Origin of the sequence: Bacteroides rodentium JCM 16496 (assembly GCF_000614125.1) — a bacterium.
Taxonomy (GTDB): Bacteria; Bacteroidota; Bacteroidia; order Bacteroidales; family Bacteroidaceae; genus Bacteroides; species Bacteroides rodentium.
This window is the reverse complement of sequence record NZ_BAKJ01000036.1, coordinates 1-47,373: the sequence shown is the minus strand read 5'-3', so window position 1 is coordinate 47,373 and position 47,373 is coordinate 1. Positions and strand designations below refer to the sequence as shown.

Sequence of the window (47,373 nt, the reverse complement as noted above, 5' to 3'; positions counted from 1 at the left end):
GGAGGAGGAGAAGTAAGTTACTCCGTATTTTTTCGCAAACCAATTCTGTTCGACTATAAAAGAAAGAACTCTGTGCGCCTCTGTGTCCTCTGTGGTGAACTAAACCTGATAAGCATTATGAAGAATAAATTTTTAGCCGCCCTATTATTGGCATGCTCCATCAGCATCGTGTCTGCACAGACACCGGTCTATATGGACGATGCACAACCTATTGAAGCACGTGTAAAGGATGCCCTCAGCCGGATGACGCTGGAAGAGAAGGTAGCCCTTTGCCATGCGCAGAGTAAATTCAGCAGTGCGGGGGTTCCGCGACTCGGCATTCCCGAGCTTTGGATGAGCGACGGCCCTCACGGTGTCCGTGCCGAAATTAACTGGAACGACTGGGGATATGCCAACTGGACCAATGACAGCATTACCGCTTTCCCGGCTTTGACTTGTCTGGCCGCTACCTGGAATCCGGACATGTCTGCCAAGTATGGCAAGGCCATCGGTGAGGAAGCGCGCTATCGTGAAAAGGATGTGTTGCTGGGGCCCGGCGTCAACATCTACCGTACTCCGATGAACGGGCGTAATTTTGAATATATGGGCGAGGACCCTTATCTGGCCAGTGTGATGTGCGTACCTTACATCCAGGAGTTGCAGAAGAACGGAGTGGCAGCTTGTGTCAAGCACTATGCGCTGAACAACCAGGAACTGTGGCGCGGACATATCGATGTGAATCTTAGCGACCGTGCTCTGTATGAAATCTATCTGCCGGCATTCAAGGCTGCAGTAGAAGAGGGTGGTGCTTGGAGCATTATGGGTGCTTATAATAAGATTCGCGGCCAGCACGCCTGCCATAATGATTTTGCCTTAAACAAAATTCTGAAAGGCGACTGGAAGTTCGACGGCTGTGTCATTACCGACTGGGGCGGTGCCCACGACACCTATGAAGCTGCCGTCAACGGTCTGGATATCGAGATGGGCTCTTACACCAACGGTCTGACATCCGAAAGTGCATTTACCTATAACGATTATTACCTTGCCAATCCTTACCTCCGGATGTTGAAGGATGGCAAAGTGCCGATGTCTACGATAGACGACAAGGCTTCCCGCATTCTCCGTCTGATATTCCGTACGGCGATGAACCGTCAGAAACCCTATGGCTCGGTAGCTACGGAAGAGCATTATGCCGCTGCCCGCGAGATAGGCAATGAGGGCATTGTGCTGTTGAAGAATGCTCCGGTGGTAAAGAAAGGTGCCCCGTTGCTGCCGATTGATGCAGCCAAGTATCAGAATATCCTGGTGGTGGGCGATAATGCCGTACGCTTGCTGAATCAGGGAGGAGGCTCTTCCGAACTGAAAGTGAAGGATATGGTATCTCCGCTGGATGGCTTGCGTGCCGCTTATGGCGATAAGGTAGCCTATGCAAAAGGTTATGCCGCCGGTCGTCCGATGTACGGTCGTGCAGATGAAATCCCGCAGAATGTGGTAGACTCACTCCGTGCAGAAGCCGTGGAGATGGCGAAAAAGGCAGACTTGGTGGTACTGGTAGGCGGATTGAACAAGAACCACTTTCAGGATTGTGAAGGTGGCGACCGTCTGGAATACGGCTTGCCTTTCGGGCAGGATGAACTGATTGAGGCTTTGTTGGGTGTAAACAAGAACCTGGTTCTGGTGCTTCTCAGTGGTAATGCGGTGGAAATGCCGTGGGTATTCCGGGTTCCTGCCATTGTGCAAGGCTGGTATTTGGGCTCCATGGGTGGCAAGTCTTTGGCTGACGTTCTGAGTGGTGCGGTGAACCCGAGCGGAAAGTTGCCCTTCTCTTTCCCTGCCCGGTTGACGGATTGCGGTGCACATGCTTTTGATGAACTCAGTTATCCGGGTGACAGCATCAAGCAGGAGTATAAGGAGGATATTCTGGTGGGCTATCGTTGGCACGACACCAAGAAGATTCCGGCCCTCTTCCCCTTCGGTCATGGTTTGAGCTATACTACCTTTACATACGGCAAACCGGTGGCTTCTGCCAAGACCATGGCTGCCGACGGTACGCTGACGGTGACAGTTGCCGTGAAGAATACGGGTAGCGTTGCCGGAAAAGAGATTGTACAGCTTTATGTAGGCGATGATAAATGCAGTGTGCTCCGTCCTGTAAAGGAGTTGAAACATTTTGCAAAGGTTGCTTTGGCGCCGGGTGAGGAGAAGAACGTGACTTTCACCCTTACTCCGGATGATTTGAAGTTTTACGATGAGGCTTCCGCAGCTTGGAAGTACGAACCGGGTAAGTTCAAGGCATACGTTTGCGCTTCGTCTACCGATGTCCGTGGTGTAGTTCCGTTCGAAATGAAATAGCCTCATGAAGACACTTGCCACTCTATTTGTGCTTGCGGCTCCGTTGCTGCTTCGTGCAGCCGGTGCACCTGCCGACAGTTGTAATCATCAGTTGTACTATACGTCGCCCGCTGCTATCTGGGAGGAGACCCTTCCTTTGGGCAACGGACGCTTGGGTATGATGCCCGACGGAGGCATTCTCCGTGAGCACATTGTGCTGAATGAGATATCCTTATGGAGCGGCATGGAGGCGGATTATAGCAATCCGGATGCCTCGAAGAGTCTGCCTGCCATCCGGCAACTGTTGTTTGAGGGAAAGAACCGCGAAGCGCAGGAGCTGATGTACAGCAGTTTCGTTCCGAAGAAACAGGAGACTGACGGGAGATATGGAACCTATCAGGTATTGGGCGATTTGGATATAGACTTTACCTACAATTCTTCATTCTCCATTCTCAATTCTCCATTAAGCAACTATCGCCGTTGGCTCAACTTGCGCGATGCGGTGGCATATACTGCTTTCAGGCTGGAAGATGTCGATTACCGTCGTGAGTATTTCGTCTCCCGTGACCGTGATGTCATGCTGATTCATCTGGTTGCCGGACGTGAAGGGACTCTGAATTTCTCTGCCCGCTTGAGCCGTGCGGAACATAGCTCGGTGACTGCCCAAGGGAACACCCTTTTGATGGACGGCATGTTGGAAAGCGGTAAGCCCGGTTTGGACGGTATGAAATACCGTGTGGCCATGCAACTCGTACAGAACGGCGGTGAATCGTCTGTCAGCCCGGAAAACGGCATCCGCTTGAAGAACGGGCAGGAAGCCTGGCTGATACTTTCTGCCGCTACCTCCTATGCTGCTGCCGGTACCGACTTCCCGGGCGAGCGCTATGCGGAAGTCTGCGACAGTCTGCTCCGCCAGTTCACCGCCCCCGTTTCCCATCATTCTCCATTCTTCACTCTTCATTCTTCATTTTCCAGCCATGTCGCTGCCCACCGTTCCCTCTACGACCGTGTTTCCTTGACGCTTCCTGCCACGCCGGATGATACGCTCCCGACGAACGAGCGCATCCTCCGCTTCACACAGCAGGAGTCACCGGCATTGGCTGCTCTATACTATAACTACGGGCGCTATCTGCTCATCAGCAGTACCCGTCCCGGCAGTCTGCCTCCCAATCTGCAGGGACTCTGGGCAAATGGAGTATCGACTCCCTGGAACGGGGACTATCATACGAACATCAATATCCAGATGAACACTGGCCTTTGGAACAAGCCGGCCTCTCCGAACTCTATCAGCCGCTGACGACGCTGATGGAGCGCCTTATCCTTCGGGAGAGGCAAGTGCGCGTACTTTCTATGGCGATGAGGCAGATGGCTGGGTGCTCCACATGATGACCAACGTATGGAATTATACCGCTCCCGGCGAACACCCCTCCTGGGGAGCTACCAATACCGGTGGCGCTTGGTTGTGTGCCCATTTGTGGGAACACTATCTGTATACGCAGGACAAGGATTATTTGCGCCGCATCTATCCCGTCTTGAAAGGTGCCGCCCGGTTCTTTAGTTCCACCACCGTGCAGGAGCCACGGCATGGCTGGCTGGTAACTGCCCCCACTTCTTCTCCGGAAAACAGTTTCTATGTGCCGGGTGACAGCGTGACTCCCGTCAGCATCTGTATGGGGCCCACTATGGATGTGCAACTGCTCACCGAGCTTTATACCAATGTCATTGCCGCCGCCCGCCTGCTGGATTGTGATGCAGACTATGTGGCAAAGCTTGAGGCGGACCTGAAGAGATTCCCACCCATGCAAATCAGTAAGGAAGGATATTTGCAGGAATGGCTGGAGGATTATAAGGAAGTGGATGTGCACCATCGCCACGTTTCCCACCTTTACGGCCTGCATCCGGGAAACCTGATTTCGCCGGACGCTACCCCCGAGCTTGCCGAAGCCTGCCGGATGACCTTGAACCGTCGTGGAGACGGGGGCACCGGTTGGAGCCGTGCCTGGAAGATAAACTTCTGGGCTCGTTTGGGAGACGGGAACCGTGCTTGGAAACTCTTCAAGAGCTTGCTGCATCCTGCCGTCGATGCTGCGACGGGAGGGCATGGTAGCGGCACTTTCCCCAATTTGTTCTGTTCGCATCCACCTTTCCAGATTGATGGCAACTATGGTGGTGCGGCGGGAGTCGGAGAAATGCTGTTGCAAAGCCATGAGGGTTTTATCCATCTGCTTCCTGCCCTGCCGGATAGCTGGACTACCGGTAGCTTCCGTGGAATGCGCGTGCGTGGCGGGGCTTCCATAGACCTTGACTGGAAGGATGGACGGGCCACGAGGGCTGTTGTTACCGCTCTTGTTCCGGGTAAATTTACCCTGAAGATGCCCGCAGGCGCCGTCCGTGCCCAGGTGAAGATAGGAGGACGTACGCATACTTACAAAAAAACGGTATTCCCGTTGGATTTGAACAAGGGAGAGGCGGCGACCATACATTTCTTATAAGAACGTTCCCTTCCGACAAAATTATCAAGTTATTTGTCTTTCGCGCCCGAATGCCGTACATTTGCAGCGCATGTAGAACAAATATCTTAGATGATTATGAAAAATAGAGTCCGTTTCTTCTTCTTCTTGTTTCTCGGCTTGCTGGGAGCGTTGACGGTTCATGCACAAGTCAATGAGTTGCCACGTTCCACACCCGAGGCAGAAGGAGTCCCTTCCAAGGCTGTCACTGCCTTGTTTGATTCCCTGATGGCATTGCCGAAAACAGACATCCACAGCGTAGTGGTGCTGCGTCACGGCAAGGTCATCGGAGAAATCTATCCGGCTCCGTTCGCGCCGGAATATCGCCATACCATGTATTCCTGTTCCAAAACCTTTGTCGGGGCTGCCGTAGGACTTGCCATTGCAGACAACCGCCTGCGTTTGACAGACCGCGTCGGTACCTTCTTCCCGGAACTTCTTCCGGATTCGGTTTCCGCTAATCTGGCAGACATGACTGTCCGCGACCTGCTTACCATGACGTCGGGTATCACTCCCGACTGGAATATGCGCAATCTCACTCCCGACTGGATACGTACCTTCCTTGCCAAACCGGTGAAGACTCCGGGTAAGAAGTTTGAATATGATTCTATTTGCAGCTATATGCTTTCTGCCATTGTGCAGAAGGTGACGGGCATGACCTTGCTGGATTATTTGAAACAGAAGCTTTTCATTCCGATGCATATCACGGACGTTGCGTGGGAACTAAGCCCCGAAGGTATCAATACCGGTGGCTGGGGGCTGCATATCCAGAGTGAGTCGTTGGCAAAATTCGGATTGCTGCTGCTGAATCGCGGTGTTTGGGAAGGCAAACAGTTGCTTCCTGCTTCCTGGGTGGAGCAGATGATGACCAGACAGATAGGGGATTATGGCTATCAGATGTGGCTTTGCGAATATCCGGGTGCTGTACGTGCTGACGGGGCTTTGGGGCAATACATTCTGATTGTTCCGGACAAGGATATGGTAGTGGTCATTACCGAATGTACGTTGATAGATGGCCGCCGGCAGCGTCGTCTGGTCTGGAACCGCTTGTTGCCGGAGGTCGGGGAACAGGCATTAGTGCCCGGCAAGGATTACAAGCGCCTGCAGAAGACGCAGCGTTCTTATCAACTGCCGTTGGTGCAGGGAAAGGCAGCTTCCTCTCTTTCGCGGAAGTATGCGGGCAAGCGCATCCTGCTCGGAGAGAACAAATACGGATGGCAATCCATAGAACTGCAATTCAAGCAGCAAGAAGTGGTGATGACTGTGGTGGAGAAAGATGGAAAGACATACAGTCTTCCGTTTGGCTATAAGCAATGGTCGAAAGCGGCAATTGATGGCTATCCTCCGTATTCGGTTGCTGCAAAGGGGCGTTTTAAGGTATAGAAGGCCCTTTCCAGGTGGCAGGCAGTTATGCGTGGGCGTCACCTGATGCTTTGCAGCTGAAAGTACATTATGTCAACTGGATAAGCGCTCTTGGGCTTGCGCTCCGCTTTGAGGATAACAAGGTACTCCTGACTGTTACGGAGAATTATTCTTCGGGTGAAGGGGTGACTTTCAAAGGTACATTAGCACATTAAAATAATGAATCGTATTTTGCTTACTCTAAAACGGCCTTTTATCTGGCTGTACCGTTTCCGGCACCGTTGCGGCTACGGTGTACATTCTCCTTTTGCCTTTAACCTGATTACGCATGTAATTTACGAAAGTACGGCTTATTATAAATATGAAGAGCTGGCCAAGGCACAGCAGCAACTGGAGTTGGAGAAAGATAAACGTTGGAAGTACGAATCGAAGAAAGTAAAACGTCTTCTGTTCCGTCTGGTAAACTATACCCAGCCGGAGACCATCGTAGATGCCGGTACGCTTGCCGCTTCTGCTCTATCTGAAAGCGGGGAAGGAGGGGGCGGATTATACCTCGGCTTCCGACCTTTCCGGGCTCTTTCTGGAGAGTGGCGTTCCCGTTGACTTCCTCTATTTGCACGACTATCGCCGTCCCGGTTTTGTAGAGGAGGTCTTCCGCATCTGTTCCGCCCGCACCAGGGGGAAGTCTGTTTTTGTGATTGAGGGTATCCGTTACACTCCGCAGATGTCTGCCCTCTGGAAACGTATGAAGCAGGACGGGCGGGCAGGCATTACGTTCGACCTTTATGACCTTGGTATCATATTCTTCGATAAAACAAAGATAAAACAAGACTATATTGTCAACTTTTGACTATCTTTAGGCGTTTATTCACCACAGAGGGCACAGAGGCGCGCAGAATTTTTATTTTCTTGATTGAAAACAGGTATCGGCTTCTGCAGATGATTAAACTCTGTGCGCCTCTGTGTCCTCTGTGGTGAACCAAATGTTAAAATGCAGCATTATGAAGATATACACCAAAACCGGAGATAAAGGAACCACCTCCCTTGTAGGCGGAACCCGTGTACCCAAAACGCATATCCGCCTCGAGGCGTACGGTACGGTGGATGAGCTGAATTCCAATCTGGGTCTTCTCATCACGTACCTGCCTGACGGGAAGGATAAAGATTTTCTGCAGCAAGTGCAAGACAGACTTTTTGCCGTAGGCTCTCATCTGGCCACAGACCGGGAGAAAATGGAGCTGAAAGAAGCCAGTATCATCAGCCCGGAGCAGGTGGAAATGGTGGAGCGGGAGATAGACCGTTTGGATACTCTTTTGCCTCCTCTTTCAGCCTTTATTCTTCCCGGCGGAAGTCGCGGTGCGGCAGTCTGCCACGTTTGCCGTACGGTTTGCCGCCGTGCAGAGCGTCGGATTCTTGCTCTGGCCGAACAAGTGGAAATCGCTTCGGAATTACTGGCTTACGTGAACCGCTTGTCTGATTATTTGTTCGTCCTTTCCCGTAAAATGAATCAAGACGACAAAAAAGGTGAAATATTTTGGAATAATAGTTGCAAGTGAAATAAATTGTTATACTTTTGCCGAAAAATAGAAATAGGACTTAATATTCACAATTTTAATACTAGAGACTATGTATTGGACATTGGAATTAGCATCTAAATTGGAAGATGCTCCTTGGCCGGCAACTAAGGATGAATTGATAGATTATGCCATGCGTTCGGGTGCTCCGCTTGAAGTGATTGAGAATCTGCAGGAAATGGAAGATGAAGGCGAGATTTATGAAAGCATAGAAGATATTTGGCCCGATTATCCCAGCAAAGAGGACTTTTTTTTCAACGAGGAGGAATATTGATACGCTTTAAAAGAAAAAACTTACCGGTATCTCTGGTAATATTTTGAAACATAGGGAGAAGTAATTCCAAAACCGATAACTATGGTTGAAGAATTACTTCTTTTCTTTTTAATCCCCCCACACTACAATAATAATGAATGTACAAGAAGCAACAACACGTCGGTTACCGGATTTGAAGGAAAGGCATCTGCCTGAAAACTGCCGCGAAACCGTAAACACGATTTTAAAGGAGACTTACGGCTACGAACAGTTTCGTAATCTTGAAATTTACGATGACTTGTCCAAGGGAAAAGAGAAACTCTGCATTTCGCAGGGACAGCTGATAGAGAACGTTATACTGGAGGCCGAAAAGGCTTGGAAAGGTGAAACACAGATAGACAATATATTGTTGACTGCCCCTACCGGTTCCGGAAAATCCTTGTTGTTCCAGCTTCCTGCCATCTATCTGGGGAAAGAATATAATTTGCTTACCATCGTGGTCTCCCCTTTGAAGGCGTTGATTGTAGACCAGGTGGAAAGTCTGCAAGAATTGGGGTATACGCGTGTGGCATACGCCTCGTCCGATTTATCGCCGGAACAGAAGATGGAGGTTTACCGGCAGGTGCGTGAGGGGGAGATTGATTTGTTCTATCTCTCGCCGGAATTGCTTCTCTCTTACGACATCAAGCATTTTGTAGGCGAACGCCGCATAGGTCTGGTGGTGGTCGATGAGGCGCATACGGTCACTACGTGGGGCAAGGAGTTCCGCGTGGACTACTGGTTCTTGGGGCGCTACCTGACTGCTTTGAAACAGACCCTCGGCTATAATTTCCCGTTGTTTGCATTGACTGCTACGGCTGTCTGGAATCCCAAAGGGGGTAATGACATGATATTCGAGACTATCCGTTCCTTGCAGATGGAGCCTTGCGTGCTCTATGTGGGCACGGTGAAGCGCCGGAATATCGGCTTCGACATCCGCCAGATGGAGATGGAGGAAGGAGAGACCTACGACAAGGCAAAGCAGCGTGTGGTGGCTGCGCGGGTGGAGGACTTCCTGGACGGTCATAAGACATTGCTCTATTATCCTTTTGCAGGTGGCATTGACATGCGTCTTAAAACGTGGGTGAAGCCGGCAGACTGGTGTCTGGTGGCTTCCTATTATGGCAAGAAGGACAAGGAACAGAAAGCTGCCATTGTGCAGGAGTTCAAGGAAGGAACCAAGAAACTGATTGTGGCTACGAAAGCTTTTGGTATGGGAGTGGACATCAGTGATATAGACCGTGTATATCATGTGGCGCCATCCAGTACGTTTGTCGACTATATTCAGGAGATAGGGCGTGCCGCGCGTGATACGGAGATACAGGGTATTGCCGCTACCGACTACCATGAGCGTGACTTCTATTATATGAAGCGTCTGCATCAGACGGGGAATATTGCCCAGGAACAGCTGGTGCTTATTCTGAGAAAGCTCATGGAGGTGTACCGCATGAAAGGGGAAAAGCCGGAAATCATGGTGTCTTTGTCCGATTTCGAGTTTGTGGTGAAACTGCCGCGTACAAAGAACAAGCTGGAGTATGAAGCAGAGTTGGGACAGCTCATCAAGACCGCCTTGCTTTGGCTGGAAGACGATTTGATGCAGCGTTATGGCAGGCATCTGCTTGAAATCAGCCCCAAGAATCTGTTGACCGAAGGATATGTCCAGGACAAGACGGGTGATGTCTTTGCCCGTGAATTCCATAGCTATCTGACAAAGGTAGAAGGGGAGGACGGGGTTTACGTCGCACGTCTGGAAGCGCTTTGGGAAGAGCGTTTCCCTGAGCTTGGCTACAAGGAATTCAAACAGAAGCTGAATAATGGAACGTTGTGGGAGGGAGCCCGCGCCGTGTCCGTAGGCAAGCATGAGGTGCTGTTGAAGGAAGATGCCGCCGTCATCCGTGAGCGGATGGATGCCTTGTTCAAGAGCCTGACAATGATGCTGAAAACGGCATTGATAAAGTCGAAAGGACGTTTTGATGAAGAAGAACTGCGGGCTGTCTTTGCCGAGCATGACATGGACGTGCGCTCTGCCAAACGCTTTATCGGTTCCCTGCTGGAGAGCCGCACGGAGGAAGGCCGCAGTGTGAGCTATATCAGCAGCGTGAAAAAGAAGGATTCTAATGAACTCTCTTTTACGGTGACCAAAGGCTTTGATTTGCTTTTGTCGCGCTATCAAAAACTGTTTAGCCAACGTATAGTGGGCAGTAAGGGAGACCGCCTGCTGTTTTATTGCACTCCTTTCTCGGACTTGAATATGCTGCTTAATCTGCTTTCTATGCTCGATTGTCTTTCCTTCAGTGTGGAGGGGGGCGGTACGCCTTGCGTATTTGTCCGTTTCAATGACCCCGAAACTCTGCAGGAACTTGCGCTTGGCGATGATTACCGCAATCTGATTCTGGATACCAACGAGCAGATATTCCAGGAGCAGATAGATTTGTTCTCCTTTTTCTTCGGAACGGATAAGCTGACGGATGAACAGCGCTGGGACTTTATCGAAGATTATTTTACGGGAATGGGAGTGGACGACTTGAAGGTGAAGTTTACGTAAGCTATCGTTCTATTTTCTGGAATGCCAGCCGTTCGTCCCCATTGGCCAGAAAGATGATGCCGCAATACCGGAAACCGTGTTTCTTCAGTACGTGTTGCAGGATGCGGTTGTCGCGGTGGGTATCTGCACGCAGGTTGGGGATTTGCTCGTAGCACCATTGCAGGCAGGCATTGGCCACTCCTTTACTGGTTTCTGTGCTTGCCAGGCGGTGGATGACGCCGTAAGGCTGTGTGTCTTCCAGCCATTCTCCTTCATAGATATGTGTATATGTGGGGTCGTTTCCACGGATAAAGGCGAAGGTTCCGATAATTGCTCCGGTATCGTCGATGCATACGTAACTGTTTCCTTGCTTGATGTCTGCCATGACGATTTCCCTGGAGGGATAATTGCCCGTCCATTGTAGCATATTCCCGTCTTTCCGCATGATACGCTTTGCTTGCTCAAAGAGGTCCATAAGGACTTCTATTTCTGTGGGTAGTGTCTTTCTTATTTCTATCATAGGGATGGGCGCTTCTTGACTAAAAAAAGTCTGGCTGGGAGTACAACTTTGATTCTGAGCGGAGAGAGTGGGATTCAAACCCACGGAACAGCATAAGCCGTTCGCCGGATTTCGAGTCCGGTCCATTCGATCACTCTGGCATCTCTCCTTGATTCGCGCTGTAAATGTAATGAGTTTTGCGGTTAGTTGTTCATTTTTTCATGTTTTTTTTATTTGTACTACTTTCTGCCTTGGGCAAACCGGGAGTTAAATGGGACTGTAAGAGCTTGTCTAAATTTTCTTGGAGCTTTTTTCTAAGAGTTGTTTTTGAGGATTTTTCTTCTTTCGCATGAGGAGCCCCTAGCGGGCTATGTGACGAATGTGAAAGGAAAAAAAGACCGGAAACAAGCTTAGAAAATGCTCATAAGAAATTATTTCAAAAAAATTTAAACAGGCTCTAAATGAACAAATGCTGACATATGTTGTTTCTTTAGGAAGATTTTGCATATATTTGTCCCGTAATATTAAACACAATTGATTATGAAAAAGATTTTTAGTGCTTTCATGATAGCTGTATGCTGTATGTTTATGGCTATGCCTGCTCAGGCCCAACTATTGAAGTGGGGTGTTAAGGGTGGGGTGAATATGACAAAAATAGATTGGGATGGCGGATACAAGGGAAACAAGGATAATTCTACCGGTTTCTTTATTGGTCCGATGGCTGAGTTTACCATTCCCATTGTAGGCTTGGGTATCGACGGTGCTTTACTGTTCTCCCAGCGTGGCAAGGGCGATGTGAAGCAGACAGGAGCCGAAGTACCCGTAAACCTGAAATATACCATCGGACTGGGTAGCCTGCTGGGCATCTATGTGGCTGCCGGTCCCGATTTCTTCTTCGATTTTAAGAAGAAAGACTACGTAGACCGCAAGAAGGCTCAAGTGGCACTTAATCTGGGTGCCGGTGTGAAGCTGTTGAAGCATCTCCAGGTTGGCGTGACCTATCAGCTCCCGATGGGCGACTCATTTACGTGGGAGGAGGCGGGTAAGGCTTTCGGTGCCAAGAATAAGACTTGGCAGGTGTCTGCGGCGTATCTCTTCTAAAGTACTGCCGAACTTTGTTCGCAGCTTGCGGATACATATCCCCAAGTTGCGGATGTCCGTCCCAAGGCTTGGGATAGACGTCCGCAACCTGGGGATAATTTTTTTGCTTAATTCTCGTCAACTTTTCTTTTGATAAGAAACAACTTTTCTCTTAATGTCTCGGAACTTTTTTGCGAATGTCTTTCGGGCATATATTTTATTTACATAGTTTTGATTACTATTTCATAATTCGGTTTGTCATTTATATATTAGGGTTCCAATTACATCTGTAGCGGCAAGTGAGCTATTATGTAATGGGGCAGTTGTGTGGCTTGGGCGGTCCTTTCTTTATGAAGATGGCTTCCTTGTCGAGCAGTATCGGCGAATCATTTATAGTATCGGCATAGTAAAATTAAAAAGAAAGATATCCTTTGCTTTGAAACAAAAAAATCCTCCGTTACTTCGCAGGTAACGGAGGATTTTTCTGTGCAAACATAAGCGTTTTTCTATAAACGAGCAAATAATAATGCTGTTTTTTTATAATTAATCGAAAAAACGGTATTTAATATATTATTTGTTAATGAAGATAGCTTGCTATCCTTATTAGTACAAAGTATACCAACGTTGCTAATATAAATTATTGTATGATGAAAGAGGTTACATTACAAGAAATGCTGTCAAGTATTATTGGAGAATTACGAGAGAATGGAAGATGGGGAACAGCTCATATTTACCAAGCGGTATTGAATGTGTTTTCTACATTTAATAACCATAAGGACTTACCATTGCGTAAATTGAATTCCGTACTCCTAAAACATTTTGAAATGCATTTGCGACAACGGGATTGCAGCTGGAATACCATTTCCACCTATATGAAAACTGTCCGTTCGGCCTATAATCAAGCCGTAGATCTAAGATATGTCCGTTATACCCCTAGACTGTTTGAACATGTATACACAGGAACAAAGGCTGATAGTAAAAGAGCTTTAGAGGTTTCTGATATGGGGGATTTAGTTCGAGATGCAGAAATGATTTTGTCCAAAACAAATTCTTTGTCAGGGATTCAACGGACAAAATTGCTGTTTGTTTTTATGTTTTTGGTGCGTGGTCTGCCGTTCGTGGATTTGGCTTATTTGCATAAAAAAGATTTGCAGGGTAACGTATTGTCCTATCGTCGCCGGAAAACGGGGCGTGCTATGAGGGTGGTACTTTCTCCCGAAGCCATGCAGTTGGTGCATATGATAGCTGATAAAAATCAAAACTCACCTTATTTATTTCCTATTCTGCATAGCAAAGAAGGATCTGAAGCTGCTTACCGTGAATATCAGTCAGCTTTGCGATGCTTCAATTACCGGCTGTTGTCATTGAAAAGAAATTTGAACTTAGATTCTCATCTTAGTACCTACACAGCCCGGCATACTTGGGCAACGATGGCATATTACTGCGAAATTCATCCTGGCATCATATCAGAAGCTATGGGACATTCCTCCATCAATGTTACAGAGACTTATTTGAAACCTTTTCATGACAGGAAAATAGATGAGGCGAATGAAAAAGTAATTTCTTTTGTAAAAGGAGATGGGACTGCTGAATAGATAATTAGGTTTTATTGATGAAATAGATTGTATAAACTATCCCTTTTCTCTTGAGAAGTATCTTGAGGGAAAGGGGAATTATTGCCTTTTCGAAATGTTGTGTTGCCTTTTTAATTTGTTGAATAACAAGTATGTAAATTGCTTTTGTTCTTTAAAAGGCGGAAATATTTCTAACATATTGTACACTTTATAATTACCCTTCTCTCTTCCGGTAAATTGTGAATGCGTATTTCCGTTACCTGCGAAGTAACGGAAAGCATATAACAAAAAAGTATGGGAAAGGAATATGGTATGAGAGATTATTTACTTTTTATTTTTTAAATTTATAAATTTAAAGTTTTTCAATTATGAACAAAAAGTTTCTAAGTGTAATCCTGTTCAGTGCCTTGATGGTTGGCTCTGCAGGAATGTTCACGTCTTGTAAAGACTATGATGATGATATCAAGGACTTACAAGGACAATTGGACAAAAAGGCTTCACTTGAAGAATTAAACTCCAAGGTAACCGCATTGGAGTCTTCTGTTGCTGAAGCTAAGACTGCTGCTACAGCTGCAAAAACGGCAGCTGAAGAAGCGAAAAACAAAGCTCAAGAAGCGTTGGACAAAGCTGAACAAGGCGGTGGCGTTAGTGCCAGTGAACTGGCTGCTTTAAAAAAAACTTTGGAAGATGCAGACGCATCCTTGCAAACTCAAATCAACAAGATGGCTTCCTTGGATGCTGTGAACCAGAAAATTGCAGATTTGAAGAAAGAACTTACTGCAGATTTCGTTACTGACGAAAAACTGAAAGCTTTAGCTGCAAAAGTTGATGCTGTGAGCGCAGAAGTTATGGCGTTGATCGGACATCGTTTGACTAGCCTGGCTGTAATTCCAACAACTCACATTAACGGTATTGCTGCTATCACATTGACTACATTGCAGTATACTCCGCAAAAGTATCTGGCACTGACTAAACATGATTCGCAAAATCATGCTACAACTCCGGTGCTTGATCATGCAAATGCTGCTACTGCAGCCAATTCTATTTCGACTGACTATAATGAAGCTTATTTCCATGTAAGTCCGAGTGTAGGCGTTCGTACGCAAGATATTGAATTGCCTTCATTTGATTGTATCAAGTCTGAAAACATTATGACTAAAGCTGCCGGTGTTGATGTAACTTCAGATAGTCCAGTTAAACCGGTTGCTTATGATATAAACAAGAACGTACTGACTGTTAAATTCAAGAAGACAGTCAAAGGTTCCATTGCTGCTGAAGGTGGTCATGCAGCTGGTAAGGAAACTTTTTATATGGCTTCTTTGAAAGCTCCCATCGCAGTAGAAAACTATACAGACGCTGAGAAGGAGGCTTATGAAAAAGATGGTACTAAAGTGTATGTGAACTCTGAATATGTACGTCTCCATGAAGAAATCAAGGTTCCTTATTTAGCAAATAGCAGGACAAACTTTACTAAGGCTATCATTGGTAAATTTGCCGATGAAACTCAAACGGATGCCAATGGAGAATTCTATGTTCATTATCATGACTCAGTATGTTTGTATGAATCAGAAGCGGGTGAACTGATTGATGTAAAGCAAGCTTATGACCAACCCCTTGATTTGAAGAAACTAGTGAAGGTTTGTGTGACTGATGCTGATAAAGCTAAGACAGACCATTCCGAGCATGCTGATTTGAAAAATTATAAGGACTATGGTTTGGCCTTCCGTTTCTATATTCCGACAGCACCTTATAATACTTTGGGGGGTGCTGAAGGTAATACCAACAAGACCGACCAACAGAAGTTTGCCAAACTAGACTCCCACGAGAATGGCATGATGTCTTCTAAAGTTTACACTATCGAAGGTGTTTCGGCTACGGCAGTAGGCCGTGAACCTATCGTTCGTGCAGAATTGGTAGATACGGTCAACAATGCTTTGGTTGCTATTCGTTATATCAAAGTTAAATGGGTAAAAGAAGCTGGTGAAAGAAATTTGTCTCATATCTTTACCGATTCCATCTATTACTGCAATAATTATATGGGGCGTATCGGTACTCAGGAAATGAACGAGGATATTTATGACAAGGCAAAAGAGGGCGGCATGACTAAGCAAGAATTCCACGCTGTTTACACTAAATTTGATGGTGCAAGCGGTGAAGGCCAGGGAAAAGCTGACATCATCGAAAACTCTGAATCAGGCGTAGACTCTTACAATATCATTTGGACATTGACCCACAAGGATATTGTAACTAAGTATCCGAATTGGAACAAGCAGGAGAAGATGGTATTTAGCAAGGTTTGCTATTATACTGACCCGACTGGCGCATATCCTACTTTGAAGATTACTTTGACACGTACTATCTATAAGCCGGTATTCAATCTCTGGGGGTATGATGGCCGTTACTGGAAGAATGACAATAAATGGACAACCTTTAATGTGAACCCGATTGTTTACGATACAGAAGAATCTAATCCGGCTTGGGGCACTAACACCAAGAACAATCCGACGTGTAATATTTACACAGACTTATTGAACGGTTATTTGGATGATCTGGGAGTTAAGCCGACAACCGGTGCTGGTGGTGCTATCTGGTACTCTGATGCATTGCGTACAAATAAGAAATTCTTCTACTCTGGATTCTACCGACTGCTGTTTCTGGACATCTGGGTACAAAAGCCGGCATTTATTCAGAAGAAGGTGCACGTTTTGTATTCGATAAGGACAAACTGGAAGCTGCTAATTCTGCTTATGTATATGAATATTTCAACGGAACTAGTGTCGTAAAGAAAACAGCTACAGTAAGTGCTGATGGAACTATTTTGTATATTGACGGCAAGAAAGCTGCTGAAATTGTAAACTTTGAACCGAATAAGTTGAATGCTTCTGAAATGACCTACAACATCAAGTTGGAAGAAGTCAACCCGACCCATGCACCTCGTACTGGTGATACACCGACAGAAGCTGCCAAGGCTCTTATTGGCAAGTATGTACCTATTAAGTTGGTTGCTGATTTGTGCTACGGTGATGCTTGCTCTGCATATCCTGTTCTTTCTGTTGCCCACACTACAACGATTAAGGAATATGATGCATTCATCATTGAACCATTGACGGTGACTACTGGCACAACAGACAATTTCACTGATGCTACTGTAGGTGGCAGTACAATTGATGTCAAAGGTGCTTTCACTTATATATCTTGGAATGCTGATGCGTCGGGCAAGAATTATGTAGTTTCCAACTCAGCTAATGCTACTGCACTTCAGAGAGCGTTGTGGGAGTTCTACGAAGTAGTTCCAGGTGAATGGTTGACAGGTCAAATTAAGTCTAATCTGAAATTGGTTGATGGCAATTTGGTTCCGACTGATGGCGTAACAGACGGTCCTCTGCCTTCTAACACTAAAGTTGTTTACAATGCTGCAGACGAAACTCTGACCTACAATAACTACAGTGGTACTCCGGTTAACTGGGATTACAAATTGTTTATTCCTGTTAAGTTCGGTTACAAGTGGAAGACATTTACTATGACATTTGAGGTTGTAGTCAAGAAGAATTCTGGTACTCCTTCTCAAAGATAATTATAAAGATTGATAACTGATGAAAGAGAGTGTTTCTTTGGGGACATTCTCTTTCTTTTCTATAAGAAACAGGAAAAATGAAACGAATGATTTGGATTATATTGGTAATAGTTTCTGTTTTTTTATATGCTTGCGGTAGTAAAGCAAAATCAATTCATTCTTTTGTTGGTGTATTTACTACGGAAAATGGTGTGAAATTTGAGCTTCGTGCAGATTCGACAACCCTTATCACTTTCTCTGATTCAGTGATGTATGAGGGCACGTGGAAATTTTGCAAAACTGAAGATCATTGGGAGTATGCCAATATTGAGTTTGGAGGCTATCAGGAATACTATTATTTAAATAATGGAAAACTTTACTATAGTGAACGTGAAATGCGTCATGATGTTTTGGGTACAAAAGTGAAGTTCCGGGAATAGTTGGTGAAAATATAGAGAAATATTAATATTCATCTCAAAATAAGCTAATTGTATAATGGAATCTGTCTGTGAAGATAGACTCTTAATTTTCGCGATGGTGAAGATTAGGCATTTTAGTTTGGTAGCATGAAAAGCTACTTATTGGTAGGGCTGTATCGTCTTTTTGTTTTAGACTGACGATACAGCCTTTTGGTGTAGTAAATTTATATGTTCACTGTCCTTCTCTTTTGTCTTTTCTTCTTGTCTCATAAAAAGTCGTATCTTTGTCCCCACGATGAAAAAGTTTGCCGACGTCATATTGCCTTTGCCTTTGCACAGCTGCTTTACCTACTCCCTGCCCGACAAGTGGGCGGATGAGGTGCAGACCGGTTGCCGGGTGGTAGTACCATTCGGGCGGAAGAAATATTATACAGCCATCGTGCGCAACGTGCACTATTGTGCTCCCACCGAATACGAAGTAAAGGAAGTGTCAGCCTTGCTGGATGCCCGCCCCATACTGCTCCCGCGGCAGTTCAAGTTCTGGGAATGGCTCTCCGATTACTATCTCTGCACGCAAGGAGACGTCTACAAGGCCGCCCTGCCCTCCGGCTTGAAGCTGGAAAGCGAAACCGTTGTAGAGTACAACCCCGATTTCGAGTCCGATGTCCGCCTGCCGGAGAAGGAACAGAAAATACTGGATATGCTCTCTGCCGACCCGGAGCAATGCGTGACGAAACTGGAGAAGGAGACCGGCATCAAGAACATACTATCTGTCATCAAGTCACTACTCGACAAAGAGGCCATCTTTGTCAAAGAAGAACTACGCCGCACCTATAAGCCCAAGACCGAAACCCGAGTGCGCCTCACCGCTGCCGCCTGCAACGAACACCGCCTGCACATCTTCTTCGACGAGTTGCAGCGCCGTGCCCCCAAGCAACTGGACCTGCTGATGAAATACCTGGAACTCTCCGGTTACCTCGGCGGACGGGAGGTGAAAGATGTCTCCAAAGCCGAACTACTGCAACGCACCTCCGCCACCCCTGCCGTATTCAACGGTCTTGTGGACCGTGGTGTATTCGAAGTCTACCAGCAGGAGATTGGTCGTATAGATAAAGCGCTCCTCAAAGAAGTCATCCCCGTCAACCCGCTGAACGAGCACCAGCAACGCGCCTATCATTCCATCTTAGAGAATTTCCAAAGCAAGAACGTCTGCCTGCTACATGGCGTCACGGCAAGCGGTAAGACCGAAGTCTATATTCATCTGATAGAGGAAACCATCCGGCAAGGAAAGCAAGTGCTCTATCTCCTGCCCGAAATAGCTCTCACTGCACAAATCACAGAGCGCCTGCAACGCGTATTCGGCTCCCGACTGGGCATCTATCACTCCAAGTTCCCCGATGCCGAACGGGTGGAAATCTGGCAGAAGCAGCTGTCGGAAGCAGACTATGACATTATTCTCGGCGTCCGCTCCTCCGTCTTTCTTCCTTTCCGCCACCTCGGCCTGGTGATTGTGGACGAGGAGCACGAAAACACCTACAAGCAGCAAGACCCTGCCCCCCGCTATCATGCCCGCAATGCAGCCATTGTACTCGCCTCCATGTACGGTGCCAAAACTCTGCTGGGCACGGCCACCCCTTCCGTAGAGACTTGGCACAATGCCACTACCGGTAAGTATGGCCTCGTGGAACTGAAAGAACGCTATAAAGAGATACAACTGCCGGAGATTATCCCCGTAGATATCAAGGAACTGCACCGCAAGAAGATGATGAACGGTCCGTTCTCCCCGCTGCTACTGCAATACATCCGCGAAGCGCTGGAACAAAAAGAACAAGTCATTCTCTTTCAGAACCGCCGCGGCTTTGCCCCCATGGTAGAGTGCAACACCTGCGGCTGGGTACCCAAATGCAAGAACTGCGACGTCAGCCTCACCTACCATAAGGGACTGAACCAACTGACCTGCCACTACTGTGGCTACACCTATCAATTGCCCCGTATCTGCCCCGCCTGCGAGGGCACTGACCTGCGCAACCGCGGCTTCGGCACGGAGAAAATAGAAGATGACATCAAAGCCCTCTTCCCCGACACCCGCGTAACCCGTATGGACTTGGACACCACCCGCACCCGTACCGCCTACGAGCGCATCATCTCCGATTTCCAACAAGGCAAGACGGACATCTTGATAGGCACGCAAATGGTGTCCAAGGGTCTGGACTTCGACCACGTCAGCATTGTAGGCATCCTCAATGCCGATACCATGCTGAACTATCCCGATTTCCGCGCCTACGAGCGTGCCTTCCAGCTGATGGCGCAGGTTGCGGACGCGCCGGACGGAAGAACAAGCGCGGCAGGGTGATACTGCAGACCAAAAGCATCGACCATCCCATCATCCCGCAAGTCATTGCCAACGACTACGAAGCCATGGTAGGCGGGCAGCTTGCCGAACGCCAGATGTTCCACTACCCGCCCTACTACCGCCTGGTGTACGTCTACCTGAAGAACCGGAACGAGACCCTGCTCGACCTCATGGCACAGACTATGGCCGCCAAGCTCCGCACCGTCTTTGGCAACCGGGTACTGGGACCGGACAAGCCGCCCGTAGCACGCGTACAAACCTTGTTCATCCGAAAGATTGTCTTGAAGATAGAGACCAATGCCCCCATGGCACGTGCCCGCGAGCTGCTCGTCCAGGTGCAAAAAGAGATGGTGGCGGAAGACCGCTTCAAGTCGTTGATAGTGTATTATGATGTAGACCCGATGTGACAATTGATAATTGGCAGTTGACAATTTATGATTTATAACTTATAACTTAAAATGGTATTGCCTAAGAAGATTCTTTTCGTTTGCCTCGGCAATATTTGCCGTTCCTCCTCAGCAGAGGGAGTCATGAAGCGTTTGGTGGAAGAAGCCGGACGTGCGGATGAGTTTTTAATCGATTCTGCAGGCATTCTGTCCTATCACCAGGGCGAACTGCCGGACAGCCGGATGCGTGCCCATGCTGCCCGCCGTGGATACAATCTGACGCATCTTTCGCGACCCGTACGTACCGAAGATTTTTACAATTTCGACTTGATTATCGGCATGGACGACCGCAACATCGACGACCTGAAAGACCGTGCCCCTTCAACTGCCGAATGGAGCAAGATACACCGCATGACGGAATACTGTACAAAGTTTACCCATGCCGACCATGTACCGGACCCCTATTATGGCGGTTCCGAAGGTTTTGAGTATGTGCTGGACATTCTGGAAGATGCTTGTGCGGGACTATTGAATAGTGTTAGTGGCTGATATACGTATCCTGGAAGAACCGCTTGTTATCATTCAGGCTGCAAGTGGCATCCACTCCGGCTTGTTGCAGGCGTTCGGCAATCTCATTCAGCTTCTTCCTCGAAACCCTTCCGATATAGAACAGACGGTAGCGGTAATCGTTGTCCAGCAATTCCATGACGTGCGTGAAATTCTGTTCGCGGGCAAAGTCGAAGTTTACTTTTCTCAGGTTCTGGTACGGATAGCGGATGGTCCTGCCTACGCTATGTATGATGAGGCCGTTATTGTCCAACGTCAGGTAGCAGAAGCGGGTCATCAGCATGCTGATGAAAAAAAGACTTAATGCAAACGAAATGATAGCCGGGATGAAGCCCCACCATACGTTGCCATTGATGGAATAATATCCCAATATAAGGAACATCAGGAATAAGACAAAGAACCAGAACATATAGAGTGACGGACGCTGGTATGTTTCTGTGGGAACCTCTGCGACTGTCCGTTCCCTCGGCGCGTAGTTGTCGAAGGGGATTTCTTGGGAGACCAGGTAGCGGATGACCGAGGAAGGGTGACGGAAAGGAGGCAGATAGATTGTTTTTTCTTTCCCTTCCTTCAGATGTAAAGTCAGTATGCCCGGACCGTATTTGTCTTTCGCAGCCAGGTTGCTTTTGCGGGGAACCTGGTGGTAACGCTTCATGAAACTGAAGCTCTTGATTTGGTGCAGTCCGATGTGCTGGCTTTGCAGCAGTTGTTCGGCTCTTTTCTGTTCTTTACTGGTCACTTCCATAGTTCTTATTTTTTAAGTTCGGGATAACTGATGCGGGTATGGTATATAGTCTTCAGCTTCTCCTTGAATACGTTCTTCACGGTGGCAATATCCTTGAAGGTGATGGGGCATGCCTTGAAATAGCCTTCTGCCACTTGCGAATCGATAATCTTGTCTACCAGGTTGCTGATGCTCTCTTCCGTATATTCGGGCAGACTGCGTGAAGCGGCCTCCACCGAATCGGCCATCATCAGGATAGCCTGCTCTTTGGTGAACGGGTTGGGACCGGGGTAGGTGAATGCCTCCTCGTTAGGGTCTTCACCGGGGTGCTCGTTTTTCCAGGAGATATAGAAATACTTCGTTTTCCCACGGCCATGGTGAGTGGTGATGAAATCCTTGATTACTTTGGGGAGATTGTTCTTCTCGGCCAGTTTCAGCCCGTCCGTCACATGGCTGATGACGACTTGGGCACTTTGCTCATAGCCCAGATTCTTGTGCGGGTTGACTCCGCCCGACTGGTTCTCGGTGAAGAACACCGGATTCTCCATCTTGCCGATGTCATGATACAGCGCTCCGGTACGTACCAGCTGGCTTTTGGCTCCGATACGGTTGGCCGCTTCCGCCGCAAGGTTGGCAACCTGCATGGAATGCTGGAAGGTGCCGGGAACTGTCTCGGACATGCGGCGCAGCAGGCTGTTGTTGATGTTGGACAATTCGACCAGGGTGACATTGGAGGTAAAGCCGAACGTCTTTTCCACCAGGAAGAGCAGGGGATAAGTGAACAGCAGCAACACTCCGTTGATGACGAAATAGGTGTACATGCTTCCGTTGATTTTTGTCAAGTCGTTTTCTGTAATCAGCTCGAAAGCAAAGTAGACGGCAGCGTAGGTCAATATGACGAGGAAGGCTGTCCGGAACAGTTGCGACCGTTGTGAAAGTTCCCTCAGACTGAAGATGGCAACCAGTCCCGCTGAGAGTTGCAGAAGAATGAATTCATGCGGATAGCGCAGACAGATGGAGCATATCAGTATGGTGGCGACTTGTGCGATGAAGGCCGTGCGTGAGTCGAGGAACACCCGGATGATGACCGGCAGCATGGCATACGGATGATATAGACATTGAATATGTTGTTGGCAACCATGATGGCCGTCACCACGCAATAGAACATGATGAGGACGAAGAGCAGGGAAAGGCTGCCCTTGCGCTTGTAGTAATCTTTACGGAACAAGTCGAGGTAGAGCATGAAACACAGCATGAAGATACTGACAAACAGTATCTGCCCCGCCAGCATCAACCGTTTTTGCCCGATGGACTCACTGCGTTTGATGGATTCTTTCCGTAGACTCTCAAGGATGTTGTATGTCTCCTGGCTGACAATCTCGCCGCGGTCGATGATTTTCTGTCCGCTCAGCACGATGCCGTTGGCCCATGAATAGTTGTCGAGCATCTCCTTCTTGGCGGTTTCGGTCCTCTGCTCGTCATAGGTCAGATTAGGGAACAGATATTCGTTCAGTGAGCATTGCCGTAGAATGTCCGGGCGGTAGTGGGCGGTATCGGCCGTGAGTATATAGTTATAGGCATCCTTCACCGAATATACCTTGTTGATGTCCTGCTGGTTGGCCAGTTTGTCGTTAATGACCATGATGGCGGTTGTGCTGTCCTTATGCAGTTGGTTCAGCTCTTCGGTGGAAACGATGCCGGCGCGATATACTTCAGAGAGTTTCCTTTCCAGAAAGCGGATGTAGTCGGTGGAGGGAAGCAGGCCGCGCAGGTGGGTCTGATAGTCTGCCTTCAACTTGGCGAGCACACTTTTCTCAATGCTTTTGTCCAGCTGGAAATACGGCTGGAAGGCGGCGAGGATACTGTCTTGCTCGCGTTTCACCACTTCGTCGGCCTTATAGATGGGGAAGTCGAAGGTGGCCATGAGCTGTCCGTACTTCCAGGGCTTGTCAATGTCGAACTGGTAGTTGAATTTACCGTCACGTGGCAGAAAATAGACAATAATCCCCACAGTGCCGATGAATATCAGTGCTCTGTATAGCAAATCTCTGAGTGAGAACTCTTTTTTGGTATTGAAATAACTCATATCGGCTGAAATTTTTGCGAAAAGTACAAAAAAAAACATTAGTGTGGAAAAAAAGGTTTAATTTTGCCGTCTAAAATATTCATAAGTAAGGTAGATTATGACAGAAAGAAAGGTCAGAGTCCGTTTTGCCCCGAGTCCTACGGGGGCGTTGCACATCGGCGGTGTGCGTACAGCTTTATACAATTATCTCTTTGCGCGTCAGCATGGAGGAGATTTGATATTTCGTATTGAAGATACTGATTCCAATCGGTTTGTGCCGGGTGCGGAAGAATATATCCTGGAGTCTTTCAAGTGGTTGGGCATCCCGTTTGACGAGGGCGTGAGTTTCGGTGGAGACCATGGTCCGTACCGTCAGTCGGAACGTCGGGAAATATACAAGAAGTATGTTCAGATTCTGCTGGAGGCCGGAAAGGCCTACATCGCTTTCGATACTCCTGAGGAGCTGGAGGCGAAGCGTGCGGAGATTGCGAATTTCCAGTACGATGCTTCTACCCGCATGCAGATGCGCAATTCACTGACCCTTCCTAAAGAAGAGGTAGACGCGCTGATTGCTGCCGGCAAGCAGTACGTGGTGCGTTTCAAGATAGAGCCGAACGAAGATGTGCATGTGAACGACCTGATTCGTGGGGAAGTAGTGATAAACTCTTCCATTCTTGATGACAAGGTTCTTTATAAATCGGCAGATGAACTTCCTACTTACCATCTGGCCAATATTGTGGACGACCATTTGATGGAAGTGTCCCATGTGATACGCGGTGAGGAATGGTTGCCTTCGGCACCGCTGCATGTATTGCTCTACCGTGCTTTTGGGTGGGAGGATACCATGCCTGCCTTTGCCCATTTGCCCTTGTTGTTGAAGCCCGAGGGTAACGGCAAATTGAGTAAGCGTGACGGCGATCGTTTGGGCTTCCCGGTTTTCCCGTTGGAGTGGCATGACCCCAAGTCGGGAGATGTCTCTTCAGGTTACCGCGAATCTGGTTATCTGCCCGAAGCGGTCATTAATTTCCTGGCTCTGCTGGGCTGGAATCCGGGCAATGACCAGGAACTGATGTCTATGGATGAATTGGTGAAATTGTTTGATTTGAGCCATTGCAGCAAGTCGGGTGCCAAATTCGACTATAAGAAAGGTATCTGGTTCAACCATGAGTACATTATGATGAAACCGGATGCGGAGATAGCTTGTCTTTTCAGACCGGTGTTGGAATCCAATGGCATAGACGCTTCCAACTATAGCGACGAGTTCCTTATGAAAGTGGTTTCACTGGTGAAGGGACGCGTCAACTTCGTAAAGGAACTGTGGGACCAGACCCGTTTCTTCTTCGTAGCCCCCACGGAATATGCGGCAAAGGATGTGAAGAAGCGTTGGTCGGAAGATACTCCCCGCATCATGACCGAATTGATGGATGTGCTGCGCGGCATCGGGGATTTCTCCTCTAAGCCTTCCGAAGATATTGTGATTGGTTGGATTACTGAGCATGGCTATCACATGGGAAATGTGATGAATGCCTTCCGCTTGTCAGTGGTGGGCGAGTGTAAAGGCCCGCACATGTTCGACATTACCGAGCTGATTGGCAAGGAAGAGACATTGGCCCGTATACAGCGTGCTGTTGATGCTTTAAAGTGAATAAATCTTCTTCATCCTTAATCCATATAGTATGCTATATGACTTGGCAATAGCCATCTACGATATTCTGGTGCATCTGGCTGCTCCATTTAGCCGTAAGCCCCGAAAGATGATGAAGGGACACTGGGTGGTCTATGAACTCCTCCGGCAGCAGTTGGAGAAGGACGTGCGCTATATATGGTTCCATGCCGCTTCTTTGGGAGAGTTCGAGCAGGGACGACCGTTGATTGAGAAAATTCGTGCCAAATATCCGGATTACGGTATTCTGCTGACTTTCTTCTCGCCTTCGGGTTATGAGGTCCGCAAGAATTATAGGGGGGCAGACGTTGTCTGTTACCTGCCTTTCGACAAGCCCCGCAATGTGAAGAAGTTCCTGGATATCGTGAATCCCTGCATGGCATTCTTCATCAAGTACGAGTTCTGGAAGAACTATCTGGACGAACTGCACAAGCGCCGTATTCCGGTGTACAGCATTTCTTCCATTTCCGCCGCGGACAAGTATTCTTCAAGTGGTATGGCGGTACGTACAGACATGTGCTGCGCGACTTCGACCATTTGTTTGTACAGAATGAACGCTCCAAACGCTATCTGGCGAAGATAGGCATCAGCCGTGTCACGGTGGTGGGGGATACCCGTTTTGACCGTGTGCTGCAGATTCGTGAGGAGGCCAAACATCTGCCTTTGGTGGAGCTTTTCAAGAACAACACGATGACTTTCGTGGCAGGAAGCTCCTGGCAGCCGGACGAGGATTTGTTTATTGAATACTTCAACCAGCATCCGGAGGTGAAGTTGATTATCGCTCCGCACGTTATCGACGAGAACCATCTGGTAGAGATTATCCGTAAACTGAAACGCCCCTACGTGCGCTATACCCGTGCCGACGAGAAGAATGTCCGTAAGGCCGACTGCCTGATTATCGACTGCTTCGGGCTGCTTTCGTCCATTTACCGTTATGGTGAGATAGCCTATATCGGTGGCGGATTCGGAGTCGGTATCCATAATACGTTGGAGGCTGCCGTTTATGGTATTCCCGTTATTTTCGGGCCTAAGTATCAGAAGTTCCAGGAGGCCATCCAGCTGTTGGAAGCAAAAGGCGCTTTCTCCATCAAGGATTATGAAGAATTGAAAACGTTGCTTGACCGCATGCTGACGGATGAGGCTTTTCTGCATGAGGCGGGGACGAATGCCGGCAATTATGTGACCGGCAATGCGGGAGCTACGGATAAGATTCTGAGTATGATAAACTTCTAATAAAAATGAGGAGCGTGTCAAAAGCGCACGAGCACTTTCATAATGTTATAATATATTAGGCGCGGATTATGCGGAATAATGCGGATTCAATAAACTAAATCCGTGAAATCCGCGTAATTCGCGCCTAAAAGAAAACGTTAAGAGGGCTTTGACACCTTTTTTTATTTATACCAGTTGGAATACATCAGGTAATTGTGTGCAATCTTCTGGTTCAGTTCCTTGGCCTGTTCCGGATCAACTTTCTTAATGAACTTGGCAGGCACCCCTCCCCAAATGCTTCCGGGCTCTATCACGGTGTTGCTCAGAACTAAAGAACCGGCGGCTACGATAGCTCCTTCTCCCACCACTGCATGGTCAAGGATGGTAGACCCCATTCCCACCAAGGCATAATCCTTGATGGTAGCTCCGTGGATGGTCACATTATGTCCTACGGAAACATGGTTCCCTATTTCTATGGTCGATTTTTCATATAAAGTATGCAGTACGCTTCCGTCCTGGATGTTTACCCCGTCTCCGATGCGGATAGAATTTACGTCACCGCGAATTACGGTGCTGAACCAGATGCTGCAGTCCCGTCCCATTTTTACGTCTCCGATAATGGCTGCATTGTCTGCCAGGAAACAGTTCTCTCCGAATTCGGGAGTGAATCCTCTTACTGATTTTATTAATGCCATTCTTGCTGCTGATTTAATGGTTGTCTCAATGATTTAGTGATTACCTCAATAATTTGATGATTGTTCCAAAGTTTTACATGCTTCTTTCAACCATTCCCGCTCCTCTTTGTTCAAGTCGGGTGATAGCTTCTCATAAACATTCCGGTGGTATTCGTCCAGCCATTCTATTTCCTCCCCCGTCAGCATCTCTTTGATGATGCCTTTCTTGCAGATAGGCAGAGGGTGATTGTCTCGAACTTCAGATAGTTGCCGAACATGCCTTCTCCGGCAGGGATGGTCAATATCAGATTTTCCGTCCGTATTCCGTGGCTGCCTGTCTTGTAAACACCCGGTTCGTTGGACGTTACCATCCCCGCTTGTAAAGTTACCGGATTCTCGTTCATGCGGATGCTTTGCGGACCTTCGTGCACATTGAGGAAATGGCCTACGCCGTGTCCGGTACCATGCAGGAAGTTCATGTGGTGTTGCCATATCGGCATGCGGGCCAGTACATCCAGTTGCGCTCCTCGCGTACCTTCCGGGAAGACAGCCATGGCGAGGTCAATATGTCCTTTCAGTATCAAGGTGTAGTCCGTCTTCTCTTCTTCGGTCAGTTCCCCCAGCGCGATGGTGCGGGTGATGTCGGTGGTGCCGTCCAGGTATTGCGCACCCGAATCCAGCAGCAGGAACCCTTCGGGCTTCAGTGGCACGTCCGTTTCCGGAGTGGCTTCGTAGTGTACAATGGCTCCATGTTCCTTGTACCCGGCAATGGTGTCGAAGCTTTCCCCCATGTAGAGTGGCTGTGCGGCACGGAATTCGTGCAGTTTCTTGTCTATGCTGATTTCTGTCTCGTTGCCTGCGGGAACGGTCTCCTCCAGCCATTTCAGAAATTTCACCAGTGCCACTCCGTCGCGTTGCATGGCTGCGTGGATGCCGGCTATTTCCCGGTCGTTGCGGACCGCTTTCAGCAAGGCTATCGGTGAGCGCTCGTCAAGTATCCGGCAGGATGGGGGGAGGGCGGAATAAACGGCATAATTCGTCTTTCCCATGTCAAGCATGATGCTGCCGTCCGGTATTCTTGTTACAAAGGATTCGGTGTCCTCATAAGCATGGATGGTGACGCCGGCTTCTTCCAGATAGGCTGAAAGCTCTTCCGTTACTTTCTCGGGCCGGATGAAAAAGTGTGTTTCTTGTTCGTTGATTATCAGGTAGCTCACTACTACGGGGTTGCAATGCACATCGTTGCCGCGTATGTTGAGTGTCCATGCTATCTCGTCCAATGCCGACACCAATAATACGTCTGCTTCGCTTTTCTTCATTTCCCGGCGGATATCAGCCAGTTTGTCCGGACAGCTTTTCCCGGCGTATTTCATCTCGTGGATAAAGGCGGGTGCTTCGGGCATGGGAGGGCGGTCTGTCCATATCTCATTCATCGGGTCGGTAATGCTCTTTACGGTGATGTCGTTTTTTGCCAAATTCTCTTGCAAGGCTATGACCTGTGTGGTGGAAAACACCTTTCCATCTATACCCACAACTGAATTCGCTGTAAGGTTCTCCCGCAGGAAATCGAGGATACTGGGCGTTTCGGGCAACATTTCCTTGTATAAGTCGATGCCGCTGCCTTCCAACTGCTGCTCGGCTTGGAGAAAATAGCGGGAATCTGTCCACAGTCCAGCCTTGTCGGCGGTAATCACCACCGTGCCTGCCGAACCGGTAAAACCTGATATCCATTCTCTTGATTTCCAGTACGGTGCTACGTACTCGCTTAGGTGCGGGTCGGTACTGGGAATAATGAAAGCGTCTATGCCTTCTCTTTTTAACAATGTCCGTAGAACATCTATACGTTGATTGATTGTCTGAGCCATATTTTTATAAATGTAATTAAGTAGGTGTGTAAATGAGTTTATAATTTCTCCATTCTCTGCTTTCAAAGTTACACATTCTCTTTTAAAAATTTGCCATGCTTCACGGATTTTAGCGGATTGGCTCAATAAAAACATCTTTCCCTTTGCCCATTCGTTTGATAATTAGGAATCATTGGCAATTTTTTTGCAGAAAGTTTTGTGAATAAAGAAAGTATGTGTAATTTTGCCGCTCAATTTGATCGTGAGATTTTTAAACCATTAACATTTAATTAAAAGAAAATGATTGTAGTACCTGTAAAAGAAGGCGAAAACATTGAAAAAGCGCTGAAGAAATTCAAAAGAAAGTTTGAAAAGACTGGCACAGTTAAGGAATTGAGACGCAGACAACAGTTCGATAAACCGTCTGTGACTAAAAGACTTAAGAAGGAGCGTGCTGTTTACGTTCAACAACTTCAGCAAGTAGAAGATTAATAATTCGTAAATTCCTTTGAATTATTGAATTCTTTTTCATACATTCGTTGCATGATTTTAGATATGTAGCGATATGTTGTTGACAGATTCTTTTCTTGACTATCTTCTGCACGAACGGAACTATTCCAAAGGTACGGTTGAGTACTATCGGGCAGATATTCTTGAACTGCAGAGGTTTGGAGAAGAAATGTTGGGAGACTTGACTCCATCGGATGTAGATGCGGAACTTGTTCGTGAATGGATCGCTTCCTTGATGGACAAAGGACTTGCTTCTAATACGATAAACCGAAAGCTGAGTTCTATCCGGACATACTATAAATTCCTTTTGGGAAGAGGCGGGGTTGCGGTAGATCCGTTGCGGAAAGTGACGGGGCCCAAGAAGAAAAAGCCGCTTCCGGTATTTCTGAGAGAAAGTGAGATGAATAGGTTGCTGGATGATATGGACTTTGGTGAAGGTTTTGAAGGGTGTCGCGACCATATGATTATTGAAATGTTTTATGCTACCGGCATGCGACTTTCAGAATTGATAGGGTTGGATGATAAGGATGTCGATTTTTCGGCTTCTCTCGTTAAAGTGACGGGAAAACGGAATAAGCAACGTCTTATACCTTTCGATGAGGAGCTGGGACGCTCGATGCGGGAATATGTCAATGTGCGGAATGAAGCTGTTCCGGTTCGCTCGGATGCTTTTTTTGTCCGGAAGAATGGAAAGAGGCTTTACCGCAGTATCGTAGCATGCCTTGTGAAACGAAACCTTTCGAAGGTAGTGACTGTAAAAAAAAGAAGTCCCCACGTGCTGAGGCACACCTTTGCAACGGCTATGCTGAACAATGGTGCTGATTTAGGCTCGATAAAAGAGCTTCTCGGACACGAGAGCCTGGCGACAACGGAAGTTTATACGCATACTACTTTTGAAGAGCTTAAAAAAGTGTATAATCAGGCTCATCCCCGAGCCTAAAGTAAAAAGGAGGTAAGTATGGAAGTAAGAATTCAATCGATTCACTTTGATGCGTCAGAGCAATTGCAGTCTTTCGTTCAAAAGAAAGTTGCTAAGTTGGAGAAATTTTACGACGATATAAAGAAAGTAGAGGTGTCATTAAAGGTAGTAAAACCAGAAACAGCCGAAAATAAAGAAGCCGGAGTGAAAGTATTGGTTCCCAATGGCGAGTTTTATGCAAACAAGGTTTGTGATACGTTTGAAGAAGCAGTGGATTTATGTCTGGAAGCTTTGGAAAAACAGCTGGTTAAATACAAGGAAAAGCAACGGAGCAAATAATTTTCCGCTAAAATTTTGCGGGTAAAAAATAAATGCCTAAATTTGCAGCCGTTTCGCTCACACTATGAACGTTACGGTTGCATTTTTTAGCTTGCCTCTTTAGCTCAGTTGGCCAGAGCACGTGATTTGTAATCTCGGGGTCGTTGGTTCGAATCCGACAAGAGGCTCGCTCAAGGATGAGTGAAATGAGTCTTTCTTCACGAAGTGGAGATGATATGAAAACGGAAATCGTCCGGGTAAAGTTTACTCTGCGATGGTTTAGTAAGGAAAAGAGTTCTTTTTATAATGTAGGGGCAAATACCAGAGTGGCCAAATGGGGCAGACTGTAAATCTGCTGGCTTACGCCTTCGGTGGTTCGAATCCATCTTTGCCCACAACTCTTATTCTCCTTGCTGTTATAGCTCAGCGGTAGAGCACTTCCTTGGTAAGGAAGAGGTCCCGGGTTCAAGTCCCGGTAACAGCTCACAAAGATGTAAAAGCTGATTATTAATCAAATAAATAACAAGTAAAGCTATGGCTAAAGAGAAATTCGAACGTACCAAACCGCATGTAAACATTGGTACAATTGGTCACGTTGACCACGGTAAAACCACGTTGACAGCTGCTATCACTACAGTGTTGGCAAAGAGAGGTCTTTCTGAATTGCGTTCTTTCGATTCTATCGACAACGCTCCTGAAGAAAAGGAAAGAGGTATCACTATCAACACTTCTCACGTAGAGTATGAAACAGCTAACCGTCACTACGCTCACGTAGACTGCCCGGGTCACGCCGACTACGTAAAGAACATGGTAACTGGTGCTGCTCAGATGGACGGTGCTATTATCGTAGTTGCTGCTACTGATGGTCCGATGCCTCAGACTCGTGAGCACATCTTGCTGGCTCGTCAGGTAAACGTACCGAGACTGGTTGTATTCATGAACAAGTGTGATATGGTAGACGACGCTGAAATGTTGGAACTCGTTGAAATGGAAATGCGTGAACTGCTTTCAGCTTACGAATTCGACGGTGACAACACTCCGTTCATTCAGGGTTCTGCTCTTGGTGCATTGAATGGCGTTGAAAAGTGGGAAGAGAAGGTTATGGAGCTGATGGAAGCTTGCGACACTTGGATTCCTCTGCCTCCGCGTGATGTTGATAAACCGTTCTTGATGCCGGTTGAAGACGTATTCTCAATCACAGGTCGTGGTACTGTAGCTACTGGTCGTATCGAAGCTGGTGTTATCCATGTGGGTGACGAAGTTGAAATCCTCGGTTTGGGTGAAGACAAGAAGTCAGTTGTAACTGGTGTTGAAATGTTCCGCAAGTTGCTGGATCAGGGTGAAGCTGGTGACAACGTAGGTCTGTTGCTCCGTGGTATCGACAAGAACGAAATCAAACGTGGTATGGTTCTTTGTAAGCCCGGTCAGATTAAACCTCACTCTAAGTTCAAAGCTTCTATCTATGTTTTGAAGAAAGAAGAAGGTGGCCGTCACACTCCGTTCCACAACAAATACCGTCCTCAGTTCTATCTGCGTACTATGGACTGTACAGGTGAAATCACTCTTCCGGAAGGAACTGAAATGGTAATGCCTGGTGATAACGTAGAAATCACTGTAGAACTGATCTACCCGGTAGCATTGAACGTAGGTTTGCGTTTCGCTATCCGTGAAGGTGGTCGTACAGTAGGTTCTGGTCAGATTACTGAAATTCTTGACTAATAACCAATATAATCTTAATCAGTTCCCGGTATACATCGGGAACTGATTATGTACAAACGGGAGTAGCTCAGTTGGTAGAGCACCGGTCTCCAAAACCGGGTGTCGGGAGTTCGAGCCTCTCCTCCCGTGCTAATATTTTTGAAATGAAGAAGATTGTAGCTTATTTTAAAGAAACTTACGACGAACTTGTTCATAAAGTGTCGTGGCCTACGTATTCTGAACTTACTAACAGTGCAGTAGTTGTTTTATATGCTTCCCTACTAATTGCAGTGGTAGTATTTGCGATGGACTTCTGTTTCCAGCATCTGATGGAATTTGTTTATCCACATTAAAAGTAAGGAGAAATGTCTGAGATTGAAAAGAAATGGTACGTTTTGCGTGCTATTAGCGGAAAAGAAGCTAAGGTAAAGGAATACCTTGAAGCTGATATTAAAAACAGCGACCTTGGTGATTACGTATCTCAGGTATTGATTCCTACCGAAAAGGTGTATCAGGTTCGCAATGGTAAGAAAATTGTGAAAGAGAGAAGTTATCTCCCTGGTTACGTTTTGGTGGAGGCTGCTCTGGTGGGTGAGGTTGCTCATCATCTGAGAAATACTCCTAATGTGATAGGGTTCTTGGGTGGTTCGGAAAAACCCGTACCTCTGAGACAGTCGGAAGTGAATCGTATACTTGGTACGGTCGATGAATTGCAGGAATCAGGTGAAGACTTGAACATCCCGTATGTAGTCGGCGAGACTGTAAAGGTGAATTACGGTCCGTTCAGTGGATTCAGTGGAATCATTGAAGAAGTGAACACCGAGAAGAAGAAGCTGAAGGTCATGGTCAAGATATTCGGACGGAAGACTCCGCTTGAATTGGGCTTTATGCAAGTTGAAAAAGAATAGTGCAGGTGTTACGCTGTAGTATTCTTCATTAATGTTTATATATATAAATCAATTAGAAAATGGCTAAAGAAGTTGCTGGACTAATCAAATTACAGATTAAAGGAGGCGCGGCAAATCCATCACCCCCAGTAGGACCTGCTTTGGGTTCCAAGGGTATCAATATCATGGAATTTTGCAAGCAATTCAACGCCAGAACCCAAGACAAAGCAGGAAAAATTCTTCCTGTGATTATCACTTACTACGCAGACAAGTCTTTCGATTTTGTAATCAAGACTCCTCCCGTGGCTATCCAGTTGTTGGAAGTGACGAAGCAAAAGAGTGGTTCTGCTGAGCCTAACCGTAAGAAAGTTGCCGAGATTACTTGGGAACAGGTTCGTACGATTGCTCAGGACAAAATGGTTGACTTGAACTGTTTCACTGTAGAAGCTGCCATGAAGATGGTTGCCGGTACAGCTAGAAGTATGGGTATCGCTGTAAAAGGGGAGTTCCCGGTTAATAATTAATAAACTTCAATTAGAATGGGTAAACTGACAAAAAATCAAAAGTTGGCTGCAGAAAAAATTGAAGCAGGGAAAGCATACTCTCTCAAGGAAGCTGCTCAATTGGTAAAGGAAATCACTTATACCAAGTTTGACGCTTCTCTGGATATCGACGTACGTTTGGGCGTTGACCCGCGTAAGGCCAACCAGATGGTGAGAGGTGTTGTATCACTTCCTCACGGTACTGGTAAGGTTGTACGCGTTTTGGTGCTTTGTACACCAGATGCTGAAGCTGCTGCAAAAGAAGCCGGAGCTGACTATGTTGGTCTTGACGAATATATTGAAAAGATCAAAGGTGGATGGACTGATATTGATGTGATTATCACTATGCCGTCCATCATGGGTAAGATTGGTGCACTCGGTCGTGTGCTCGGTCCTCGTGGATTGATGCCTAACCCCAAGAGTGGCACTGTAACTATGGATGTTGCTAAAGCTGTAAGAGAAGTAAAACAAGGTAAAATCGACTTTAAGGTTGACAAGAGCGGTATTGTTCATACTTCTATCGGTAAAGTTTCATTTAGCGCTGAGCAAATTCGCGATAATGCGAAAGAATTCATCTCTACTTTGAATAAATTGAAACCGACTGCAGCCAAGGGTACATATATTAAGAGTATTTATCTTTCTAGCACGATGAGTGCGGGCATCAAGATTGACCCGAAAACAGTAGAAGAAATCTAATAAAACGGAGTAATAATGAGAAAGGAAGATAAAAGTACGATTATTGAGCAGATTGCTGCTACAGTGAAGGAATACGGTCACTTCTATTTGGTGGATACCACTGCCATGAATGCTGCTACAACCAGCATGTTGAGAAGAGAATGTTTCAAGGCTGACATCAAATTGATGGTAGTTAAGAATACATTGCTTCACAAGGCATTGGAGAGCCTGGAAGAAGACTTTTCTCCGCTTTATGGTTCTCTGAAAGGTACAACTGCCGTAATGTTCAGCAACGTTGCTAACGCTCCGGCCAAGTTGATCAAGGATAAGGCTAAGAACGGTATTCCCGGACTGAAGGCTGCATATGCAGAAGAAAGCTTCTATGTTGGTGCTGACCAGTTGGATGCTCTCGTAAGTATCAAGAGTAAGAATGAAGTTATTGCCGATATCGTTGCATTGCTGCAGTCACCGGCCAAAAATGTTATTTCTGCTCTGCAATCAGGTGGTAACACCCTCCACGGAGTTCTCAAGACTCTTGGTGAACGTCCCGAAGCGTAAATTTCGGAAAAAGAATTATATCAATTTATTTAGTATTTAAACAATTAAAAATCATACAAAAATGGCAGATTTGAAAGCTTTTGCAGAACAATTAGTTAACTTGACAGTAAAAGAAGTTAATGAACTTGCAACAATCCTGAAAGAAGAATATGGTATTGAACCTGCTGCTGCAGCTGTAGCTGTTGCTGCTGGTCCTGCAGCTGGTGGTGCTGCTGCCGCAGAAGAAAAGACTTCTTTCGACGTAGTATTGAAGAGCGCTGGCTCAGCTAAACTTCAGGTAGTTAAAGCCGTTAAGGAAGCTTGCGGTCTTGGCTTGAAGGAAGCTAAGGACATGGTAGACGGTGCTCCTAGCGTAGTAAAAGAAGGTTTGGCTAAGGACGAAGCAGAATCATTGAAGAAAACATTGGAAGAAGCTGGAGCTGAAGTTGAACTTAAATAACATTAGCCTGTAAATCAGGTAATTCGGTTAGGAACCCTTCGTGAAAAGGGTTCTTAACCTTTTTGTGTATATATTTAAAATTAAGTTCTACAAATCCATTAACAGATGTCTTCAAATACTGTAAATCAAAGAGTTAATTTTGCTTCGACTAAGAATCCGCTTGAATATCCGGATTTTCTGGAAGTACAATTGAAGTCATTCAAAGACTTTCTACAACTGGACACCCCACCCGAGAAGCGTAAGAACGAGGGACTGTATAAAGTATTTGCTGAAAACTTCCCCATTGCCGATACAAGAAATAATTTTGTTCTTGAGTTTTTGGACTACTATATTGATCCGCCGCGTTATACCATTGATGAATGTATAGAGCGAGGGCTTACATATAGCGTGCCTTTGAAGGCAAAATTGAAATTATATTGTACCGACCCCGACCACGAAGATTTTGACACGGTCATCCAGGACGTGTTCCTCGGTCCTATTCCTTACATGACGGATAAGGCGACATTCGTCATCAACGGTGCGGAACGTGTGGTTGTATCCCAGCTTCACCGTTCACCGGGCGTATTCTTCGGACAGAGCGTACATGCCAACGGTACCAAGTTGTACTCAGCCGTATCATCCGTTCAAGGTTCGTGGATTGAGTTTGCCACCGACATCAACAACGTCATGTATGCGTACATTGACCGTAAGAAGAAATTGCCGGTTACCACTTTGCTGAGAGCCATCGGTTTTGAGAATGACAAGGACATTCTTGAGATTTTTAATTTGGCGGAAGACGTGAAGGTGAACAAGACGAACCTCAAGAAGATGGTGGGACGTAAGTTGGCCGCACGTGTGTTGAAAACATGGATTGAGGATTTTGTAGACGAAGATACCGGTGAAGTTGTTTCCATCGAGCGTAACGAAGTCGTTATTGACCGTGAAACTGTAATCGAGCCGGAACATGTTGACATTATATTAGAGTCGGGCGTTCAGAATATCCTCGTACACAAGGAAGAACCGAACCAGTCTGACTATTCTATCATATATAATACTCTGCAGAAGGACCCGAGTAACTCGGAAAAAGAAGCTGTACTCTACATCTACCGCCAGCTGCGTAATGCAGACCCTGCCGATGATGCCAGTGCACGCGAGGTTATCAATAACTTGTTCTTCTCAGAAAAGAGATATGACCTGGGTGATGTAGCCGTTATCGTATCAACAGAAAGCTGAACTTGACGACCGATATGGACGTGCGTGTCCTTACCAAGGAAGATATTATCGAAATTATCAAATATCTCATCGAGTTGATTAACTCGAAAGCGGATGTGGACGATATCGACCACTTGAGCAACCGTCGTGTGCGTACAGTGGGCGAACAGTTGTCCAATCAGTTTGCCATCGGTCTGGCACGTATGTCGCGTACTATCCGCGAGCGTATGAACGTCCGTGACAATGAAGTCTTTACTCCGATTGACCTGATTAATGCCAAGACAATCTCTTCCGTTATCAATTCATTCTTTGGAACGAATGCTTTGTCACAGTTCATGGACCAGACCAACCCGCTGGCCGAGATTACTCACAAGCGCCGTATGTCTGCCCTGGGTCCCGGCGGTCTGTCACGCGAGCGTGCAGGCTTCGAGGTTCGTGACGTACACTATACTCACTACGGACGTCTTTGTCCTATCGAGACTCCTGAAGGTCCGAACATCGGTTTGATTTCTTCACTCTGTGTGTTCGCGAAAATCAACGAGCTTGGCTTCATTGAAACTCCGTACCGCAAGGTGGCAGAGGGTAAGGTTGATCTTTCTGACGAAGGTTTGGTTTACCTCACCGCAGAAGAAGAGGAAGCCAAGATTATTGCTCAGGGTAATGCTCCTTTGAACGATGACGGTACTTTTGTACGTGATAAAGTAAAATCCCGTCAGGATGCCGACTATCCGGTGGTTCCTCCTTCCGAGGTGGAATTGATGGACGTATCTCCCCAGCAGATTGCTTCTATTGCGGCTTCTTTGATTCCGTTCTTGGAGCATGATGACGCCAACCGTGCATTGATGGGATCAAACATGATGCGCCAGGCTGTTCCTTTGTTGAAGAGCGAAGCTCCGATTGTAGGTACCGGTATCGAACGCCAGCTGGCACGCGATTCCCGTACGCAGATTACTGCCGAGGGTGACGGTGTGGTTGAATTCGTGGATGCAACGACTATCCGTATTCTGTACGACCGTACGGAGGAGGAAGAGTTCGTAAGCTTTGAGCCTGCATTGAAAGAATATAATATCCCGAAGTGGCGCCGTACCAACCAGAACATGACGATTGACCTCCGCCCGATTTGCGAGAAGGGTCAGCGCGTGACTGCAGGTCAAATCCTGACGGAAGGTTATTCAACCGAAGACGGAGAGCTTGCACTGGGTAAGAACCTGCTGGTTGCTTACATGCCGTGGAAGGGCTATAACTATGAGGATGCTATCGTACTGAACGAACGTGTGGTTCGTGAGGACCTTTTGACCTCTGTACACGTAGAAGAATATTCTTTGGAAGTTCGCGAAACGAAGCGTGGTATGGAAGAGTTGACCTCTGACATTCCTAACGTAAGTGAGGAAGCGACTAAAGACCTTGACGAAAACGGTATTGTTCGTGTGGGTGCCCGCATCGAACCGGGTGATATCCTTATTGGTAAGATTACTCCGAAGGGTGAATCGGATCCTTCTCCGGAAGAGAAACTGCTCCGTGCCATCTTCGGTGACAAGGCCGGTGATGTGAAGGACGCTTCTTTGAAAGCTTCTCCTTCTTTGAAGGGTGTTGTTATCGGTAAGCGTCTGTTCTCCCGTGTTGTCAAGACCCGCAGCTCCAAGCTGGCCGACAAGGCTCTGCTGCCGAAGATTGACGATGAGTTCGACGCTAAGATTGGTGACCTCAAGAAAGTATTGATAAACAAGCTGCTGAAGCTTACAGAAAATTATACATCGGAAGGTGTGAAGGATTACATGGGTGCCGATATTATTTCCAAAGGCGCCAGATTCTCTGCTTCCGACTTCAGCGATTTGGACTTCACCGCTGTTCAGTTGAGCAACTGGACGAAGGATGAACATACCAACGGACTGATTCGTGCATTGGTGATGAACTTCATCAAGAAGTACAAAGAACTCGATGCCGAGCTGAAACGCAAGAAGTTCGCCATTACTATCGGTGACGAGTTGCCCGCAGGTATCATTCAGATGGCCAAAGTATACATAGCCAAGAAACGTAAGATTGGTGTCGGTGACAAGATGGCCGGTCGTCACGGTAACAAGGGTATTGTTTCCCGTGTGGTACGCCAGGAAGACATGCCTTTCCTTGCTGACGGTACTCCGGTAGACATCGTGCTGAATCCGTTGGGTGTGCCTTCACGTATGAACATCGGTCAGATATTCGAGGCCGTTCTCGGTCGTGCCGGAAAAAACCTGGGCGTGAAGTTTGCCACTCCTATCTTTGACGGTGCATCTTTGGACGATTTGAACGAATGGACCGATAAGGCCGGCTTGCCCCGCTACGGCAAGACAACGCTGTATGATGGTGGTACCGGTGAAGCATTCGAGCAGCAGGCTACGGTGGGTGTGACCTACATGCTGAAGCTCGGTCACATGGTTGAAGACAAGATGCACGCACGTTCCATCGGTCCGTACTCACTCATTACACAACAGCCGTTGGGTGGTAAGGCACAGTTCGGTGGTCAGCGTTTTGGAGAAATGGAAGTTTGGGCACTCGAAGCGTTCGGTGCCGCACACATTCTGCAGGAAATCCTGACTATCAAGTCTGATGATGTTGTAGGACGTTCCAAGGCTTATGAAGCAATCGTGAAGGGTGAGCCGATGCCTGCTCCGGGTATCCCCGAGTCACTGAACGTATTGCTGCACGAGTTGAGAGGTTTGGGCTTGAGCATCAACTTAGAATAATGGATAATTGATAATTGAGAATGGATAATGCAAGTTACCATTCTCAATTATCGGTTTTCAGTTTTTCAATTTCAATTTTCCATTGTCAATTATCAATTAAATAAATTTATGGCTTTTAGAAAAGATAACAAGATAAAGAGTAATTTCTCGAAAATCTCTATCGGTTTGGCTTCTCCTGAGGAAATCCTTGAGAATTCGAGTGGTGAAGTTTTAAAGCCTGAAACCATCAACTATCGTACGTATAAGCCCGAACGCGACGGATTGTTCTGCGAGCGCATTTTCGGTCCTATCAAGGATTACGAGTGCCATTGCGGTAAGTACAAACGTATCCGTTACAAAGGCATCGTCTGCGACCGTTGTGGCGTGGAAGTGACTGAAAAGAAAGTGCGCCGTGAGCGTATGGGACACATCCAGCTCGTTGTGCCCGTAGCTCATATCTGGTACTTCCGTTCACTTCCCAACAAAATCGGTTACTTGTTGGGCCTGCCTACCAAGAAGCTGGATGCCATTATCTATTACGAGCGTTATGTTGTCATTCAGCCGGGTGCACTGTCCGATGAAGTGGCACAGTATGACTTGCTCGAAGAAGGAGAATACCTGGACTTGCTGGAAAAGTTGCCGAAAGACAACCAATTCCTTGAAGATTCAGACCCCAATAAGTTCATTGCCAAGATGGGTGCGGAAGCTATCTACGATTTGCTGTCACGCCTCGATCTCGACTCTTTGTCCTACGAACTGCGTAACCGTGCCGGAAGCGATGCTTCACAGCAACGCAAGACCGAAGCCTTGAAACGTCTTCAGGTAGTTGAGTCGTTCCGTGCATCACGCGGACGCAACAAGCCCGAGTGGATGATTGTACGCATTGTACCGGTTATTCCGCCCGAACTTCGTCCGTTGGTTCCGTTGGATGGCGGTCGTTTTGCAACTTCTGACTTGAACGACCTTTACCGTCGTGTCATCATTCGTAACAACCGTCTGAAGAGATTGATTGAAATCAAGGCTCCTGAGGTGATTTTGCGTAATGAAAAACGTATGTTGCAGGAAGCTGTCGACTCTCTGTTCGACAACTCCCGTAAATCGAGTGCTGTGAAGACCGACGCCAACCGTCCGTTGAAGTCACTTTCCGACAGCTTGAAGGGTAAGCAAGGACGTTTCCGTCAGAACTTGTTGGGTAAGCGTGTCGATTATTCCGCACGTTCTGTAATCGTTGTAGGTCCGGAGCTGAAGATGGGCGAATGCGGTATCCCCAAACTGATGGCAGCCGAGCTTTACAAGCCGTTCATCATCCGTAAGCTCATTGAGCGCGGTATCGTGAAGACTGTAAAGAGCGCCAAGAAGATTGTAGACCGCAAGGAACCCGTTATCTGGGACATTCTGGAACATGTGATGAAGGGTCATCCGGTACTGTTGAACCGTGCCCCGACACTTCACCGTCTGGGTATCCAGGCATTCCAGCCCAAGATGATCGAAGGCAAGGCAATCCAGCTGCACCCGTTGGCATGTACGGCATTCAATGCCGACTTCGACGGTGACCAGATGGCCGTGCACTTGCCGTTGAGCAACGAAGCGATTCTGGAAGCACAGATGCTGATGCTCCAGTCACACAATATATTGAACCCTGCCAACGGTGCTCCTATCACTGTGCCTGCTCAGGATATGGTACTTGGTTTGTATTATATCACCAAGCTGCGCAAAGGCGCCAAGGGTGAGGGTCTGACATTCTACGGTCCAGAAGAAGCACTGATTGCCTATAATGAGGGTAAGTGCGACATTCACGCTCCGGTAAGCGTCGTAGTGAAAGACGTTGACGAGAATGGCAACATTGTGGACAAGATGATGCACGATACTTCCGTGGGCCGTGTCATTGTCAACGAAATTGTTCCGGCAGAAGCAGGATATATCAATACGATTATCTCCAAGAAGTCACTCCGCGACATCATCAGTCACGTAATCAAGGTGTGCGGTGTTGCCAAGGCAGCCGACTTCCTCGACGGAATCAAGAACCTCGGTTATTACATGGCCTTCAAGGGTGGTCTGTCGTTCAACTTGGGCGATATCATTATCCCGGAAGAGAAGGAAGCATTAGTACAGAAAGGTTATGATGAAGTAGAGCAGGTAATCAATAACTATAACATGGGTTTCATCACGAACAACGAGCGTTACAACCAGGTAATCGATATCTGGACGCACGTGAACTCAGAGTTGTCCAACATCCTGATGAAAACCATTTCAAGCGACGACCAGGGTTTCAACTCTGTATACATGATGCTGGATTCCGGTGCCCGTGGTTCTAAGGAACAGATCCGTCAGCTCTCCGGTATGCGTGGTTTGATGGCGAAGCCCCAGAAAGCAGGTGCTGAAGGCGGTCAGATTATTGAAAACCCGATTCTTTCTAACTTTAAGGAAGGTCTGTCCGTGTTGGAGTACTTTATCTCTACCCACGGTGCCCGTAAGGGTCTTGCCGATACCGCTTTGAAGACGGCCGACGCCGGATACTTGACCCGTCGTCTGGTTGACGTATCGCATGATGTGATTATTAATGAAGAAGACTGCGGCACGCTCCGCGGATTGGTTTGTACGGCACTGAAGAACAATGATGAAACCATTGCCACTCTGTATGAACGTATCCTGGGTCGTGTATCCGTACATGATATTGTTCATCCTACAACCGGCGAACTGATTGTGGCCGGCGGTGAGGAAATTACCGAGGACATTGCACAACGTATTGAAGATTCTCCAATCGAGAGCGTTGAAATCCGTTCTGTATTGACCTGCGAATCCAAGAAAGGTGTTTGTGCCAAGTGTTACGGACGTAACCTGGCTTCCAGCCGTATGGTTCAGAAGGGCGAGGCAGTCGGCGTAATCGCTGCACAGTCTATCGGTGAGCCGGGTACACAGTTGACACTGCGTACATTCCACGCTGGTGGTACGGCAGCCAATATTGCTGCCAACGCAAGCATCGTGGCCAAGAATCCTGCCCGTCTGGAATTCGAAGAACTCCGTACGGTAGATGTTATCGACGAAGCCGGCGAACCGGCAAAGGTAGTGGTAGGCCGTCTGGCCGAAGTGCGTTTCGTGGATGTCAATACGGGTATCGTGCTCTCCACCCATAACGTACCCTACGGTTCTACGCTCTATGCAGCCGATGGCGAAATGGTAGAGAAGGGCAAGATGATTGCCCGTTGGGACCCGTTCAACGCGGTTATCATTACCGAAGCTACCGGTAAGATTGAATTTGAAGGCGTTATTGAAAACGTGACTTATAAGGTAGAGTCTGATGAATCTACCGGTTTGCGTGAAATCATTATCATTGAGTCCAAGGATAAGACGAAGGTGCCTACCGCACACATCATGACAGAAGACGGTGAACTGATCCGTACATACAACTTGCCGGTAGGTGGCCACGTAGTGGTTGAAGATGGTCAGAAGGTAAAGGCCGGTGAAGTTATCGTGAAGATTCCGCGTGCCGTAGGTAAAGCGGGTGATATCACGGGTGGTCTTCCCCGTGTCACTGAGCTGTTTGAGGCACGTAACCCGTCTAATCCCGCTGTGGTTTCAGAAATCGACGGTGAGGTTACCATGGGTAAGGTGAAACGCGGTAATCGTGAAATCATCGTTACTTCCAAGACCGGTGAAGTGAAGAAGTACCTCGTACCGTTGTCCAAGCAGATTCTGGTTCAGGAGAACGACTATGTACGTGCCGGTACTCCGTTGTCCGATGGTGCTATCACACCTGCGGATATTCTGGCTATCAAAGGTCCTACGGCTGTGCAGGAATATATCGTGAACGAGGTTCAGGACGTTTACCGTCTGCAGGGTGTGAAGATTAACGATAAGCACTTTGAAATCATCGTTCGTCAGATGATGCGCAAGGTGGAAATCGACGAACCGGGCGATACCCGCTTCCTGGAACAGCAAGTTGTTGACAAGCTGGAATTCATGGAAGAGAATGACCGTATCTGGGGAAAGAAGGTGGTAGTGGATGCTGGAGATTCTCAAAGTCTGCAGGCTGGCCAGATTGTGACGGCCCGCAAGCTGCGTGACGAGAACTCCATGTTGAAACGCCGCGATTTGAAACCCGTGGAGGTGCGCGACGCTGTACCTGCGACTTCTACTCAGATTCTTCAAGGTATCACCCGTGCTGCATTGCAGACTTCAAGCTTCATGTCGGCTGCTTCCTTCCAGGAAACGACGAAGGTGCTTAACGAGGCTGCCATCAACGGAAAGGTGGACCGTCTGGAAGGTATGAAGGAGAACGTAATTTGCGGTCACCTGATTCCTGCTGGTACCGGACAGCGTGATTTCGAGAAGATTATTGTCGGCTCCAAAGAAGAGTACGACCGTATGCTTGCCAACAAGAAGACGGTACTTGACTATGCAGTAGACGAGACGGTGAATGAATAATCACTAAATAGATTCTACATTCTTTTATGAATATAAAAAGGGAGTATCCTGTAACGGGATATTCCCTTTTTCAATATCGGGAAACGGCATGCTCCATCCCTTTTCCTTTATTTCGTCCAATATGTACTACTATTTGAAATTGGGAAGTTCCCATTCAAAAAAAACACTCAGAATTTGACAGCTATCGCTATTTCCTTTTCTTCTTTATTGTGGAATATTCTTCCGATATTTGCACTTGGACTATGAAAGTCTCAGATGTTGTCGTTGAAGATGTATTCTTCTAAGGCAACAAATGAAACGCCTGCGTCGAGCCAAGTGTAAAATATTGCATGAAGCGGGCAATGGGTGGGAAAATAGTCCATTACATAATTAAGGCGTTTACTAACGCTCTGTTTGAGACAAGTCGAATCTTGCAAATTCAAAAATCCAGTCTTGAACTTAGCAACGGTAGATGTCCCGGGTGTGATTATATCAACCCCGTGGAATCGCCGACAACATTGCATTTGATTCGCACAATCTCTATCCCGGTGTGGTCAAGGTGAAACCTGACGGGGAAAACCTCTATCAGAACATGGAAGTGGACTATAAGATTAATGATGTGACGATTGCCGACTTGCAAGACATCCTCATGGGGCATTCTTCATCCCGGCTTCCTCATGTCATTTCCTCCGGGAAAAACGATAATGTAGTCGTCTTTTGGTGCGGTCATGGAAATCAGAACAGACTGGCATGGGGTTCGCATGAAACGGTCTATGGTTCGCAGGTGCGTGACATCTTGCAGACAATGAACGAGGAACAGCGATACCGAAAAATCTTGTTTGCAATGGATGCCTGCTATTCCGGTTCCATTGGTGAGGCATGTGCGGGCATTCCGGGCATACTGTTCATAACAGCGGCCAATGCCTACGAGTCATCCAAGGCAGACATGAAAGACCCGGAAATGGGAATATGGCTTTCCAACGGTTTTACGAGGACATTTCAGGAAACGATAGATGAGGACCCTGGCATTACGTTGCGAAATTTGTACTACAAACTCGCTCGTCAAACAATAGGCTCGCATGCCATGGTCTATAATGTGGAGCACTACGGCAACGTATATTCCAACACGATGACAGAGTTTCTCAAGTAGGATGGGATTGGAATCTATAAACGTCCTTTGATGACGGCCATTTGCTGAGAGCGTTTGGATAGAAAGTACAGATTAGTAATGTATGGGTGGAAACAACTGTCCCTTCATGTCTTGCTGTCATTTGTAAATAGTTACATGTGTATGTGTGTAGCATTCGTGATTCATCCCTTCATTCCTGTTTGAAAGCATTTGTATATGGGTGAACTTAAACCGATATATTCTCCTTTCAAACCTTCTTTCATGTGGTCTTGAATAATTACAGAATGGAAAGGGCATGAAACGATGAAGGGGAGTTGTAAGTTATGAATCGTCAATTATCAAGTACCGGACTCTGAGTTGTCAGACACTGGACTTTGAGCTGTCAGACACTGGACTTTGAGCCGTCAAACACTGGCACTTGACAAATGAAGGGGATAAACCTTGGCTTTGTATCGCTAAAGTTCCACTTGAGCTAAATAAAGGTCTATGCTGTTGAACGGAAACCGCTGTTTTACTTGACAAGGGCTTTTTGATGTTGTATATTTGCAAAGACGACAGGGCCTGATGAACACAGAATCACAGAGGCACGGAGTTTCTTCTCGCTGCTTTCTGGAATCTCTGTGTTTCCGTGTCTCTGTGTTTATTCAAACAATATAAATCTAAATCATCATGATGAACAACCTCTTCCTTTCCACCGTAAGACGAATGTTTGGCAGGTATTGCCGGACGCATGCTTCTGCCTCTTGTTTCACTCCGCAGACTGAGGGTGAAAAGCATCTTGCTCCTGCCTTTGGTAAGATGCGGCACCTCTGCACGTATATCCCCGGCAGCCGTTTCTGCATCGAAGTGGAGGAGGGACGCATTGTCGTGGCAATGGAGTGGACTCCCCGGGCGAATAAGGAAAAACACTTGGGGGAACACCGCTTCGTGATAGATGCTACGGGGGGAAGTGAAGTGGAGAAGAGCAAGAAATCGTCTGGGGGGCAACTCATTGCCAGTGACAAACCGCTAAAGGGGACAAGAGTAGCCCAAGGGGAAGAGGCGCCCTCCAAAACCCCGGGTCTGATTCGTCGTGTAGCCGACTATTTGACCAGCCGCTACTACTTCCGCTTCAACGTGCTGACCGAACAGACGGAGTATGCGGAACGAGCAGCATCCACGGGACAACCGGAAGATGCCGGTCACCTTACTTGTATATACCAGAAAGTGGATAAGCGTGCCTTGAACACCCTCGCCCTCGATGCCCTCGAAGCTGGTGTGGAGTGCTGGGACCGTGACGTGCAACGTTTCGTCAACTCCAAGCGCATCGCCGCCTACCATCCCTTTACAAATTATATGGAAGAACTTCCCACGTGGGACGGGAAAGACCGCGTGACGGAACTTGCCGCCCGTGTAAGCGACAGTCCCGTGTGGCTACAGGGCTTCCACCGCTGGATGCTCGGCGTCACCGCCCAATGGATGAAACTCGACATGGGAAATCATGCCAACAGCGTGGCGCTTTTGATAGTCAGCAACGAACAAGGTTGGGGCAAATCCACCTTCTGCCGCTCCTTGATGCCCGGGGAACTGGCCGATTACTACACGGACAGCTTCGACCTCAATGCCCCTGCCGCCTGCGAGCAGAAGCTTGCGGCATTCGGCCTTATCAACATGGACGAATTCGACCGTCTGCCCATCTCCAAGATGCCTTTGCTGAAGAACCTGATGCAAATGTCCGCCCTCAACATCCGCAAGGCATACCATCAAAGCCACGAATCGCTCCATCGCATAGCCTCCTTCATCGGTACCAGCAACCTGGAGACGCTGCTCGTGGACCGCACCGGCTCGCGCCGCTTCTTCTGCGTGAAGCTGGAGCACCCCATCGATTGCGTCACCCCCATCGACCATGCCCAGCTCTATGCCCAGCTCAAAGAAGAACTGTTGCAAGGTGAACGCCATTGGTTCAGCAAGGAAGAGGAATCCGCCATCCGGCGCAACAATGCCCTCTTCTACAAGCACATCCCCGAAGAGGAGCTGTTCGGCAGCGTCTTCCGCTTCGCCACGGCAGACGATAAGGAGGAAGATATACAGCAACTCAACGCCACCCAGATATTTGAAGCGATGAAGCAGGCGCATCCCGCTGCCATGCGCGGCATGACGGCCTACAGCCTTAGCCGCGTGCTGCCACAACTCGGCGAACGGATTCATACGATGAAGGGAAATATGTACCTAAAGTC

Annotated in this window: 27 protein-coding genes, 5 tRNA genes and 8 pseudogenes; 34 read left to right on the top strand and 6 right to left on the bottom strand. The window is 47.4% G+C overall.

Annotated features, from left to right (window positions below):
• Positions 1–117 precede the first annotated feature (117 nt).
• From JCM16496_RS15105 to JCM16496_RS15075, 7 genes and pseudogenes are all read left to right on the top strand, one after another.
• Positions 118–2,331: a glycoside hydrolase family 3 C-terminal domain-containing protein gene (locus JCM16496_RS15105; RefSeq protein WP_025835322.1), complete on the top strand. Its 2,214-nt coding sequence runs from the start codon at positions 118–120 to the stop codon at positions 2,329–2,331.
• 4 nt (positions 2,332–2,335) lie between these two features.
• Positions 2,336–4,802 (top strand): annotated as a pseudogene (locus JCM16496_RS15100) (glycosyl hydrolase family 95 catalytic domain-containing protein).
• Between the two features lie 96 nt (positions 4,803–4,898).
• Positions 4,899–6,397: pseudogene (gene bas-suc, locus JCM16496_RS15095) on the top strand (3-succinylated cholic acid synthase).
• A 4-nt stretch (positions 6,398–6,401) separates the two neighbouring features.
• A pseudogene (locus tag JCM16496_RS15090) lies at positions 6,402–7,032 on the top strand (hypothetical protein).
• Between the two features lie 151 nt (positions 7,033–7,183).
• The gene (locus JCM16496_RS15085; protein ID WP_025835319.1) at positions 7,184–7,738 is read left to right on the top strand and encodes a cob(I)yrinic acid a,c-diamide adenosyltransferase; all 555 of its coding nucleotides are present in this window, start codon (positions 7,184–7,186) and stop codon (positions 7,736–7,738) included.
• 70 nt (positions 7,739–7,808) lie between these two features.
• A complete protein-coding gene (locus JCM16496_RS15080; protein ID WP_002558131.1) occupies positions 7,809–8,030 on the top strand; it encodes a DUF2795 domain-containing protein in 222 nt (73 codons plus the stop codon).
• Between the two features lie 133 nt (positions 8,031–8,163).
• Complete coding sequence (locus JCM16496_RS15075; protein WP_025835317.1) at positions 8,164–10,593, top strand: DEAD/DEAH box helicase; 2,430 nt, start codon at positions 8,164–8,166, stop codon at positions 10,591–10,593.
• A 1-nt stretch (position 10,594) separates the two neighbouring features.
• Here the strand turns inward: JCM16496_RS15075 and JCM16496_RS15070 are convergent, their stop codons facing one another.
• Together JCM16496_RS15070 and JCM16496_RS15065 are read right to left on the bottom strand one after the other, a co-directional pair.
• Positions 10,595–11,092: an N-acetyltransferase gene (locus tag JCM16496_RS15070; RefSeq protein WP_025835315.1), complete on the bottom strand. Its 498-nt coding sequence runs from the start codon at positions 11,090–11,092 to the stop codon at positions 10,595–10,597.
• 59 nt (positions 11,093–11,151) lie between these two features.
• A tRNA-Ser gene (locus JCM16496_RS15065) sits at positions 11,152–11,240 on the bottom strand.
• Positions 11,241–11,611: 371 nt separating this feature from the next.
• Here JCM16496_RS15065 and JCM16496_RS15060 point away from each other — a divergent pair.
• The 7 genes and pseudogenes from JCM16496_RS15060 (at position 11,612) to JCM16496_RS15035 (ending at position 20,985) form a co-directional block, all read left to right on the top strand.
• A complete protein-coding gene (locus JCM16496_RS15060) occupies positions 11,612–12,172 on the top strand; it encodes a porin family protein (protein WP_025835312.1) in 561 nt (186 codons plus the stop codon).
• Between the two features lie 626 nt (positions 12,173–12,798).
• Positions 12,799–13,746 (top strand): tyrosine-type recombinase/integrase, encoded by a 948-nt coding sequence (locus JCM16496_RS15055; RefSeq protein ID WP_025835311.1) that lies wholly within the window; start codon positions 12,799–12,801, stop codon positions 13,744–13,746.
• Between the two features lie 347 nt (positions 13,747–14,093).
• Positions 14,094–16,508, top strand: a complete 2,415-nt coding sequence (locus tag JCM16496_RS15050) for a PspA/IM30 family protein (RefSeq protein ID WP_244440409.1) — start codon at positions 14,094–14,096, stop codon at positions 16,506–16,508.
• A gap of 35 nt (positions 16,509–16,543) precedes the next feature.
• Positions 16,544–17,299: a hypothetical protein gene (locus JCM16496_RS24015; RefSeq protein ID WP_244440408.1), complete on the top strand. Its 756-nt coding sequence runs from the start codon at positions 16,544–16,546 to the stop codon at positions 17,297–17,299.
• Positions 17,300–17,376: 77 nt separating this feature from the next.
• Positions 17,377–17,718: a hypothetical protein gene (locus tag JCM16496_RS15045; protein WP_025835310.1), complete on the top strand. Its 342-nt coding sequence runs from the start codon at positions 17,377–17,379 to the stop codon at positions 17,716–17,718.
• Between the two features lie 274 nt (positions 17,719–17,992).
• Positions 17,993–20,457 (top strand): annotated as a pseudogene (priA, locus tag JCM16496_RS15040) (replication restart helicase PriA).
• 57 nt (positions 20,458–20,514) lie between these two features.
• A complete protein-coding gene (locus JCM16496_RS15035) occupies positions 20,515–20,985 on the top strand; it encodes a low molecular weight protein-tyrosine-phosphatase (protein ID WP_439644535.1) in 471 nt (156 codons plus the stop codon).
• Here the strand turns inward: JCM16496_RS15035 and JCM16496_RS15030 are convergent.
• Both JCM16496_RS15030 and JCM16496_RS15025 read right to left on the bottom strand, forming a co-directional pair.
• Positions 20,975–21,748: a hypothetical protein gene (locus tag JCM16496_RS15030; protein WP_025835306.1), complete on the bottom strand. Its 774-nt coding sequence runs from the start codon at positions 21,746–21,748 to the stop codon at positions 20,975–20,977. The two genes, JCM16496_RS15035 and JCM16496_RS15030, sit on opposite strands and share 11 nt — an antisense overlap.
• A 5-nt stretch (positions 21,749–21,753) precedes the next feature.
• Positions 21,754–23,813 (bottom strand): annotated as a pseudogene (locus JCM16496_RS15025) (HD family phosphohydrolase).
• Positions 23,814–23,910: 97 nt separating this feature from the next.
• Between JCM16496_RS15025 and gltX the strand changes: the two are divergent.
• Positions 23,911–25,437, top strand: a complete 1,527-nt coding sequence (gene gltX / locus JCM16496_RS15020; protein WP_025835304.1) for a glutamate--tRNA ligase — start codon at positions 23,911–23,913, stop codon at positions 25,435–25,437.
• Positions 25,438–25,468: 31 nt separating this feature from the next.
• A pseudogene (locus JCM16496_RS15015) lies at positions 25,469–26,688 on the top strand (3-deoxy-D-manno-octulosonic acid transferase).
• Positions 26,689–26,849: 161 nt separating this feature from the next.
• Here JCM16496_RS15015 and JCM16496_RS15010 read toward each other — a convergent pair.
• Positions 26,850–27,362, bottom strand: coding sequence for a gamma carbonic anhydrase family protein (locus JCM16496_RS15010; RefSeq protein WP_025835302.1), 513 nt, complete (start codon positions 27,360–27,362; stop codon positions 26,850–26,852).
• Between the two features lie 45 nt (positions 27,363–27,407).
• Positions 27,408–29,206, bottom strand: a pseudogene (locus JCM16496_RS15005) (aminopeptidase P family protein).
• Positions 29,207–29,485: 279 nt separating this feature from the next.
• Between JCM16496_RS15005 and rpsU the strand changes: the two are divergent.
• The 18 genes and pseudogenes from rpsU to JCM16496_RS14915 all read left to right on the top strand — a co-directional run.
• A complete protein-coding gene (gene rpsU / locus JCM16496_RS15000) occupies positions 29,486–29,677 on the top strand; it encodes a 30S ribosomal protein S21 (protein ID WP_005825735.1) in 192 nt (63 codons plus the stop codon).
• A 73-nt stretch (positions 29,678–29,750) separates the two neighbouring features.
• Entirely contained in the window at positions 29,751–30,635 is an 885-nt protein-coding gene (locus JCM16496_RS14995) for a tyrosine recombinase XerC (RefSeq protein ID WP_128809640.1), read from the top strand.
• 18 nt (positions 30,636–30,653) lie between these two features.
• A complete protein-coding gene (gene hpf, locus JCM16496_RS14990; protein WP_005825731.1) occupies positions 30,654–30,953 on the top strand; it encodes a ribosome hibernation-promoting factor, HPF/YfiA family in 300 nt (99 codons plus the stop codon).
• Positions 30,954–31,046: 93 nt separating this feature from the next.
• Positions 31,047–31,120: transfer RNA gene (locus JCM16496_RS14985), tRNA-Thr, on the top strand.
• A gap of 124 nt (positions 31,121–31,244) precedes the next feature.
• Positions 31,245–31,327, top strand: a tRNA-Tyr gene (locus JCM16496_RS14980).
• Positions 31,328–31,344: 17 nt separating this feature from the next.
• Positions 31,345–31,416, top strand: a tRNA-Thr gene (locus tag JCM16496_RS14975).
• 50 nt (positions 31,417–31,466) lie between these two features.
• On the top strand, positions 31,467–32,651 hold the full coding sequence (tuf, locus tag JCM16496_RS14970; protein WP_025835296.1) for an elongation factor Tu: 1,185 nt from the start codon (positions 31,467–31,469) through the stop codon (positions 32,649–32,651).
• Between the two features lie 56 nt (positions 32,652–32,707).
• Positions 32,708–32,780 (top strand) — tRNA-Trp (locus JCM16496_RS14965).
• A gap of 14 nt (positions 32,781–32,794) precedes the next feature.
• Positions 32,795–32,983 (top strand): preprotein translocase subunit SecE, encoded by a 189-nt coding sequence (gene secE / locus JCM16496_RS25000; RefSeq protein WP_005825726.1) that lies wholly within the window; start codon positions 32,795–32,797, stop codon positions 32,981–32,983.
• Positions 32,984–32,995: 12 nt separating this feature from the next.
• Positions 32,996–33,538, top strand: coding sequence for a transcription termination/antitermination protein NusG (gene nusG, locus JCM16496_RS14960; RefSeq protein WP_025835294.1), 543 nt, complete (start codon positions 32,996–32,998; stop codon positions 33,536–33,538).
• 59 nt (positions 33,539–33,597) lie between these two features.
• Positions 33,598–34,041 carry a 50S ribosomal protein L11 gene (gene rplK / locus JCM16496_RS14955; RefSeq protein WP_005825722.1) on the top strand — a complete coding sequence of 148 codons (444 nt, stop codon included), beginning with the start codon at positions 33,598–33,600 and terminating at the stop codon, positions 34,039–34,041.
• A 15-nt stretch (positions 34,042–34,056) separates the two neighbouring features.
• The gene (gene rplA / locus JCM16496_RS14950) at positions 34,057–34,755 is read left to right on the top strand and encodes a 50S ribosomal protein L1 (RefSeq protein ID WP_005825721.1); all 699 of its coding nucleotides are present in this window, start codon (positions 34,057–34,059) and stop codon (positions 34,753–34,755) included.
• Positions 34,756–34,770: 15 nt separating this feature from the next.
• Positions 34,771–35,292 carry a 50S ribosomal protein L10 gene (rplJ, locus tag JCM16496_RS14945; RefSeq protein WP_005825719.1) on the top strand — a complete coding sequence of 174 codons (522 nt, stop codon included), beginning with the start codon at positions 34,771–34,773 and terminating at the stop codon, positions 35,290–35,292.
• Positions 35,293–35,353: 61 nt separating this feature from the next.
• Positions 35,354–35,731, top strand: a complete 378-nt coding sequence (rplL, locus tag JCM16496_RS14940; protein WP_004291279.1) for a 50S ribosomal protein L7/L12 — start codon at positions 35,354–35,356, stop codon at positions 35,729–35,731.
• 105 nt (positions 35,732–35,836) lie between these two features.
• Positions 35,837–39,645, top strand: a pseudogene (gene rpoB / locus JCM16496_RS14930) (DNA-directed RNA polymerase subunit beta).
• Positions 39,646–39,753: 108 nt separating this feature from the next.
• A complete protein-coding gene (rpoC, locus tag JCM16496_RS14925; protein ID WP_025835292.1) occupies positions 39,754–44,049 on the top strand; it encodes a DNA-directed RNA polymerase subunit beta' in 4,296 nt (1,431 codons plus the stop codon).
• 484 nt (positions 44,050–44,533) lie between these two features.
• Complete coding sequence (locus JCM16496_RS14920; protein ID WP_128809639.1) at positions 44,534–45,178, top strand: C13 family peptidase; 645 nt, start codon at positions 44,534–44,536, stop codon at positions 45,176–45,178.
• Between the two features lie 648 nt (positions 45,179–45,826).
• Positions 45,827–47,373 (top strand): VapE domain-containing protein (locus JCM16496_RS14915; protein ID WP_244440407.1); only part of this gene is annotated, 1,547 nt, incomplete at its 3' end.

Bases quoted from the DNA above. Each gene is read 5' to 3' on its own strand.
- hpf (WP_005825731.1), top strand. From the start codon at position 30,654: ATGGAAGTAAGAATTCAATCGATTCACTTTGATGCGTCAGAGCAATTG.
- rplK (WP_005825722.1), top strand. From the start codon at position 33,598: ATGGCTAAAGAAGTTGCTGGACTAATCAAATTACAGATTAAAGGAGGC.
- JCM16496_RS15085 (WP_025835319.1), top strand. From the start codon at position 7,184: ATGAAGATATACACCAAAACCGGAGATAAAGGAACCACCTCCCTTGTA.
- JCM16496_RS15060 (WP_025835312.1), top strand. From the start codon at position 11,612: ATGAAAAAGATTTTTAGTGCTTTCATGATAGCTGTATGCTGTATGTTT.
- rplA (WP_005825721.1), top strand. From the start codon at position 34,057: ATGGGTAAACTGACAAAAAATCAAAAGTTGGCTGCAGAAAAAATTGAA.
- tuf (WP_025835296.1), top strand. From the start codon at position 31,467: ATGGCTAAAGAGAAATTCGAACGTACCAAACCGCATGTAAACATTGGT.
- rplJ (WP_005825719.1), top strand. From the start codon at position 34,771: ATGAGAAAGGAAGATAAAAGTACGATTATTGAGCAGATTGCTGCTACA.
- rpoC (WP_025835292.1), top strand. From the start codon at position 39,754: ATGGCTTTTAGAAAAGATAACAAGATAAAGAGTAATTTCTCGAAAATC.
- JCM16496_RS15075 (WP_025835317.1), top strand. From the start codon at position 8,164: ATGAATGTACAAGAAGCAACAACACGTCGGTTACCGGATTTGAAGGAA.
- JCM16496_RS15070 (WP_025835315.1), bottom strand. From the start codon at position 11,092: ATGATAGAAATAAGAAAGACACTACCCACAGAAATAGAAGTCCTTATG.
- JCM16496_RS15050 (WP_244440409.1), top strand. From the start codon at position 14,094: ATGAACAAAAAGTTTCTAAGTGTAATCCTGTTCAGTGCCTTGATGGTT.
- nusG (WP_025835294.1), top strand. From the start codon at position 32,996: ATGTCTGAGATTGAAAAGAAATGGTACGTTTTGCGTGCTATTAGCGGA.
- JCM16496_RS14995 (WP_128809640.1), top strand. From the start codon at position 29,751: ATGTTGTTGACAGATTCTTTTCTTGACTATCTTCTGCACGAACGGAAC.
- rplL (WP_004291279.1), top strand. From the start codon at position 35,354: ATGGCAGATTTGAAAGCTTTTGCAGAACAATTAGTTAACTTGACAGTA.
- secE (WP_005825726.1), top strand. From the start codon at position 32,795: ATGAAGAAGATTGTAGCTTATTTTAAAGAAACTTACGACGAACTTGTT.
- JCM16496_RS15080 (WP_002558131.1), top strand. From the start codon at position 7,809: ATGTATTGGACATTGGAATTAGCATCTAAATTGGAAGATGCTCCTTGG.
- JCM16496_RS15030 (WP_025835306.1), bottom strand. From the start codon at position 21,748: ATGGAAGTGACCAGTAAAGAACAGAAAAGAGCCGAACAACTGCTGCAA.
- JCM16496_RS15010 (WP_025835302.1), bottom strand. From the start codon at position 27,362: ATGGCATTAATAAAATCAGTAAGAGGATTCACTCCCGAATTCGGAGAG.
- JCM16496_RS15055 (WP_025835311.1), top strand. From the start codon at position 12,799: ATGAAAGAGGTTACATTACAAGAAATGCTGTCAAGTATTATTGGAGAA.
- gltX (WP_025835304.1), top strand. From the start codon at position 23,911: ATGACAGAAAGAAAGGTCAGAGTCCGTTTTGCCCCGAGTCCTACGGGG.
- JCM16496_RS15045 (WP_025835310.1), top strand. From the start codon at position 17,377: ATGAAACGAATGATTTGGATTATATTGGTAATAGTTTCTGTTTTTTTA.
- rpsU (WP_005825735.1), top strand. From the start codon at position 29,486: ATGATTGTAGTACCTGTAAAAGAAGGCGAAAACATTGAAAAAGCGCTG.
- JCM16496_RS15105 (WP_025835322.1), top strand. From the start codon at position 118: ATGAAGAATAAATTTTTAGCCGCCCTATTATTGGCATGCTCCATCAGC.